Source organism: Leptolyngbya iicbica LK, assembly GCF_004212215.1.
Classification (GTDB): domain Bacteria; phylum Cyanobacteriota; class Cyanobacteriia; order Phormidesmidales; family Phormidesmidaceae; genus Halomicronema; species Halomicronema iicbica.
The window spans coordinates 288,357-346,027 of the sequence record NZ_QVFV01000003.1; the positions used below are offsets into that span (position 1 = coordinate 288,357).

Consider the following 57,671-nt stretch of genomic DNA (forward strand, 5'->3'; position numbering starts at 1 on the left):
GCTATATCCATCAAACTGGCAGTATTGTCTGGGTGAATCTCACCGTGGCCCTGGTCAGAAATGCGGAGGCGGCTCCCGATTACTTCATTGCCGTGGTGCAAGACATCAGTGCGCTCAAAGCGACCGAAGAGCGCCTCTCGCTCGCTCTGAGTTCAGCGAATCAGGGCATCTATGATCTCAATCTCAAAACGGATGAGGCGATCGTCGGTCGTGAGTATGCGTTGATGCTGGGCTACGACCCCGACCACTTTGCCGAAACCGTGACCTCTTGGCGCCAGCGAGTTCACCCGGAGGATCAAGCCGCTGTCAAAGCTGCTTACCAAGCTTATGCCGAGGGCCAAACCCCCAACTATCGAGTCGAGTTTAGAATGCTCACTTGCCAACACACCTGGAAGTGGGTGCTGTCGGTCGGCAAATTTGTCGATTGGGATGTTGACGGTAACCCGACGCGACTGTTGGGCACCCACACTGATATTGACGATCGCAAGCAGGCTGAACTGGAACTGCAAGCGCTGAACCAAACCTTAGAACATCGGGTGCTGAGGCGGACGCAAGATCTCACGGCGGTCAACCGCCAACTCAAAACCCAAGCGGCAGCGTTGCACCAAGCCAACCAACTGCTGCAAACCGTGATGGATAGCATTCCGCAGCGGATTTTTTGGACAGACCGAAACTCCATTTTGCTCGGCTGCAACCGGCAATTTGCCGCCGATCGCGGACTCACAGTTGAAGCGGCGATCGGTCGCAACAATCATGAGGTTTCAGCCACGCCAGAAGAAGCCGACTTGTTTGATGTGGGCGATCGCCAGGTCATGGAATCGGGGGAACCCAATTTGCATGTTCAAGAAACCTGGCGTCGGGCCGATGGGGTCTTACTCCATCTCGACACCAGCAAAGTGCCTCTCCGCAATGAAGCTGGGGAAGTGATTGGCCTGTTGGGCTGCTATGAAGACATCACGCAGCGCAAAGTGATGGAAAACCGGATTCAACAACAGCTGCAAAAAGAGCGGTTGTTGTCGTCGCTGCAGCAACAAATGCGCGAAACCCTTGACCTGCAAGAAATTTTGGATCTCACGGTGCAGCAGGTGCAGCAGTTACTCAAGATCCATCGAGTGCTGATTTACCAGATTGATGAACATCGCCAGGGCCAAGTGATGGCTGAGGCGACTGGTTGTGAATGTTTTCCGGTCAGTTTGCAAGGGGCGACCAATCATCTGACGATTTCGGAGGCTTGTTATCGCCAGTATTTGCCTGGTAAAGCCCAGGCCATCGCTGATATGCGCCAGGAAGATGTGTCTGAGTGCATGCAACTTTTAACGCAACAGACTCCCGGTGTGGTGGGTGAAATCATGGTGCCCATCGTGGAGCATGGCGGTCATCGAGTTTGGGGGCTGCTCATTGGCCATCAATGTGAACGGCCCCGCCAATGGCAACGGTGGGAACGTCAGTTTTTGGAGCAGCTCAGCAGTCACTTAGCGATCGCCATTCACCAAATTTGCCTGTACGAGCAGCTTCAGGCCGAACTCCAGCAGCGGCAACAAATTGAAAAATCATTGCGGGCCAGCGAAGCCCGTCTCCAGTTAGTCACCGACTCGGTTAACGGCTGTATTGCTTATGTGGATGCTGAGCAGCGCTATCAGTTCATCAACCACACCTTTGAAGCTTGGTTTGGCTGGGAAAAGGCCAATATTATCGGACGCACCGTCAAATCGATTATTGGCGCTGCCGCTTACGACGCCACGCGCAATTATATTACGCGGGCTTTAGCAGGCGAACCTGTTACCTATGAAGCGGCCCTGCCTTATCAACGCGGTGGGGTGCGCCATGTCATCGCTTCGCTGGTGCCAGAAATTGATGAGCAGCGGCAGGTGCATGGCTATTACGTGCTGATTACGGATATTAGCGATCGCAAAGCCGCTGAACTGGCTTTACAAGAGAGTCGCCACTTTATTGAGCAAATTGCGAACGCCTCACCTAATGCGATTTACCTCTACGACTTGATCGAACAGCGCAATCTATATGTGAATCGGGAAATTGGAGCCATGTTGGGCTACAGCCCCGATGAGATTCAAGCGATGGGGGCACAGCTACTCTCCCGCCTGATGCACCCCGACGATTGGCGACGCTATCAAGCCTATTGTCAGCAACTCATGGGTGCCCAAGATGGCGAAGTGCTGGAATTTGAATACCGCATGCGCCATCAAGAGGGCAATTGGCACTGGCTCAATAGTCGTGACAGCATCTTTGCGCGCAATGAGCAGGGCCAGGCGACGCAGATTATTGGTTCGGCCCAAGACATTACCGATCGCAAGCAGGCCGAAGCGCTGATTCAAGCCCAGGCCAAGCGAGAAAAACTGTTGCGAGAGATTACCCAGCGGATTCGGAGCACTTTAGAGCTCGCGACGATTTTTACCACCGCTTGTGATGAGATTCGCCAAGCGTTGCAGTGCGATCGCGTGGGGGTTTTTCAATTTGATCCCGCTGCCGGCTACACCGTTGGCGAGTTTGTCGCCGAGTCGACGGGGGCTGATATGGCCTCCACCCTGCACGTCACCATCGAAGAGCCCTGCTTTGCCGAAGCATACGCCGAGCAATATCGTCGAGGCCGTTACTTCATTGCCAATAATATTTACGAGGCGGATATCTCCAACTGTCATGCTGGCATTTTAGAGCTGTTCCAGATTCATGCCTGTATGGTGATGCCGCTGCTGGAAGGCGAGGCCCTGTGGGGGCTACTCTGCATTCATGAATGCCAGGCCCCCCGCGACTGGCAAACAGCGGAAATTGATCTTGTGCATCAACTCGCTGCGCAAATTGCGATCGCACTCCGGCAGGCCAAATTCTACACGCAGACCCAGGCCGAACTCAGCGTGCGCAAACAGGCAGAACGCCAAATTGCCCGCCAATTGCGAGAACAACAAACCCTCGCCGCAATTACGCAGATTACCCGAGAATCCCTCAACGTCGCTGACATTCTGGAAAGCATTGCCGCTCAGGTGAAAGAAATCCTCAACGGTGATCGGGTCATTATTTTCCGGCTATTTGACGATGGCCGCACCCGCATTATTGAAGAGGCCGTCGGGCCGGACTTGCCCCAGCTTAAAGATCAGCAATGGAACGATGAAGTCTGGTCACAAGATATTTTAGAACGCTACTGGCGGGGCGAACCGCGTCAGGTACCCGATGTGATGGATGACATCTGGACTGAGTGCTTGCAAGCGTATGCTCAGTCAGGGCAAATTCGCTCGAAGCTGGTGGCCCCCATCTTGCAGCACGATGCCGCAGTGGAAATGAACCGTTGGACTTGCCCAGAGACGCATACCAAAATTTGGGGGCTGTTGGTCGTTCATGCTTGTGTGGCCCCACGGCAGTGGAAAGACTCAGAGGCGCGGCTGTTACAGCAAATTGCCGACCAGTTAGCGATCGCGATGCGCCAAGCTGGGTTGTTCGAACGGTTGCAGACCGAACTGCAAGAGCGCCAACATGCCCAAAACTTGCTCACCGAACGCAACCAACAGCTCGCCACCTCGAATGAGCAGTTGGCCCATGCCACTCGGATGAAAGACGAGTTTTTGGCGAATGTCAGTCACGAAATTCGCACCCCCATGAATGCCATTATCGGCATGACTCAACTCACTTTAGAAACGTCACTCACAGCCCGGCAGCGCAACTATCTCACCAAAATTGACAAATCAGCGACGACTTTGCTGCATATCATCAACGACATTCTCGACTTTTCTAAGATTGAAGCCGACAAGCTCGAACTAGAGGTCGTGCCGTTTGCCTTGGATGAAGTGCTCAGCAACCTGGCTGATGTCATTGGGGTGCAAGCGAGTCATCAAGGGCTCGAACTGCTCTTCCACGTGGCTCTGGATACGCCGTTACAGTTGGTGGGGGATCCGTTCCGACTTGGTCAAATTTTGTTGAACTTGGTGTCAAATGCGATCAAGTTTACGGCGCAGGGCCATGTCTTGGTGGCAGTGAGGGTTGAGCAGGCCAATGAGACGTCGTGCCGACTGCGGTTTGCCGTGACCGATACCGGCATTGGCCTGAGTGCCGCACAACAGGCCAAATTGTTCCAAGCGTTTGCCCAGGGCGATGCCTCCACGACGCGCAAGTTTGGCGGCACCGGGCTAGGGCTCGTGATTTCTCAACGCTTGGCTCACCTCATGCAGGGAGAAATTGGCTTGGAAAGCACCCTCGGCCAGGGCAGTACCTTTTGGCTGACGGCGACGTTCCAACTGGCGACGGCATGCCCGAATGCTCTCTTGACCCAGTGTGAACTCCCCACCGCACTGCAGGGAATCCGGGTGTTGGCGGTGGATGATAACGCTGCTGCACGCACAATCTTTCACGAAGTGCTGTCAAGCTTCCAGTTTGAGCCGACCGTGGTGGCGACGGCGGCTGAAGCGATCGCCGCGATCGCCGCGGCTGAAACTGCACAGCAGCCCTTTGAGGTGGTGATTGTGGACTATGTCATGCCCGATATTGACGGCATTGCCCTGATTCAGCAAATCCATCGGACGTATCCAACTGCTATTGGTCCGGCCATTTTGCTCGTGACCGCTCATCGGCAGCGGGTGGTGCAAGAGTCTGCCCAGGCCGCCGGCATTAACCACCTGCTCTATAAACCTTTGCAACCGTCTCAACTGTTGGAGGCCATTGTCGAAGCAGTGCTCCCAGGTCAGGCCACCGTTACGGTGCCAGCGGTGCCGTCGCTGGCGCTGCCGTCTCCGGGGGCGTTAGCCCAGGTGCGGGTGCTCTTGGTCGAAGATCACGAAATCAACCAAGAACTGGCCCTGGAATTTTTGACCCAGGCGGGGGCGATCGCGACCGTGGTGGATCATGGCCGGGCTGCTATTGAGGCCCTGCAACAAGCCCCCTTTGATGTGGTGCTGATGGATTGCCAAATGCCCGTGATGGATGGCTATGAAGCCACGCGCCATATTCGTGCCCTGCCGGGGGCCGTCAGCCAGGTGCCGATCATCGCCATGACGGCCAACGCCATGCAGGGCGATCGCCAAAAATGTCTCGCGATCGGCATGAATGATTACCTGGCCAAACCGATCGTGAAAGCGGAAATGTATGCCGCAATTCAGCGGTGGGTACCCTCAGAACAGGTTCCCTCATCACGGTCAACCCGTTCTATGCATGCCCTTCCCATCTCCCCAGTTCCTGCTGCTTTTACCCACCTCAACTCTTTTAATATCGAGCAGGGCTTGCAATACGTTGGCGAAAATCTAGACCTTTATATCAAACTGCTCCAGCAATTTCTGAGCAAAAATCAAACTTTTGTCGAGCAGTTTCAACAGCATATTGACCAAGAAGATTATGTGACAGCGACCCGGTTAGTCCATAACCTCAAAAGTACGGCGGCTACTTTAGGGTGTGCGGCCCTCAAAAATCCCGCCCAAACGCTTGAACAGTCCCTGCTCCAACATCCGCAAAACTATGATGCCGATAGCTTCACTGCAGTAGTCGATATTCTAGCCACGGTGCTGAATGAACTCACCACCTGGCAAGCCTCTTACCATCAGCCCCAGCTCCCTGAGGAGACGCTCGATGACCTTGATTGGTCAGTGGTCTTGCAGCAAGTGCAGCAGATGCAAACAGCTTTAGACAGCGATCTCGTCGCCGCCCTTGAGCATCTCAAATATCTTCAAGAAGTCTTACAAAATCATCATTCCACCCGCCAGATTGTGAATACTCTTGCCAGGTCGCTCGACGACTTTGAGATTGACCGGGCCCAGACCACATTACAGACGCTCGCCCAATTTGCGAACTCGCGGATACCGCATGGCTAAATCACCAACTGCCAAAATTCTGATTGTTGATGATCAACCCGAAAACATTCGGGTCCTGATGTCAGCCCTGCAAGATGATTACGCCGTGATCGCTGCCACGAATGGCACTAAGGCCGCTGAGCTCGCCATGAAATCGCCTCAGCCGGACCTGATTTTGCTCGATGTCATGATGCCAGACGTCAGTGGCTATCAACTCTGTGAGCAGCTCAAAAGCGCTGCGGCAACTCACCACATTCCCATCATTTTTGTGACCGCCCTCAGCGAAGCCCATGACGAAGCCAAGGGTTTTGAATATGGGGGGGCTGACTTTATTGTGAAACCGGCTAATCCTGCTGTCGTGCGGGCTCGGGTCAAGAGTCATCTCACCATTCGCCAACTCACTCAGCAACTCCAGGCGATCAATGACTTGCTAGAGCAAAAAGTTGCACAGCGCACCATTGAGCTGAACCAAGCGTTGAATGAAGTCAAGTCGCGCACCCAAGCGCTGCATCGCGCCCTGTATACCCACGCCCTGACCGGCTTACCCAGTCGGGCGTCGTTAATTGCCACCCTGCAGGCACTGTGCGATAAGCCTGCCGCTGAGAAGCGGCCCTTCGTGCTGATGTTGATGAACCTGGTGCGATTTAGTTTGATCAACAATTCCTTAGGCCATGAGATCGGTGATCAGGTCTTAAAGGAAATTGGTCAGCGCTTGAACCAGCTCGTTGCTACCCAAGATGTTTTGTATCAAGTGGGGGGAGATGAATTTTGTATTTTGAGTTTCGCTCCTCAAACTGAAGACGAAATTCTGAAATACGCGAATACCATTAGTGAAACCCTGGGCCAAGTGGTGCATGTAGACGGCTATGAAATTGTTGTTCACGCTTGCGTTGGCATCGTGCAAGGCGACGACCATTACGCAACTTCGACCGAAATTCTCAGAGATGCGGATACTGCCTTACAAAAGGCGAAAGCCGAAGTCATTGACGGACATTACATCTTCCGGGCAGATTTTCACGAGGCGGCGATGCGCCGCTTGGATTTGGAAAGCGCGCTGAATCAGGCCCTGGAGAAAGAAGAATTTGTCCTCTTTTACCAACCGATCATTAATTTAGAGACTCGTCAGGTGGATGGGTTTGAAGCGCTCATTCGTTGGCAGCGCGCAGGGCACGGGCTAGTGCCTCCCAATGTGTTCATTCCTTGTTTAGAAGAAACGGGGTTGATTATTCCGGTGGGGCGCTGGGTGATGCAGACCGCGATTCAGCAATTGGCTCTTTGGCAGCAACAATTTGGTCGATTGACCATGAGTGTGAACTTAGCGGCTCCTCAATTTAGTCACCCCAATTTGCTGCAAGACATTGATGCTGCGGTGGCTTCAGTCTCTTTGCTAGAGGGCACCTTGAAGTTGGAGGTCACCGAAAGCGGGCTGTTAGAAACCCAAGAACGCATTCTGGCCAAATTTAACCAAATTCGCGATCGCGGCATCAGCATTAGCATTGACGACTTTGGCACCGGATATTCTTCCCTCAGCTACTTACAACAATTGCCGGTGGATATTCTCAAAATCGATCGCTGCTTTGTGAAAGATATTACTGAGACTGGCGACAACTCGGAAATTGCGCGGGCGGTCATCTCGATGGGGGCAGCCCTCAACATGAGCATCATTGCTGAAGGCTGTGAAACTGAAACCCAGGTCAACTTTTTGCATCAACTGGGTTGTCAATTTTGTCAGGGTTATTTCTTTAGCAAACCGATGTCGGCCCCCGATGCGACTCAGTGGCTACAGGACACCTATCCAGAATTGGCCTTGAAACGGTAGCTCGGATCAGTTTGTTTGCTCGGCTTTGCACAAACTGACGCCCTCGGGGGATGGCACTAGCGTGCTGCTCGGGATGGATATACCGGAGGACCGGGTGGGCTCGAACGTGCCGTGCGGATCTGCAGCAATTCCTGACGATCCGCGCGACACAGTTACCGACCAGTTTGTTTCCGGTTTCTCTGGCTACTGGGCTGGCAGCGTCAGAGCCGTGTTCAAGACCAAGCTGAGATCCTCATTGGGATTGACGGTGATGACCTCAATTTGGTTGCGCCCCAGAAGACGGGCAATGGTCGCTCCAGTCGCGGTGCCCGCCAAGACTTCGAGGGTCTCGACGCGCTGATCGCCCGTCAGGCCCGCGATCGCTGCCGCCGCCCCAGAACCGATGGCCGCACCCAGCAGGGTTTCACCCAGGCTGGCTCCGCGACTGATGGTTTCGGTCGTGGTGACGATTTGCGAGGTCGCGTTCAGAGGGAAGCGATCGTCCGTTGGCAGCACCAATTCTTGCGCGACAAACTGGGTGCCTGCACCGTTAGGCCGCAGCTCACCGACAATCTGGCTGCCGACAGGAATCAAAATTTCGCCGCTGGAGTTGGTCACGGCTTGGGCCACTTCGAGGGTTAAGTCGGTGGTTTCTTCGGGCAGTACCACGACGGTGTCGCTCTCGGCATAACTCACGCTGAGGACCGTGCCAGCCGGGACGGTGAAGTCATTTACCACGAGGGACTGACCCACGATGTAAGGCGAGTTGACAACCGCGACCTGATTTTGGCTGACCAGTGCCTGGTAGATGAAGGCCGCGACATCGGCCCGGGTCGCAGTTTGGTTGGGGCGCAGCGCTTGCACATCGGGATAGTTGACGACCATGCGCTGCTCAGTGGCGGCGGCAATGCTTGCGACGGCATAGTCGGGAATTTGGGCCGCGTCGCGAAACACTTGCACGCTATTGGTGTTGGTCGCGGTGTAGTTCAACCCATTGGCTAAGGAGACGAGGACTTGAGCCCGAGGAATATTTAGGTTAGGTCGAAACTCGTTGCCCGGATAGCCGGACAAAAAGCCCATCATGTTGGCTTCCCGGATGGCTTCCGTCGCCCAATAGCCAGCGGGCACATCCACAAAAGTCGTGGCCCCGCGTACCGAAGATTGGTTAAACGCCTGGCGCAGCATCGCCGCATATTGCGCCCGAGTGACGGGCTCTTCGGGCCGGAAGGTGCCATCGGGAAAACCGGCGATGATGTCTCTGGCGGCTAACGTGACGATGAATTCTCGCGCCCAATGCCCAGAGGGCACATCACTAAACTGCACTTGCGCTACTTGCGTCTGGGCGACTACGGGCGTTGCGGTCAGCATGGGAGCAACGGTTCCCATTCCCATTCCCAGAGCTAAGAATAAAGCGGTGCCAGATTTCCAACGAGAGACATTTGACATAAAAAACTCCGAACAAGCTTAAAAGATGAGCACAATGATGGGAGATGCGAGCGCGATCGCCCAGATTCCGATGGTATGTCAGCGATGAAATCCCCTAGGACAAGGATGTTGAAGCCAGGGGCGGTTGCCGCGATCGCGGGAGCGTGCATTGAATCAACCTGGGCCGACTTCAGAGGGCATTAGCATGAGCTACCGAGTGATTGGGGGTTAGCGCCATTCCCGAGATACAAGACTGGGACGCTGGACGAGAAGTTCCCCCAGCGAGGTGGCGAGGCGGACGTAAAGGGGGCTATTCAGTGATGAAAATGTTGAGCCTCAATATCAATGCATCGCCCAAGGGGGCGGCTCAGTCTCTGGCCTGCTTTGGGGCCGCCGAGACGATTATCCCCAAGCAGGCAAGCCTCATTGCTTAGCTGCGGTGGGCGATCTCCGTCGGACGATGCCCCAGCAGCGGGCGGAAAATTGATATATTAAGGAATGTAAATAAAGCGATAAGGTCCGCGAGCGCTTAATGACAGCACTCTCCCTTCCTACCATGCCCTTCTTAGAGGCGCCTGAACCCCTGGATTTGTCCCGCGGTTTGATTCATCTGACGGGCGTTAAATTGACCGTGTCGGGGCAGCGCCACATTCCTCAAGGAGTGCCCACGCTGGTCATCAGCAATCACCGCAGTGGGATGGATGCGCCTGTGCTCATGGCTGGCCTCAATCGCCACATTGGCTTTGTGTGTCATCAATACATGCAGCACGTGCCGATTTTGCGGGACATGGTGCACCAGTTTGGGGCTTTTCCCTTGGATACACCCCAGCGGTTTTTTCGGCAGGGATATCGCCGCCTGCGACAGCGCGAAATGATTGGCATTTTTCCTGAGGGGGCGCAGTCGATGGTGCAGCTGAATGAACCTCGGCAGTTGCAACCGTTTCATCGCGGGTTTGCGCATTTGGCGTTGCGGGCACCGGTGGAACCGTTGGCGCTATTGCCTGTAGCCCTCGTGTCAGATGACATGGGTTTTGAGACTCCTGTCCCCCTCCGGTTGTTGGGCTGGTTTGATCCCAGTGAGCCGATGTTTCAGCAAGAGGGTGGGCACCCGTTGGTGTTTTATCGTCGGGTCGAGGTCAGGGTGGGAGAGCCGATTTGGGTGACAGACCGCGATCGCGAGCAGTATCAAGGTCGGCAAGGCCCGCAACATGCCCAAGCGCTGACCGATCGCTGCTGGTCAGCGGTGCATGGGTTGTTGCAGTCATAGTTTGCGTTAGCGACGTTCTCTGAGGTTAATGAAATCATCCGTTGCGCCTAGCTTATTTGCTCCTGTGTTGCCTCAACTCGACAAGCCGCTTTTGTTGCTGCTGCCGGGGTTAGATGGCACGGGCCAGTTGTTTGTGTCCCAAGTGCCGACGTTGGCGCGAGATTTTGACGTGCGATGTTTGACGATTCCTCCCGATAATCGCCAAGATTGGCCCGCTCTGGCGCAGGCGGTCATCCGGCTGATGCAAGAGGCCGGGGGCGATCGCCCGATTTATGTTTGTGGGGAGTCATTTGGCGGTTGCTTGGCGTTGCAAGTGGCGCTGCTGGCGCCAGCGCGGTTGACTCATTTAGTGCTGGTTAATCCGGCGTCGGCGTTGCGTCGCTCGGTGTGGGTGCGGTGGCTGTCGCAGTATACCAGCACCATTCCAGAGTGGTTATTTCAAACGTCGGGGGCGATCGCGCTGCCCTTGTTGGCCAATTTAGAGCGCATTAGTCAAGACAAGCGCGATTTGTTTACGCGCACGGTGCGGCCCATTTCCCAGGCCTGTGTGGCTTGGCGCATTGCCATGCTGAACCGCTTTGACGTGAGTCAGGAGCAATTATCCCGATTACGGGTGCCCACCAGCTTATTGGCCAGTGGCCGCGATCGCCTACTGCCGTCCTATTCAGAAGCGCAGCTGCTACAAAAGTCGCTGCCCCAAGCCCAGATCTACGCCCTGCCCGAGAGCGGTCACGTCTGTTTATTAGAAGATACGGTGAATTTGAGTCGATGCCTGGAGGCATTGAACGTGTTGCCGGTGTCGCAGGATGTGGCTCCCGTGGTGAACTTGCAACCGCGTTAGTTGGCAGGAACTCAGGAGGGGCGGCGCGATCGCGCCCGATGTCGCTATGATGATGGGCGGCATTTACCTGTAGCAGAGCGTGGATATTACCAACACGTTGTTGACCAGTTGGGTGACGATCCCGTTGTTGGCGACCTCCCTGGTGGCGGCGACGCTGATTTTTGAGCGGCTGTGGTTTTGGCGGCGAATTGCGCGACGGCAGCGCCAACTGGCTCGGACGGTGTTGCAGACCTATGCCCAGGAGCCCCAAATTGTCGTGACTCATCTGCAAAAAAATACGGACTTGCCCTTGGCCCGCATCTTTTTGGCAGCGCTGACGTTACCCGATGCGACGCCCGAAGAATTTCGCTTGGCGTTGGAGAGTGCGGCTCAGGGCGAATTGCCGTTATTGCAGCGCTTTGCTACGGCATTTAATACGATTGTGGGCATTGCGCCGCTGTTGGGATTGCTGGGCACGATTTTGGGTTTGGTGCAGGCACTGTCGGCACTGGAACTGGGCAGTGCGGGTGGGGATAGCTCATTGGCGGTGATTGCGGGCATTGGGGAAGCGCTGTTGACCACAGCGGTGGGCCTGGTGATTGCGATCGCTACGCTGGTCTTTGCCAATTACTTTCAAAGTCAATATCGGCGTCAGCGGGCGTTCATTCAAGAGACTGGGGGACAGCTAGAGCTGCTGTATCGGCGATCGACTCGCCACAAAATCACCCGGCCCCGCGATCGCGCCCACTCCAATCAGCCTTATCCCTATCCATAGAAATTCCGTGATTGTTATGCGCTCCAAAGGTCGTGCTTGAAATGCGACTGCCTATGGTTCATCAGCTTAAACTTGAGACACAATTGAGTGGAGGTGTTGGAAACGGGGCAAATTAACGACGTAGCATCAACCAAACTTACAGTCGAAGGCAATAGACGTGGAAGCTCGTAACCGTAAAATCAGCGAATGGTATACCAAGATTCAGTACGGTGAAATTAAATTACCTAGATTTCAGCGCGTTGAAGCATGGGACAGTCATCGTATTGCCAGTCTTTTACAAACCGTTATTCAGAATTTACCTTTAGGTATCACCCTGGTCTTAGAGGTCGGTGACCAAGAGAAATTTATCTCACGCTACCTGGAAACGGCCCCTGCCACCCATAACAAAGTCCAGGAACATCTTCTAGATGGACAGCAACGACTGACGGCTCTCTGGCGAACATTCCACAACAACTATGCACAGGAGACTTACTACGTCTATCTCAAAGAATTTGACAATTACGATAAAAATCAAGACCGTGACGATCTATCAATTTACTGGCGTGGGAGATATATCAAGAAGAAAGACGGTAAAAGATATCCTCTTTGGTGTGATAATCCCGCACGAACTCTAGAGAGAGGCTTAATCCCGGTTGATTTATTGCGCCCTGACAGCATTCAAACCGAAATCGATGATTGGAGCAATGCTGCGCTTCAGGAACCTGATGCTGAAGCTGGCATAGAAACCCTAAAACAGTTTTTCTCCCTTAAAGATCGGTTACGTGCCCAAATTCAAGAGTTGCGTTCCATAATTTCCAATTACAATTTGCCCTTTCTTTCTTTACCGAATTACACAGATAAATCTGTCGCCTTGAGTGTGTTCATCAACATGAACACCAATAGCAAACCACTCTCAACCTACGACATTATCGTTGCGGAAGTGGAAAGCGCGATGGGGCAATCTTTACATGACTTAGAGGCTGATTTACATCAGCAACATCCAGCCATCAGTCGTTATGCACCTTTGTCGAGTCTGATTTTGACGACATCAGCACTGCTGCAAGGTAATTTGCCTAATCAACGGGGAGCCTGGAATATGGATAAGACTCGTATGGTTGAGCAGTGGAGCAGACTGGAACGGGGATTAAACTTAATGGCTCAGTTCCTTAATGGTGAAGGGATTTATGACGAACATCGATTACCCACTAATGCTGTGCTGGCAGTTGTCGCCGCTCTTTATGCAGATATTCCAGAATCTGGAGATAAGCGTGGGCAAGACGAGCTACTACTAAGGAAGTATATGTGGTACAGCTTCTTTAGCGATCGTTATGAGAATTCTGCAGCCACTTATGCTTTCGCTGATTTCAACGTGCTTAGAGCCATTATTACGGGCAAGTCAAAACCTGATGGAAGCGCTTATACAGTTGCAGATGTTCCAATTTTTGCGAATCATTCTCTAGTTGAGTTGGAAGAACTAAAGACCGCTGAATGGCCTAAGCGTACAACCATTCGCGGAAGGGGAGTTCTGGCTGTTATGTGCCGCTTTGGAGGGCTTGACTTTTTCACCGCAGAGAAGCTGGATGCTCAGAATATTCGTGAACGTCACTACCACCACGTCTATCCCGATGCTTTACTGAAAGAGGCTGGTATTGAAAGCTTTTTGGCGCTCAACTGTGCTCTGATAAAAGATAAAACCAATATGTCTATCGGGCGAAAAGACCCATTAGTCTACATGAAAGAAAGATTTAAATGGGTTTCAGAAGAGATTGTACAAGACCGATTACAATCTCATCTAATTCCCATTAATGAGCTAGCCAACGGCGGCTATGAAGGATTATCAGAAGAACAGAAAAATACGAAGTTGAAGCAAGATTTCGAAGCATTTATCCAGAAACGAGCTGAATTAGTCATGGTGGCTGTAAACAAATTAGTTGAAGGACGCCAGCTTAGCGCCACAGAGGTTTATGAAGAGGTCGAGAGCTCCTTAGTAACTATTATTTAGAGTCTGATAGTGTTCCCGTAGTTGACCCTTCAATTCTGGTTTGTTGATAGCCTTTCATTTCCAGCTCAGAGTTGCTTGGAATCAAAACAATTGTATTGTTTGAAGTTGCTCTTGTTTACAAGTAGTCTTGCAACGCTTTGACGCTGAGCGATTCCTTTTGCAATGCTCGCAAAGCCGCTGCGGTTGCCCGAGCGGCGGCGATGGTGGTGATAGTCGGCACTTTGTAGGCCAACGCCGTCCGCCGAATTTCGTGATCATCCTGCTGGGCTTTGTCCCCCAGCGGCGTATTGATGATGAGCTGAATTTGCCCGTTTTTGATCTGGTCCACGACGTGGGGGCGACCTTCGTGAACTTTGAGGACGGTATCCACCGTCAGGCCATGCTCTTGCAGCACCGCTTGAGTGCCGCTGGTCGCAACTAATTGGAAACCCAGGTCAGTTAAGTCTTTGGCGATGGGCACTACCGCCTGTTTATCGCGATCGTTCATCGAGATAAAGACCGCTCCCTGCTGCGGCAGCTTCTGATTCGCGCCCAACTCGGCTTTGGCGAAGGCCTTACCGAAGTCCACGTCGATGCCCATGACTTCCCCAGTGGAACGCATCTCTGGCCCGAGGATGGTGTCGGTGCCCAGGAAGCGATCGAAGGGCAGCACCGCTTCTTTTACGGCGATGTGTTTGGGAATCACCTCTTTGGTTACGCCGAGTTCTGCGAGGGTTTTGCCGGACATGACCTGTACCGCAATTTTGGCCAGCGGTACCCCCGTCGCTTTGGAGACAAAAGGCACGGTGCGCGAGGCACGGGGATTCGCTTCGAGAATGTAAACCTGTTCGTCTTTGACGGCAAATTGGATGTTCATTAACCCGATGACTTGCAACCGCTTCGCCAGCTTGACGGTCCATTCGCGGATGGTGGCTAGGGCGGCATCGGACAGGGTGATGGTGGGGATGGAGCAGGCAGAGTCGCCGGAGTGAATCCCGGCTTGTTCGATATGCTCCATGATGCCGCCGATAACGACATCGCCGGTGGCGTCGGCGATCGCATCCACATCCACTTCCACCGCTTCTTGCAAAAATTGGTCGATGAGGATGGGATGATCAGGCTCCACCTGCACCGCATAGGTCATGTAGTGTTCGAGTTCTCGATCGGAATAGACAATTTCCATCGCCCGACCGCCGAGCACATAGCTGGGCCGCACCACGACGGGATAGTCGATCTTGCGCGCAATCTGGAGGGCTTCGCCCGTGCTGCGGGCAATGCCGTTAGCGGGTTGGACAATCTCCAACTCGTGCAAAATCTGCTCAAATCGCTCGCGATCTTCTGCCGTATCGATGGAGTCGGGCGAGGTGCCCCAGATTTTTGTGGTGCTGTTGTTGGACAGATATTCTTGCAGCGGGACGGCCAGTTTCAATGGTGTCTGACCACCAAACTGGATGATGATGCCCTCGGGTTGCTCGGCTTCGATGATATTCAGCACGTCCTCTTTAGTCAGCGGCTCAAAGTAGAGGCGATCGCTGGTGTCGTAGTCGGTGGAAACCGTCTCGGGGTTGGAATTGACCATGATGGTCTCGAAGTCATCATCCTGCAGCGCAAAGGACGCATGGCAGCAGCAGTAGTCAAACTCGATGCCCTGCCCGATGCGGTTCGGCCCCCCGCCGAGAATCATGACTTTGCGGCGATCGCTGGGCTGTACCTCGGTCTCTTCTTCGTAAGTGGAATAGTAGTAGGGGGTGTAAGCTTCGAACTCAGCGGCGCAGGTGTCCACTGTTTTATAGACAGGGTTCACCCCGAGAGACTGCCGCAGTTGCCGCACGGCATCTTCGGTGGTGTTTTTGGCAAAGGCGATCTGGCGATCGCTAAAGCCCTGCTGTTTGAGGCGATACATTTGCTGCGCCGTCAGGGTATTGAGGTCTTGGCGCTTGAGCCATTTTTCGGTGGCGAGCAGATCCGCGAGCTTGTGCAAAAACCAGGGGTCGATGCCCGTCAGGGAGTAGATTTCGTCAATGTCGATGCCGAGCTGCAGGGCGTGACGCACCGAGAAGATGCGATCGGGGCTGGGGGTGCGTAAGCGCGATCGCAAGGTGGAGAGATTGGGCAAGGTTTCGCGGCGATCGCCGCCCCAACCAGCGCGGCCCGTTTCCAGCGATCGCAACGCCTTTTGAAAGGATTCCTGAAAGGTGCGACCAATGGCCATGGCCTCGCCCACCGACTTCATCTGGGTGGTCAGCACCGCCTGGGTACCGGGGAATTTTTCGAAGGCAAAGCGGGGAATTTTCGTCACCACATAGTCAATGGTGGGCTCAAAGCTCGCGGGCGTTTTTTGGGTGATGTCGTTGTTGATTTCATCCAGGGTGTAGCCGACGGCCAGCTTGGCGGCAAATTTCGCGATGGGGAAGCCCGTCGCCTTGGAGGCCAGGGCCGAACTGCGGGACACGCGCGGGTTCATCTCAATTACGATGAATTCGCCATTGGTGGGATTCACCGCAAACTGAATGTTGGAGCCCCCCGTTTCCACGCCAATTTCGCGAATGATGCGAATGGAGGCGTCCCGCAGCCGCTGATATTCCTTATCGGTCAGGGTTTGGGCCGGTGCCACCGTGATGGAGTCCCCGGTGTGAACCCCCATGGGGTCCACGTTTTCGATGGAGCAGATGATCACGACGTTGTCCGCCAGGTCGCGCATCACTTCCAGCTCATACTCTTTCCACCCCAGCAGCGATTGCTCGATGATGATCTGCGACACGGGGCTGGCATCTAGCCCGGACTGGGAAATGCGCTCAAATTCTTCTTGGTTGTAGGCGATGCCGCCGCCCGCGCCGCCCATGGTAAAAGCGGGACGAATAATCAGCGGAAAGGAGTTGATTTTGGCGGCGACCTCTTTGGCGTCGCTCATGGTCTCGGCCAGCCCCGACGGACACACCGCCACGCCGATTTTTTCCATGGCGTCTTTAAAGAGTTTGCGGTCCTCGGCTTTTTCAATGGCGTCCAATTTGGCCCCAATCAGCTCCACGCCGTAGCGATCGAGCACGCCGCTTTTGGCCAAATCCACCGCAATATTCAGCGCCGTCTGGCCCCCCATGGTGGGCAGCATGGCGTCGGGGCGTTCCTGTTCGATGACCTTGGCGACCAGTTCCGGCGTCAGGGGCTCAATGTAGGTGCGATCGGCCGTTTCGGGGTCGGTCATGATGGTGGCCGGATTCGAGTTCACCAGCACCACTTCGTAGCCTTCTTCGCGCAGCGCTTTGCACGCCTGAGTCCCCGAGTAGTCAAACTCGCAGGCTTGACCAATCACAATCGGGCCAGAACCAATGAGGAGGATTTTTTTCAGGTCTTCGCGGCGCGGCATAGGCTTTTCCCAACCAAGGCAGGATACAGATCCAAATCATTCTATAGGCTGTTGCTGATCCCCAACGTCCTGATCCAAATTTGCTTGGAATTGCAAGACCTGCCGCAATGCCAAAAGACTCAATACTCGCTAGCAACCGCCGAAAAAAGCTGACGGTCTAGCGGTGGCTTTGAGAGTCCTTGTCCGCCGCCGCCACTGAGCAAACAAGCTCTAGGACAGCGGACAATTACCATCATGATTTTGGCTCAACAGGCGAGCCAAAATTTGATCTGAGCATGGAGCTACGGAGCGGTTAGGCGTTCGGTACTCAAAATTACTTGGTGACTCCAGAAATTCTTGTTATTTTCATGGAACGACGTAATCACCCTGCGATCGCTGTATTTATCAACTTAGTCTTCTTGGTGCTGCTGCCTTATGACTTTCGCGCAGGATGTCTTTATTAGCTTCACCCATATTGATAACCAGTCTTTGAACCCGGATGAAGACGGCTGGATATCATCCTTCCACAAGGCGTTAGAGATTCGGCTGTCGCAGTTGCGGGGCAAAGAGTCGCGCATTTGGCGCGATCGCCGACTGTGGGGCAACGAAGATCTCGATGAAGCCATTTTTGATGCTCTGACCCAGTCAGCCCTACTGGTGTCGGTGTTGTCGCCGCGCTACTTGCAATCCGAATGGTGTATGAGAGAGCTCCAGCGGTTTTGTCAGGCCGCAGATCAGGGGGGCGGCTTGCGAGTCGGAGAGGCCAAAGCACGGCTGTTTAAGGTGATTAAGACTTACCTGCCCATCGAGCAGCACCCAGCAGTAGTGGCCAACTTTTTAGGGTATGAGTTCTACGAAATTGATGATGCCGGTCGGCCCCAAGAGTTTGACCGGGTTTACGGCCCAGAGCAGGAGCGGAAGTTTTACGCCAAATTAAACGACTTGGCCTACGACATTCACCAAACTCTGGAAATTCTAGACGCCCAGGTGGGGCAGCCCCCATTGACCGAGCCACAATTCGGAGCCGTCGCCGCTGATCGCAAAGTGATTTACCTGGCCGATACTACGCCCGACTTGCAGGTCGATCGCGAGCGCATTCGGCGGGAGTTAGAGCAGGCGGGCCATCAGGTGCTGCCAGAGCAGCCCTTGCCCAGCGAGCCGGGAGCCTTTAAGCAGACGGTGTGTGAAGCGTTGACCCGCGCCCACCTGTCGGTGCATTTATTGAGTCCGTATCCCAGTCAGCCCCCGGCGGGGCAGTCGCCCACTCAGGAACAGCTCTATCGCCAATTGGTGACTGCGCGGACCCGCGATCAGGTTGCCCTCGCCGCCCAATGTGGACAAGGACGGTCAGACTTTTCGCGGTTGTTGTGGTTGCCCCCGGATACCGGCGCAGTCGCCCCAGACGATTTCGTGACTGAACTTCAAAGCGACCCCGATTTCATCCGCACGAATTTAGAAGCGTTGAAGGACATCATCCACACCCGCTTGACTCAGCCTGCTACACCAGCCTTGGAGCTTTCCACCGATGGGCGGGTACAGATTTATTTGGATTGTGACGAGCGCGATTTGGAGAATCCAGCGATCGATCCCCTATTTGAGTGGCTCGATCAGCATTTTCAGGTGATTTTGCCGGACTACGAGCAGGGCACCCTCAGCCGCTCGGAGGCATTGCTACAGCAGTGTGAGGCGGTATTGATTTATTACGGTGAGGCCAGTGCCCTGTGGCTCAAGCGTCGCCTCAATGCGCTGAAAAAGACCCTGTATGGTCGACCCAAACCCTTGTTGGCCAAGGCCGTGTATGTGGCCGACCCGGCCAAGCAAAAGTTTTCTGATCCGGAGGTGTTGATGATTCCCGGTTATCAGGGCTTTCAGCCCACACTGTTGGAAGAGTTTGTGGCCTCGTTAGGCCCTGCAGGAGGGCAAGCATAATCATGGTGATGACTCCTCAGCGCACGAATCCATTCCCCGGTCTACGGCCCTTTGAGCTGGACGAAGAGCATCTGTTTTTTGGCCGCGAAGGGCAATCCGATGAACTGATCAATCGCCTGCATCGCACTCGCTTTCTGGGGGTCGTGGGCACCTCGGGTAGTGGTAAATCCTCTCTGGTGCGGGCGGGGTTGTTGCCCTCGCTGTATAGCGGCTTTTTGCCGGGGGCGAGTTCCAGTTGGCGTATTGCGGTGTTGCGGCCCGGTAGTGCCCCGATACACAATTTGGCCGCCGCGCTGAATGACTCAGAGGTCTTAGGGGCAGCAACCACCAACGACGAAGCCATTATTCGCCTGGCGCTCATGGAGAGTACTCTGCGGCGAGGCAGCCTGGGCCTGGTGGAAGTGGCCCAGCAAGCCCGTCTGGCTGCGGATGAGAGTCTGCTCATCGTGGTGGATCAGTTTGAGGAACTGTTTCGCTTTAAGGCGCAAGCGGAAGCTGCGGGCAAGTCCCTAGAGGCGGAAGATGAGGCGGCCGCGTTTGTGAAGCTGCTATTGGCGGCGGTGAATCAGCGGGCGGTGCCGATTTTTGTGGTGCTGACCATGCGATCGGACTTTTTGGGGGACTGCGCCCAGTTTCGTGACCTGCCGGAAACCCTGAACGATAGCCAGTACCTGATTCCCCGGCTGACGCGGGAGCAGCTGCGGCGGGCCATTGAGGGGCCAGTGGCGGTGGGAGGCGCGACCATCACCCCGCGCCTGGTGAATAAGCTGCTCAACGACACCGGGGACAACCCCGACCAGTTGCCGATTTTGCAGCATGCCCTGATGCGCACCTGGGACTATTGGGAAGATCAGCGCACCCCGGACGCGCCGCTGGATCTAGAACATTATGAAGCGATCGGCGGTATGGCCCAGGCCCTCTCCCGCCATGCGGATCAGATTTATGAAGGCTTTACTGACGATCAGTGTGAAGGGTTAAAGACCGATCGCAGTCGGGCGATCGCTGAAGTCTTGTTCAAATGCCTGACGGATCGGGGAGCCGATAATCGAGAAATTCGCCGCCCGACCCAGCTCGGGGAAATTTGCGCCGTAGCGAATGCCGAGTTAACTGAAGTCGTTGAGGTTATTGATGCCTTTCGGGGGCCACGGCGATCGTTTTTGATGCCACCCCCCTCGGTGCCCCTGCACGCAGGTTCCGTAATTGATATCTCTCACGAGAGTTTGATGCGCAACTGGCAGCGGCTCAAAGGGTGGGTCGAGCAGGAGGTACAGTCAGCCAACATTTACCGACGACTAGCAGAAACGGCGTCGATGCATGAGCAGAGTCAGGCTGGCTATTTGCGCGACCCAGAGTTGACCATTGCCCTGAATTGGGAAGCCAAAACGCAACCCACCCAAGCTTGGGCCGATCGCTATGCGACCAATTTTGAAGAGGCCATGGCGTTTTTGGCGGCGAGTGCCGACGCGCAAGAGCGCGAAGCCACAGAACGGGAACGAACCCGAAGACGGGAAATCAATCGTTTGCGAGGGTTTCTCGCCATCTTTGCAGGGCTATCGGTATTGGCTGGGAGTACAGCAGTCTACGCCTTCTATCAGCAACAGGAAGCTCAAATACAAGCACAGATAGCAGAAGAACGAGGACGAGAAGCGAAACACCAAGAAGGGGTGGCAGATCGTCGTCGACAAGAAGCAGAATGGCAGCAACAAGAAGCTGAGCGGCAGCGGCGAGAAGCGGAACGCCTACGAGCTGAAGCAGAAGTTGCGAAGGAAGATGCCCTAGAACAGCAGCAGGAAGCCGAAACGGCTCGACTTGCCGAAGCCGAACAGCGTCAGCAGGCGCAAGCAGCACGACGAAGAGCTGAGGCTGGAGAAGCGGAAGCACAGCAACAGGCCGAAATTGCCAAACAGCAAACAGCAATTGCCATACGGGAAACGCAAAGGGCCGAAAAGCAAGCTCTAAATGCAAACATCCAGACTGGAGCGTTAACGGTCGAAAACTTAATGGCCAGTAAGCTCCATATCCCAGCGCTGCTCAGCGGCTTAGAGTTAGGACTACTCATTAGTACAATTGAAGCAGACTTAATCTCGCGAATTGACAGCCCAATCAGCTCAAGTACTCGCCTACAGGCGGTTTCGGTCCTGCGAGAGAGCTACCATCACAAAGACCTGGAGCGCAACACTTTCCTCCATCCTGATGGACTCAGGAGTGTGAGTTTTGCTCCCGATGGTCAGACAATTGCCAGTGCTAGCTTCTCAAGGGTGAAGCTGTGGGATCGCAGTGGTCGTGAACTGCAAACCTTGGTTGGCCATTCCGATAGGATTTTGAGTGTGAGTTTTGCCCCGGATGGTCAAACGCTAGTCAGTGCCAGCACCGATGGTACGGTGAAGCTGTGGGATGTGAGTAGCGGTCGTGAACTGCAAACCTTGGCTGGCCATTCCGATTGGGTTTGGAGTGTAAGTTTTGCTCCCGATGGTCAGACAATTGTCAGTGCCAGCAATGATGGCACGGTGAAGCTGTGGGATGTGAGTAGCGGTCGTGAACTGCAAACCCTAGAAGGTCATAATGATTTGGTCTTGAGTGTAAGTTTTGCTCCGGATGGTCAGACGATAGCTAGTTCTAGCGATGGCACGGTGAAGCTGTGGGATGTGAGTAGTGGTCGTGAATTGCAAACCTTAGAAGGTCATAATGACTGGGTCAGGAGTGTAAGTTTTGCCCCGGATGGTCAGACAATTGCTAGTGCCAGCGCAGATGGCACGGTGAAGCTGTGGGATGTGAGTAGCGGTCGTGAACTGCAAACCCTAGAAGGTCATAATGATTTGGTCTTAAGTGTAAGTTTCGCTCCGGATGGTCAGACGATAGCTAGTTCTGGCAATGGCACGGTGAAGCTGTGGGATGTAAGGAGCGGCCGTGAACTGCAAACCCTCGAAGGTCATAATGACTGGGTCTGGAGTGTCAGTTTTGCTCCGGATGGTCAGACGATTGCCAGTGCCAGCGAAGATAACACCATGAAGCTGTGGGATGTGAGTAGCAGTCGTGAATTGCAAACCTTAGAAGGTCATAATGACTGGGTCAGGAGTGTGAGTTTTGCCCCAGATGGTCAGACGATTGCCAGTGCCAGCGATGATGGCACCGTCAAGCTATGGAGTATGAGTGGTCGTGAACTGCAAACCATGGCCGGCCATTCCGGCTATGTCTTAAGTGTGAGTTTTGCCCCAGATGGTCAGACGATTGCCAGTGCTAGCGAAGATAACACCATGAAGTTGTGGGATGTGAGTAGCGGTCGTGAACTGCAAACCCTAGAAGGTCATAATGACTGGGTCTGGAGTGTCAGTTTTGCCCCGAATGGTCAAACCCTGGCCAGTGGCAGCGAAGATGGCACAGCAAAGCTGTGGGATGTGAGTAGTGGTCGTGAACTGCAAACTCTGGCTGGCCATTCTGGCTATGTCTTGAGTGTGAGTTTTACCCCGGATGGTCAAACGCTGGCTAGTGCCAGTACCAGTGGTACGGTGAAGCTATGGGATGTGAATAGCGGTCGTGAACTGCAAACCCTAGTAGGTCATACTGACTGGGTCAGGAGTGTCAGTTTTGCCCCGAATGGTCAAATCCTGGCCAGTGCTAGCGATGATGGCACGGTGAAGCTGTGGGATGTGAATAGCGGTCGTGAACTGCAAACCCTAGTAGGTCATACTGACTGGGTCAGGAGTGTCAGTTTTGCCCCGAATGGTCAAACCCTCGCCAGTACTAGCGATGATGGCACCGTCAAGCTGTGGGATGTAAATAGCGGTCGTGAACTGCAAACTCTGGTTGGCCATTCCGGCTATGTCTTGAGTGTGAGTTTTGCCCCGGATGGAAACACACTAATCTCTAGTGATGGAGACAGCCTTGGTTCTAGTAACTATACAGGTAGTATTATTCTTTGGAACTTGAACCTCGACGACCTCATCGCCAAAAGTTGTGACTGGCTCCGCGACTACATGACCAATCCCACTACTCTCCCCGAGGAAAAAGCTCTGTGCGCCCGCTGAGGAGAGGCCTGTCAAAGTGGTCTCTCCTGAGTCTCAGATCGTTAATTTGATGGTTGCTTTGCTTTCGGTTCAAGTCTGTTGAGGTCTCAGTAACGAGGCCAGGCAGCTTTTGAAAAAGGCTTACGACATAAACTACCAGTGCGGGGTGTCACGCATCCAGTTCCAGCGCAAACCCGTGACGCAACTTGGTCGTCACCCGATCGCACGCCCGGGCCGTGATCGCCATTTCCGTCAGCGTCGGACTCTGCCACCCGGAGGACGTCCAGCACGCCCCATCCGTCACCAACACATTGGGGGCTTCCCAGCATTGGTTGTCGGCATTCACCACCGAGTTGTGGGGCGAGGTGCCCATGCGGGCGCCGCCGACTTCATGGATGTAGTACCCCGGCGGGCCAGCGGGGGTGAGGGTTTTCTCCACTCGTCGCATTAAGGGGGCCACAGCGGGCATGTGGTACAGGTCTGTGAGCGCGTAGCACTGTCCCCCTGCGGCCTTAACCGTCGCTTCGATTTCTTGGCGCATGTGGGCCACCATTTGGTGCTCATTCTCCGACCAGGCACAATCAATGTGCGCGGCAGGAATGCCCCAAGCATCCACCGTGTCGGGGCTGAGGCTGACGTGATTTTCGGCATGGGGCAGCACTTCGCCATGGCCGATCAGAAAGCCGATCTCCCCTTCCCCCACCTTTTGCAACACCGACGGCACCCCAATGCGCTGAATGCCACCCCACAGCCCGTAACCGCGCAAAAACGATTCCGCTTGCGGGTTAGCCAAATTGCAAAAGCGCGGAATAAAGAAGCTCTCACTGCCCGATAGCGGAAACGATTCCGATGGCGCCGGCATCCCCGGCAGCCAGAAAAACTGCATGGCAGAAATATGATCCATCAGGTAACGCCCCAGCAAATCCGCCTCGTTCGCTAAACCATGGGGCTGATGCTCAGCGGTGGAATGCAGCAAAATTCGCACCGTCTCGATCGCCGATGCACAGAGCATCACCACCCGTCCCCGCACTTCATAGGTCTCATGGGTCAGACGATCAATAAAGGCAACCCCGCTGGCGTGATGACTGTCTGCATCAAAGGTCAGGTGACTGACGATCGCATTGGGGCGCAGCTCCACATTGCCCGTGGCCAGGGCCGTTTTTAGGGATGAGCCAGGACTCGCCGCCCGCGACCAAGGCTGCTCGGGCGTCGGTCGATGCAGCGCAAAGCCCCGGGAGTGGATCAGTTGCCGATCCGTCCAGCGATCGCCAATCAACTGCTGCAATTCCCTTTCAGCCGGGGTCAACGGGGCGGGGGGCAGATAATCCCCATCGGGCAACTGCGCCAAGCGATCGCACTCCCCCTGCACCTGAAAGAACCGTTCCAAGCGAGTGTAATAGGGCGCCAGGTCGGCATGAGCGATCGGCCAGTCTTCCCCAAAGCCATCCCGCTGCGCCGCCTTAAATTCATAGTCCGATAGCCGCAGGGTAATGCCGCCCCAGGTGTGGCTGCGTCCCCCCACCTGCCGACCGCGAATCCAGTAAAACGGTTTGTGCTCCGGCGTCGTGTAGGGGTGCTCCCGCTCGTCTACGAAAAAGTCGGGATTCGCCTTCCAATAGCCGGGGTGAGTGGCTTGATGGGTCTGTTTTCCCGTGGCAATGTTGAAGGCGCGGCGAGCCGTGTCGCGCACTGGATGGTGGGGATCACGCTTCGGGTCAATGTCCCGCCCCGCTTCTAAGACCAGTACCCGCAACCCGCGCTCACCGAGTTCTTTCGCGGCGACCCCGCCGTTGGCCCCTGATCCCACCACGATCGCATCATACGGTTCTGCCGTTTTGTGGATATGCATGTCCCCGGTCTCCTGCTTAATTGAAGTAGCCGACCATCACCCCGGCGGCGGGGGCTGCGGAAGCTAAGCAATGGGGCGCGCGATCGTTCATTCGTCCTAAATAACCTGTGCTGAGTATGAATCGGTTGGGTAAGCGGCTGGGATGACTCAGGCGCTCCCGCTGTCGCCGCTGGATGACCCGGGGGATCGACAGTGGTGTTTCGCTTAACCAATCGTGGCATGCTCAATTCAGCATAAATCCTATTGGGTGGGCTCTCGTGCGACTTTGCCAAATGTATTAAGGTTGTCGGGCCGCCGAGAAAACACCCCGGTCAGCGCTGAAACATGGCTGCTGACTTCGGTAGAATATGCCATGTATTCTTGCAGTGGAATCAATTGGGTGAGCCTATGCCGCCAGCGGTGTTAGTCGAAGGATTGCAGAAGCGCTACGGCGATGTCGAAGCCGTGCGAGATGTCTCGTTCACCATTGAGCCAGGCGAGATTTTTGGTCTGCTAGGGCCTAACGGCGCGGGTAAAACCACCACGATTCGCTGTCTCTGCACGTTGAGCACCCCCGATGCGGGCAAGGTGGAAATCAGTGGCGAGTCCGTGCTGGAAAATCCGCCTTTGGCCCGTCAGCGGCTAGGGTACATCGCTCAAGACGTGGCGCTGGATAAGGTGTTGACCGGGCGCGAACTGCTGCAATTGCAAGCGGCGCTATATCACATGCCCGCTAAGGTGGCCCGCGATCGCATCGCGCAAATGATTGACCTGCTAGAGCTGACCGACTGGGCCGATAAAAAGTCGGGCACCTATTCCGGCGGGCTGAAAAAGCGCCTGGATTTGGCGATGGGGCTCCTGCATCAACCCGATGTTTTAGTGCTGGACGAACCCACCGTCGGGCTAGACATTGAAACCCGTTCGGCAGTGTGGCAGTTTTTGCGGCAGCTGCGCGAAGCCGGCACCACCGTCCTACTCACCAGCCACTATTTAGAAGAAGTGGATGCCCTCTCCGATCGCGTTGCCATCATTGACCAGGGCAAAGTCATTGCCGTCGGCACGCCCAGTGAATTGAAAGACCGGGTGGGGGGCGATCGCATCACCCTGCGCATTCGCGAATTCACCCCCGACGCGGAAGCCGAGCAGGCCAAAACCTTGCTGCAAGAACTGCCCTGCGTGGAAGAGGTGATTGTCAACGAAGCCCAGGGCAACTCTCTGAATCTGGTCGTCACCGCCCAATCCGATGCCTTAATGACGGTGCAGCAGGCGTTGAAAGAGGCCAGCTTACCGATGTTTGGTATTTCTCAGTCGCGACCCAGCTTGGATGATGTGTACTTGGCAGCTACCGGCCGCACCCTGATGGATGCCGAAATCGCCGCTGCGGGCAGCCGCGACCTCAAAGCCGAGCGTAAACAAGCGATGAAGGGCAGCTAACTGATTCATCTGCCCCGTGGCCGCCAACTCCCCGCTAAGATACACGCAGGTAGCGATCCTCTTCTCATCGACGACTAAATCCGACGTTTTAGAGACACCCATGAGCACCACCCTGAGTCCCAAACCCAAATCGTCGCTGGATAACCCCGAATTGCGGCAGTGGAAAGCGCAACTCCGCGACGAGGCTCCAGCGGCCACGCCCGGCCTGTTTTCCCCCGAGTTTTGGCAAGAAACGGGCGCCATGACTCGACGGCTGTTCATTCAGCTGCAGCGCCGTCCGTCCACATTGGTGGCAGGCGTGGTACAGCCCGTGATGTGGCTGATTTTGTTTGGTGCTCTCTTTCAAAATGTGCCTGAAGGTTTGTTCGGCGAGAGCCGCAACTATGGGCAGTTCTTAGGCGCGGGCATCATTGTGTTCACGGCGTTTGGCGGCGCGTTGAATGCCGGACTCCCCGTCATGTTCGATCGCGAGTTTGGCTTTTTGAATCGCTTCCTGGTGGCTCCGTTGGCGTCTCGCTATTCCATTGTGGCGGCGTCAGCCATCTTTATTGCGGCCATGAGCATGGTGCAAACGGCGGCGATCATTGGCTTGAGTGCCGCCCTGGGCGCTGGCTTGCCTGATCCCGCTGGATTAGCGTTAGTGGTGCTGATTGTGCTGACGCTGGTGCTGGGCGTCACAGCTTTGAGCCTCGGCTTATCCTTTGCGCTGCCGGGCCACATTGAGCTGATTGCCGTCATCTTTGTGACCAACCTACCGCTGCTGTTCTCTAGCACGGCGTTGGTGCCGCTGTCGTTTATGCCGCCGTGGCTACAGGTGGTCGCCAGTCTGAATCCGCTGAGCTATGCGATCGAGCCCATTCGCTACATCTACTTGCATGCGGGCGATTGGGGGTTGGGCAGTGTGGTGATGCACGCGCCCTTTGCCGAAGTCACCCTGGCGGCAGCGCTGGGAGTGTTGATCGGGTTTTGTGGCCTGTCGCTGGCACTTATTCAGCCGTTACTGCGTCGTAGAATTGCGTAAAGCGGGCGATCGCCCCCAAATTTCTTTGCTAAGGTAGGGCTTAGGTCGTACCACATTGCACCGCTGGTGTTGTAGGAGTTAACCATCATGTTTTCGACAAAATCGATTCTGACCGGCTTGTTCGCGGGTACTTTATTGGCTTTTGGTGCTGGTATTGTCATGGGCAACGCCTCGGCTCAGACCGCAGATGCAGAAGCCTTTGGCAGCATCGGGACTGATGATGATGGGGCGGACCTCTTTGGCGAATCCTCTAGCCCCTACGAGCTGATTCAAAACGCTATTCTTGCTCCCAGCATGAGTGCTCAAGAGTTCTTTGAGTATCAGAATCGGGTTTTGGGTGATGAAGCCCAAGACTTTTTGCAGCGCCGTCAAGAGGCATTGCAGCAGCAAGAAGCCACACCCGCAGCCACCGACGAGATTACGGTGGATGGCGAAGGCATCTAGACCGTAAATTCTTTGATGAATTTGTTGATTAGAAAAAGGGATTGGCTGAGCCAGTCCCTTTTTTTAGGTTGAGCCTCCTTTTAGACCGGCAAGCGCGATCGTTCTACACAACTTGGTGTTATCTAGAATCACACTTATCTTGGTTCGTCTCAGACGAATCCCAGCTTGAGCGGCGTGGGTATTGCGCTCTCAGCATCACCTGATCACACGAAGCCGGAAAGGTTGATGGTTTTTACTGAGTCCAACCCAGCATCTATGCGAAGTTTTGAAGAACTTTACTGGTGTTATCACGAAGTTTCCGACAATTTAAGACGCTGGCATCAGTAATTATGCGCACAATCTGCCCATAATTACTTAACGGCTTAACAGCACCATCACTGTTTGACAAGCCTTTTTTCAGATTGGGTGCGATCGCGAATTTGTCTCACGCAGACGATATCAGGATGCGCTAAATACCTCTACCGACAGCGCAAATTATATCTTGCACATTGACTACCAGATAAAGGCTGACCGATCAGGTTTGGGTGCTCTGTGTCGGCCGGTCAATATCATTGCAACTGAATTTCCGAACTCTATTGGTTGAGCACAACGCATCGAATTAGCCGCTTGAGGCAAGAAGACAGCCCCAACTGCTGATTAGCGCATCGTGCATGAGGGCATTCAGCGTTGGCGCGCAGTCTCAACACCAGCGGCAACCTGATGGCCAAGGGCCTGAGGCTTCTGAAAAAGATCTCCCGATCAATGAAGTCGGCCATCTGGTCGGTCGGCCATCTGATTCGAGCGTCATCTTGGCTGATGCCGATAAGAAAACTTATCCCAATACGTGAGTCACTCATGCCTGCACAAACCTGAATGTGCTTGGCAGTGTCAAACGTATTTCCTGATTGTTACGGAGTACCTGTGAATCATGTCTTTTACTTACGAAGCGGAGTCAGCCATCCTATCTGGCCCAGCCATCGCAACTAACCACGGCGGGTTTTCGGGGAGTGGTTTTGCCGATTATCTGAATCCCACCGAGGATTACACAGAATTTGCCATTGAGGTGGATGCGACGGGTCAGTATGAGCTGAGCTTTCGCTATGCTCTTGGGGCCGATGCCAATCGTTCACTCAGCTTGACCGTTGATGCTCAAGCCATTGGCATACTGGACTTTGAGCCCACTGGGGCGTGGGAAAATTGGGACGAGTTGGCAGCGCAAGTGCAGCTCACTGCCGGCACTCACACGGTGAAACTAACGGCAATTGGGACGAGCGGGCCTAACCTTGATGCGTTGATTGTCGACGCCTTAAATATTGAGACAGGCGGGGGTGGCTCGGGTGATGTGGGCAGTGGGGCCGGTTCTGGAACAGACTCGCTGGCCCCTGGCAATGCGGGCGTTGGCGTCAACAATGCCTTCCTTAGTTTCGAGCAGTGGGTTGCCTTCGCTGCTATTCGGACCGGCGCGGTTTATCAAAGCAACTTGACCGACTTTAACACCACCATTGGCGGGCTGAGAGTGGCGCCGTTATTTGATGAAACGGCATACCTGAAGGCCAATCCTGATGTGGCCGAGGCGGTGCAGCAGGGGCGTTTACGCTACGGCTTTGAGCACTTTGTGCTGTATGGGATGAATGAGGGGCGAATTCCGGGAGCTTGGTTCGACCAGAGATACTACTTGGAGCAAAATCCCGATGTTGCCGCCGCAGTCAAGAACGGTACGGTGCGTAGTGCGATCGCCCATTTCTTTGAATTTGGTCATCTTGAGCAGCGCAATCCCAATGCGGTTTTTGATGCGGAAGACTATCTACTCAACAATCCCGATGTCAAAGCGGCGGTCGATTCGGGCAAGTTGGATAGCGCGTTTGAGCACTATGCCGAATTTGGGATAGAAGAGGGTCGCCAGTCAGGGCTGCTCTTTGAGGAATCGTTTTATTTGCAGAATAATCCTGATGTGGCGGCTGCTGTGACCAAGGGTGACATTGCCTTAGGCATCCACCACTTCTTTACTTTCGGGCAAAGCGAAGGTCGTGATCCATCCCGCAACTTTGATCAAAGTGCTTATCTTGAGCGTTATGGCGATGTGGCAGCAGCCGTGGCGAATGGCGCATTTGCGAGTGGTTTTGAGCACTATTACATGTTTGGCCAAGCTGAGGGCAGGTTGCCAATTTAGGCGCTGATGCATTGCGATCGCTCTGTTACGACGATCGCGGTTTCAATCCTGTCGTGTAGCAGCCATAGGGGGCAGATATCACTCTGGCGTAATTTGGACCTGCGGTGGTCAGCCAATTGATACAGTGGCAAGAGGAGTTCGAAGCCGCGATCGCGATGAAGCCGCCATTCCAACAAAAATTCCGGGGGGGCCTGCTCGTCGGCCTCGGTTATATGCTGTCGCCGCTGTCGTGGTGGAATGATGTGTTCTTTAACCTGCCGATCGCGATCGCGGTGGGCTACGCCATTAGTTGGCTGCACCCGAGCTGGTTTGTGCCGGGTACGCTAGTCGGCTACTGGCTCTCCAATGTGGTGGGCATGGTGATGATGCAGTTTGGCGCAACGGATATCTTTCTGGCCGATGAGCGCCGTAATTTCCAACGCGATTTGCTCATTGGCTTTGGCAGTTCTACGCTGTACACCTTGGTCGTGGCGGCTTTGGTGTACTGGCAGGTGTTAGAAGTTCCTGATTTTTTGCTGGCGCTAGAGCCTTAGCTCTGGGGGGGAAAGGCATATCCCGGCTGAGGATGGTGGCTGGGTAAATGGGTTGAGGGTTGCAGGTAACGCCAGTGCGACGAACTGCTGTTTGCGCACTCTCCAAACCTCTCGCTCAGGGAAGAAAGGCTTTAAGTCCCGGGTTTTACGTGGGTCATCGTGTCCACATCAATTGGCAATGACCAGCTTGGCGCTTCATCGAACTCACTTATATCCCGGGGGGCATCTGTCTTGAATGGCCCAAAGGGGGAAAGTCGTTAACGGCTAAACGGCACGATGGCATCGTCAGCGATCGCATAAGCGGTGGTTTCAGCGGTTAGCGAAATGGTATGCCCCCCGGTAAAGTCGCCAAATGATGGCAGGGTAAGACGCTGGAGGGCCGCTTCCCAGTAAAAGCAGGGTAATCGCAGGCGATCGCCTTTGCCCCCTACCTGTACGCAGGGATGGATGTGGCCGCACACGTTTAAGGTGTCGTTATTGGGTAGGGGCTCGTGGCTGAGGAGGATGTCATCCAAATCAATGGGCTCGGTGTAGCAGGTCAGAGAGAACTGCGAGAGTTCGCTGGCGAGGGGGCGATCGTGGTTGCCGAGAATCAGGTGGGCCTCGAACTGTGTAGTCGCTAAAAACTTGAGCCAGGCATCAATCACTTCATCCACCATGCCAGATCGAGCATGAAACAAATCGCCCAGGATAAAGAGTCGCGTGGCTTGGGTCCGGGATTGGGCTTGCTGCAGTCGCTGTAGCGTGGCCTGGTTAACTTGGCTGGGGATGGGAATGCCGCAATGTTGAAAGGTTTCGGATTTGCCCAAATGTACGTCAGAGACCAGCAGGGCGGCCTGTTGGGGCAGATAAACGGCTTTTTCGGGCAGTAGGGTCAGCGTTTGATGGTTTAGGACAACCGTTTCCATATTGTTTCTGGGCTTAGCGTTTTTACTGTGCCACAGCGTTTAGTGTTTGAGGAGCGACGACTCTCGCTAAAGTGGGGGCGATCGCGGCTCCCGTTGGTAACCACCATGTCCCAAACCATTCCTGTTTTGAGTCTGCAACAGTTTTTGCAAGGTACGCCAGCGGAGCAGTCTGCTTTTGTGCAGCAATTGGGCGAGGCGTTGGGGGCGATCGGGTTTTTCGCCCTTGTCGATCACGGCATTGATGGCGGGCTCATTCAAGCCGCCTATGCGGCAGCCGAAGCGGTGTTTACGCTGCCCGCTAGCGTCAAGCAGCAGTACGAAGACCGAGCGCTGCACGGTCAGCGAGGGTTTACGGCGTTTGGACGCGAGCACGCCAAGGACTCTCCCTATCCCGATCTCAAGGAGTTTTGGCACATTGGCCCAGAGCAGGTTTTGCCAATGAATCTGTGGCCAGCGGAGGTACCGAGTTTTAAGCCCGCGATGTTGACCTTATTTACCGAGCTCGATCGCTGTGCGCAAGTTTTGCTCGAAGCCTGTGCGCGATTTCTTGATTTGCCCCCAAGGTCGCTGGCTGATGCGACGGTGAATAGTCCGACGCTATTACGGGTTTTGCATTATCCGCCGGTGTCGCCGGAACAGCCCCCGGCGCAGCTGCGGGCAGCGGCCCACGAAGATATCAACCTGATTACGTTACTCTGCGAAGCGACGGCTCCAGGATTGGAATTGCAGCAAGGGGATGGCACTTGGTTACCGATCGCGGCGATTCCGGGGCAGATCATTGTGGATACGGGGGATATGCTGCAAAACCTGACGAATGGCTTATTCAAAAGCACGACTCATCGGGTGCTGAACCCGGACAACGATCGCGATCGGCGGTTTTCGCTACCGTTTTTTGTCCACCCTCGTGCAGAAATTGATTTGTCACCGCGTCCGGGTTGTGTGGCTCGCACAGGCGGCAAACCCCGTTTTCCACAAATTACAGCTGGGGAATATCTGCATCTGCGCCTGCAAGAAATTGGGTTGACTTAGCGCCGTGTTAAGGGGGGGCGAACTCATGGGCAAGGGCCAGAGCGATGAGAACTGAATCCGTTGTTCGCCGGGAACAAGGTCTACGATCGCGACTACCCGTTGCTGGAGAATGGCTAGGGGCCAGGGATGTACTGGGCAGTGGCGAATCATGTGCCAGGTTCGTTAAAACCAGTCATAGATGTTTACTTTACAAACGGTGAAACGCCCGGACTGATAGAAAAAACGCTCTTAGAATGGGGGCGATACTGGCGTTTGCCGAGTCCCTAAAGGTGAGCCCGGTAGATTTTGAGCGAGCGCCGATCCGTGATTGCCAGACGAGTCGTCCCCAACGTTCGGTGCGTCACCGCTTCGAGGAGGGCTGCACAGCCTGCATGATGACGCCATTGAGTGCTAGCCAGGAGGCAGAGTCATGCTTAATGGTGCGCTCGACGTCGCGCAAACGCTTGCGGGCCGACGGTTTATTCTTCTGCTTTGAACTTAACGCGATGTCTTCTAACTCTGCTTCGACACTGACGGGTTACCAGTTTTTTCAGGGGATATGTCAGCCTGATGAGCCAGCGGCCATGGTGATTGCACCGATGCGGCCCAGCGATGATGTGCAACAAAAAACGGCAGCACTGCAGCAAATTTTGCATACGCTGATGGCAGCGGATAGCGGCTGGCCGACAGATCAGCCCCAAACGTCTGAAACGCTGTTGCCCTATGTGATGGATGAAGCGGAGGAACTGTTAGAGGCTTTACAAGCAGAGCCTCAGACGACGGCAGCCGCGGCGGCCCAGCGGCTCAGTGCGGGCTCCCCCCGTTTGTTGACTGAGTTGAGCGCGGATTGGCTATGGGCGATCGCGGCGAGTATGCCCATCGCGATGCAACTGCTGGAAGGGGTTGCCGCTAACATTCATGACTGGCCTCAGGTTTATGGCATTCGCCTGGTGCCCATGCTGGAAATTAAAACGGATGAGGTGACTTACACCCTCGATCTGACGACGCAAAGTTGGGGCTCTTTGGTGCCAGCGGTGGCGCCAGAGGCGGCTATGCAATTGCTCGATCTGCCTGCGGCTCCCTGGGTCACGGCGGCCACGTTGCAAACCCAGATCCGCGATCGCAGCACTGCTCTAGTGCCCGGCCTCCGTCCTTGGTTTGCCGGAGTCGCCGTCCAACTCTGTCTGCCAGATCACCCGTGGATGACGGCTCAAGCGCGACTCGTCTTGCCCTTGCTGCCTCTGACGATGCAGGTTACGGCACCCGAGCCCACCGCGTTGGAAATGCCCCTGGCGTATGTCGAAGCGTCGGGATTGCCCACCGCGCGAGTTTGGGAAGCGGAAGCACTGCCCACAACTGTGATTGAGACTAGCACTGCGATTTTGAATGCGCCCGCCCAGGCTTACCCGTGGACGCTGGATGCGGAACTGAGTTTTGCGGAGCCGGGAGCGGTGGTGGCGGCCATGTCAGCCCGGCAGCAGCAGGCATTGGGCCAGCGGGTGGTGGCATATGCGCGCGGGCAACCTCAACTCACGCTCTCTGCGTTGTTAGAGACGGTGCTCAGCAGCCTAGCGGCCCCTGAATTGGGGGGGCTGACGCTGGGCCACTCGCCGATCTCGTTGTCAGAGCTCTGCAACCAGGTGAAATGGTTATGGATTCAAGCGAGTCAGGAATATATGCCGCTGATGCGGGGGCTGTCGGCACAGCAATTGCAGTCTGGGCGTCCATGGCAGTCGGGCACATTGATGAGTCAGGGCCAATTGGTGTTGTTATCAGAGGGAGAGGCGATCGCGGCTCTGGATGTCGCAACGAGCGAATGGATCGCCGCCGCGCCGACTTTAGCGGCGACCGATCTACTGCACCTGCCGCCGGTTTTTCAATCGCAGGTGGCGATCTGGTCAGTTGAGCAGTTAACTAGCCAGATTAACCAAACAGTGGCGGCGCGATCGCCAGTATTGGCTAGCCTGATGACGGCTCCCCCGGTACAGCTATGGTCACCACAGGACGACCTATTTCCTGACTTACAGCTGCCAACCCTCGCCCTGCGCTGGCAGATTGAGTTGACCTTTTTGACCTCGACCTTCTAAGTCAGCACTTCCTTAGGTTTCAGGTTATGGCACCCTTGGGGCCATCACGTAGAGAGTCGGTTAGCCATTCATGTTCTCTGGTTGAGACAGCAGCGGATTTTGCTCAACCCAGACGGAGACGGAACCCCCGTTGCAGCGAAATTCGGCCCAGCCATATTCATTCGTGTGAATCGGCCCTTTAATGTGGCCCGTGATGTCATAAAACGGGCGATTGGGCTTGCCCACTTCCATCCATTTGGTGCCCGCTGGCCCGTCACTGAGAATCACCGCCATCGCGTGGGGATGATGTTCCGTGCCGAGTCGCGTCCAGCCGATGGTGTTGAAATGGTCGATGTAGTCGTACTGGGGTCCGTAGGCAAAATTACTGCGAGCAAACAAAAGGCGATCGATGATCCACTGGTGAGAATCCATCCAAATTTCGTATTCATTGCCGTCGGGCGCTTTGTCGCGATAGTGTGCGCCGTAGTAGTCGGCATAAAAGACGCAGGGATAGCCCTGCTCGCGCAGCAAAATAATGGCGTAGGCTAGCGGCTTAAACCAAGACTCGACAATCGATTCCAAAGCCTGCAAGGGCTGCGTGTCGTGATTTTCGACCAGGGTGACGGCAAATAAGGGCAGCTCTTTCATCAGGCTGCCGTCAAAAATGCGCCGCATGTCATAGTTGCCGCCTGCTTTGCTGGCTTTGTGGAAGTTGTGGTGTAGTGGCGCATCAAAGAGGTTGAGCCGTCCCCCCGCATTGCCGATATACCAACTCAGGGTGCCAAAGTCATACGTCCAATATTCGCCGACGCAGAACAGATCGCGTCCGGTGTGGGCTTCGAGATGGTCGAGCCATTCGTTAAAGAAATCGCCGTTGATGTGTTTAATGGCGTCGAGCCGAAAGCCGTCCGCGCCGATTTCATCCAGCATCCACTCACCCCAATATTTCAATTCGCCTTTGACTTCGGGGTGGTTCATATCCAGGTCGCTGCCCATCAGGTAGTCGTAGTTGCCGCGTTCTAAGTCGACCTTGGTTTCAAAGCTTTTGTCGGCCATTTTCCACACGGCTTTGAAGTTGGGATCAGCGCTGTTGTAATCCACTGAGTCAAAGTGATACCAGTGCCACTTCATGCTGGAATATTGGTCGCCCCGGCCTCCGCTGCCGTTGGTGCCGCGAAAGTCAAAGCCTGTCCACGCGCGGATCTGGCGGGCTCCCCCCAGTGGCTGATTGCGATTGTGGGGATCGTAGGGGATCGCATCGAATTCTTCTTCAAAGTCAGCGGCCATTTTGTGGTTAAACACCACGTCGGCGTAAATTTGGATGCCGTTTTGGCGACAGGTTTGCACCGCTGCAACGTACTCATCTTTAGTGCCGTATTTGGTACGAATGGTGCCGCGCTGATCAAATTCTCCCAGGTCAAACAGGTCATAAATGCCGTAGCCGACGTCGTAACTGCCGCCGATGCCTTTGTAAGCCGGGGGCAGCCAAAGGGCGGTGAAGCCCGCATTAGCCAGCATGGGGGCGTCTTCTTTCAGCTTTTGCCAGTGGGTGCCGTCGGGCTCGATGTACCAGTGAAACCACTGCATCATGGTGCCGTTGAATTCGGCGGGGGCTTTTTTGGCGGCGATCGCAGGGGCGTTAGTCTTCACCCAATCCTGGAGGGCCAGTTCGGCGGTTTTCAGGACATCAGCCTGGAGGGCTTTGCCGATCGCACGAAAGTTTTCTTTGAGTTGCTGAAAAGGTGTCGACATAGAAGCGCACAAGGGTGGAGGACGAAGTGGCCTTAGCGTACGGCGTTCAAGACAGGGAATGGGCAGTCGTCTTCGAAAACTGGACTCAAACTATCCGCATCACCAGTCGCCAGAGCCATCTCTGAAACCGCCTAAATAAAGTCGGGGCTCTGGTCAAATTTAATCGACTACGGCAGCCTTGGCACGATCGCAGCAAAACACTGGAACATTCCGCCGCGATCGCCGCATATCAAAGAAATGCCCCGACTAGCAAGGTTTTGTCGTCTCAGATACCAGAATCGCATCAGGCTTTAGGAAACGTTACAAGAGTTATTGAATCGTTCCATAAATTCCGAAGAAAACCCTAAAGCTTTTACGGAATTAAAATCACTCTTCCTAAAGTGATAGCAATCCACCTCGGAGAAGATAGCGCTGTCAGCAATTGCTGGTGATTGACTATCGCCGGGTTTAAGGGTTCTGGATTGCACGTTTAATTTCTATGTCAGCCAACATCCCTTTTGATTCTGCTCCGCGATTACAAAATTTATTTAGCGTATTTAGCGCTGACAAACGCCTGGCCGCTCCGATGCGGTTGCGGCGGCTGATTTGGAAACTCGCGATCGCGACATTGGCGTTGATGGCCGTTGGTAGCGCCACTCGCGTCATGAATGCCGGATTGGCCTGTCCCGATTGGCCGCTCTGTTATGGCCAGCTGGTGCCGAGCCAGCAAATGAACCTGCAAGTCTTTTTGGAATGGTTTCATCGGCTGGATGCGTCGCTGATTGGCTTGATGTCGATCTGGTTAGCGGTGCAGGCTTGGTGGTGCCGTCGTGATGTGCCGACTTGGCTGCCTGGGGCCACGGTCGGAGCGGTCTTGTTGATCATGGTGCAGGGGGCGCTGGGTGGTCTCACGGTGACTGAACTGTTGCGGTTTGATATTGTCACCGCGCATCTGGGCACGGCCCTCGCCTTTTTGCTGACGCTGTTGGTGATTGGTTTGGGCTTGACGCCTTATCAGGGGTTGGGCACTTCTGGCCGATTGCCCTTTATTGGGGCGATCGCGACTGGATTGGTTTACATCCAGTGCTTGTTGGGAGCCCTCGTGGGCTCTCGCTGGGCCGCCCACCAATGCCTCGGCGGTGCCCAACTCTGTCAGGTTATGGATAGTCACTTGATTGGCGTCGTGCCGCCTACTGTCGCCATTTTGGGATTGCTGCTGGTGTCTTGGCGTACGCCGGCGCTGCATCCTTGGTTGCGACGACTCACGATGTTGATCGGCACGTTATTGGCGAGCCAGATTGTGCTGGGCATTGCCACCTTGCAGCTACACCTTCAGGTCGAGCCGTTGACCGTGACTCACCATACCGTTGGCGCGACCCTGACCGCTGCGTTAATGGCCTTTACCGTATTGGCTTGGCGCGATCGCCAAGCGGCTCCCACCGCCCTGGCCGACGATACCTCGCGACTTGCTTCCACGATTTAGCCCTGCGGCCAGCGAGTTATCGGTTATCAAAGACGGGCGATCGCCCTCATTTTCATACTTGCTTTCTCATTTTTAAGGATTTCACTGCATATGCAGACTTCTCCCACTTGGCAGAGTCCCACGCCTCACCACGACAGCTTTTGGCAAGTTTGCCGCAGCTATTGGCAACTCACAAAGCCGAGAATTATTCCGCTTTTGTTAATCGAGACGGCGGCGAGCATGTTGGTCGCGGCACAGGGCACGGTTGAGCCGCTGTTGCTCTTGGTAACCCTGTTGACGGGGGCCCTGGCGGCGGCCTCGGCCCAATCGATTAACTGCATCTACGATCGCGATATCGACTTCGATATGGAGCGTACTCGGCATCGCCCGATTCCCTCCGGTCGCATTCAGCTGCGAGATGCGCTGATTTTTGCGGTGGTGCTGGCGGCGACGGCCTTTGCCTTGCAAACATTGGTCGCTAACGTGCTTAGTGCCACCCTCGAAATGGTCGGAATCGCCGTGTATGTGGGCGTCTACACTCACTGGCTCAAGCGCTCTTCGACTCAAAATATTGTGATCGGCGGCGCTGCGGGGGCGATTCCGCCCCTGGTGGGTTGGGCTGCCGTCACGGGTGAACTCAGCTGGGCCGCCTGGCTGTTTTTTGCCATCGTCTTTATCTGGACGCCACCGCACTTTTGGGCGCTGGCGCTGGTGATTCAAGACGACTATGCCAAGGTCGGCGTGCCAATGCTGCCAGTGGTCGTGGGCGATGAAGCGACTGCCAAGCAAATCTGGGCCTATACGCTGCTGTTGGTGCCGATTACTTTATTGATGACGGTGCCGCTGCATGCAACCGGTTGGGTCTATGGGGCGATCGCACTCTACCTAGGCTGGATTTTTCTCCGCAAGGCTTGGGACTTATTGCAAACGCCCAGCGATCGCGATCAGGCCAAGTCTCTGTTCAAATACTCCATCCTTTACATGATGGCCCTCTCAGCTGGGATGGTGATCGATAGTCTGCCGGTGACTCGCGCCGCGATCACCGCCCTCAGCCAGCAGGTCTACGAATTTGCCAGCGTCTTGATGCCGCTGTTAACGGGCGCATAACCCCAAGGTTTATCGGCCCAGCCGCTTCGAACTGCTAGAACAGGCCGTTGTCTCTCACTCAAAAGCCGCTGTATTGATCATCTTTTGGAAATCAATACAGCGGCTTCTTGATCGATTAGGTTGCTGGCTGGGGTCAGCGCCAGGGAACGTCAAACCTGTTTCGCCTCAGCATGAGACTATACTGGGGCCGCGTATTCGCCTGTGAGTTTGTTCAGTTGGTTGACTAGCAGACTGAGGAACAGTCCGACATCGGTGACCACCCCAATGGATTCTAGCGAGCCGCGATCGCTCAACTTCGTCACCACCGCTGGATTAATGTCCACACACACCATCTTCACGCCCGCCGGAGTCATGTTGCCCACCCCAATCGAGTGCAGCATGGTCGAGAGCATCAGCACCAGATCCGCTCCCTCAATCAGCCGCGCATAATCTGCCTGGGCTTGCAGCAAATCCATCTGCGTATCCGGTAGCGGCCCATCATCACGGATGGAGCCAGCTAGTGAAAATGGCACGTTGTGCTTCACGCACTCGTACATCACCCCGCTTTGCAATACGCCCTGCTCGACGGCCTGAGCAATGCTGCCACAGCGGCGAATGGTATTGATCGCCTTGAGGTGGTGACGGTGACCACCATGCACCGACACGCCACGCTGCATGTCCATGCCCAAAGAGGTGCCCATCAGCGCCTGCTCAATATCGTGAACAGCGATCGCATTGCCCCCCAGCAGGCCGTGAATATAGCCGCCACGAATCAGCGTTTGCAGATGCTCACTGCCCCCCGTGTGGATCACGACTGGCCCTGCAGTAACCACGGCTTTGCCACCCTGATCGCGAATGCGGCGCAGGTCCCAGGCAATTTGCTCCACGACCAGTTCCACGCGGCGCTCGCTAGAGACCCCCGCCCCCATAAAGCTGAATTCTTCGCTGGAGCGTGGTTTGAGACTCGTGTCCTTGCGCCGGGTCCGAATGCCCTCGCTGCCCACGACGACGGACTCGCCCACCTGTAAATCGCGCAGGAGTTTGCAACAAGCCACCGGGCCATCAGCGGTTTGGGTGACCGCGATCGCGGCATCCATCCGCTGAGCCTGCACCGGAATCCAGCGCCCATCTACCGAAATCTCCGTCGGATAAATTGCCGTCACATAAAAGTCGTCGGGCGCGACCCCAGCTTGCACAATGGCTTCTAAATGGGCGTCTGCCGTGTCTTCTGACTGCACCACCGCGCCCAAATCGACCAGTTGCCCGAGAATGTCTTCAATCACGGCGGCATCGGGAGCCGACACTTTGACTTCGGCGGTGGAAACGTCCTGACGCTGTTCGCCCAAGGTGAAATTCAACACTTGGAAGCTGCCGCCTCCGGCCACAATCGTATCGAGCGCCCGGTTGACCAGACCCGAATCCAGCAGGTGGCCCTCAAAATGCACAATGCGGTTTTGAATCGCCGTGGCCCGAGGCGAAGCCTGGCGCGGTTCCGTGACGCGCAGGGTCAAACATTTGGCTGCCCCGCCCGCCTTCAAAAATTCCGTTAACGGTGTTTCCACCACCTGGAAGCCCCGCGCAACAAGCGTCTTTTTGAGTTGATCACTAGCCTGATTGAGCACGATGGTGTGATCAATATTCACCGCATTACAGGCAAAATTCACGGCATCGACTTCATCCACCACGATGCGCTTATCTGCGGGCACCCGGCGCTCAATCAAGTGATTAGAGTAGGTGTCAAAAGCAGGAGGATAGTAGAGCAGATAGCCGTCCGTCAGGGGACAAAAACAGGTGTCGAGGTGATAAAAGCGCCGATCAATCAGCCGTAGCGACAGCACTTCCACATCTAGCCACTGGGCCAAATAAGGATGCGCATCCAGCTCTGTGCGGAAGCCGTAGCCCGCCCACAGCAACTCGCCTGCGCGATCGAGCAGCGCATCGCCAGCGCCCTCAAAAGGCAGGCTTTTGGGCAACGTTTTGACCGTAAAACCCTGATCCGCAAACCATTGCTCAAAATAAGGCTCTTCGCCCTGGCGTTCGGGATGAAAAAAGCGACTGAGGACGACGGTGTCGCCTAACACTAAGCCAGCATTGGCCGTAAACACCATGTCAGGCCAGCCGGGATGCGGTTCCACCAGTTCTACCGTCGCGTGCTCCTTCAAGATTTCATAGAGCTGGTGCCACTGCTCTTCCGCGCGATCGCGCGACGAGCGATGAATATTCCCCTCCATCCACGGGTTGATGACGTAATCGACCTCGTAGTGGTGAGGTGCACACATCAAAATTTGCACTGGCTGTGTCATAGTCCGCTTCCCTGCTGAAACAATATGTTTACGCGACGCTAAATCACCGACTGAGGTCGTCTTTTCTCCGACTCTCAATTATCACCGACCACTGATTCCCCAAGTCACAATATTGCTCTTCACAGTCACCACGTTTCATGATTTCCTGACAAAGCCAAGAGTGCCAACATTTGAGGATTTGGTCGACAGCGTCGCCCGTTCTCGGTATAACTCGACGTCACGATTCTCTTCTTGGCAGAAATCTGTCTTGGCAGGAATCTGGGGGGTTTGCTGCGATCGGTCGGTTCAATGTTTTGACACAAACCGGCACTCTCGCCTGCCAGCAGCTCTGCACAGGAATTCCTCGTGGCCGCCCAGACTATTCTTTGCTCAGAGGCTGAGGCTTATTTAAATTCGCTTCCCCAACGTTGAATGAGATGGCGTACGGACTATCGGTTTTGATGGAAGCTCTCCTGATTTCTAAGCCCACCACCTGACCATCTTCGTCGTAATCCAAAATCAAACCAGGCGAAATTTGGGTCGTTTCCTCAATCACCGCTTTCACAAAAGCGATTTGCAAAATGTCTTTGTCCGGGTCATAAATGACTTTCATGTGGAAAAGGAAACGTCTTCAATAAAACCAGAATAAGTCGGCAAAAACCTTGCTAAACAAAGAATTTTGGGCACCCTCTTATTCCCTTACAGCCTTGAATTATAACGTTTCTCAACAGACTCGCCGATAACGACTCAGGAAATCTCAACTTAGCACGCGGTGATTTCAGACGCGCGTCGTTTGAACCCCAGGGCCGCGATCAAAGTTTGGCGCAACGCCTTTGCGAGCGATCGCGGTTCCCTGATGCCGCCCTCGGTTGAGCTAGGGTTGGCGAATCAACTCAGGTATCGCCAAACTCAACTCTGTAGATTAGGTCAGCCGAACTTTGACAACAGGCTGACGGGAGACTCTCGGTCTAAGGCTAGTTGCCGCTAGGGTTACTGCTCGATGAGCCACTGGGGTTAGAAAATGTGTTGATGTAGCCGCCCCCGGTGTAAACTCCAGGCGCCCGCGGAGCTGTAAAAGGGGGCGGCGGCGGGGCCACCGTCGGGGTAGCGGTACTCCCCCCCACGGGCGTATAGGGCGTGAAGCCATTACTGACATCAACATTCGGAGAGTTGAGGTTAGGCACACCAGTGCCCGAGGCGGTGCCCGGGAACCCTGAGGTCGGAGTAGCCAACGTACTCCCTGGTATCGTCGATGTGCTGGTGCCAGGTAGGGGCGGTATCAGGTTCAGGGAAGCCGGGGCAGTGTAGCCGGTAGTGCCCGGTGGGGGAGACATTTGGGGTTGTGTCGGTAAGACCGGAAAATCGACTCCGGGGATGGTGGTGATTTGCGAGTTGAATTCGCCCGGCGGTAGGTTGAACTGACCGTTCTCTCGAGTCGCATTTTCGCCTTCACCAGTTGTTGTAGCGGTTTGCTGAGCGCTGCTGGAGAGCGATCGCAGCTCATTCGCGAGTTGCGAATCGGATTGTGTCGATACCGCTCCAGCTAGTCCAGCCTGATTCTGCAATGCTTCTGCTAAAGGGTTGATCGGTCGTCGTTCTGTAGCCGAGGACCGACCAAAGGAATTAAAACTAATCCCGCTAAACTGACTGCCGGTATTACTAGCAGTAGACTCAGTGGACCGTGAGTTGCGGCCAAACTGATATTGCTGTAAATAGTCAGAAAAAGGACTGGTGGCGATCGATGAGCCCGAATTGTTGCCTTGGGATAGCGCCAAGACTTCATTCAAGAATGAGGACTGATTCGTGATGTCGCCTTCCGGCAGTGCCTGAATGCGCGGATTATTGCCTGGTTCTACACCGAGCTCATTCATCAAGACGGTCAGGCTATCCAACCCCGCTGCAGCGGCTTGTTCTTCTGGGGTGAGTCCCGATAAATCAGCTTCTTCGCTAGGACCCACTGCATCATCTTCAAAGGCCCCAAACCATTCGGGATGGCGCAAATAATCCCACACAAATACTCCTAGCAGCAGCACCCCTACCGTTGAAGCGAGCGGCAGAGGTCGAGTAAAAAAGCGAAGACGCTTGATCACGACATCTAACCAGGTGGCATCTTCCATGTGTTTTAAGGCCTTAACCCAATCTCTAACTCAATACTAACGGTCAGTTCTGCTTTGTGGTGGGGACGTCGCATGTCTTGTCCGTTACTTTGCAAATGCTGAAGATGCCGTTCGACAATGGCGGCACACGGCGATCACGATGGCTCTAGCAGCCATCATTTAAGCCAGTGAGCTCCCCCCGTAGATTAGGCGTGAGTCAGACGGTTAGCTGGATTGCCAGCGGCAACAAGAGCATTGCCATATCTGGCCATCGGGGGCTACAAAGTCCGGTCAAGATTAAGAACCGGCTAGTCAAATTTAACCTGAGGATGATCTGGTCTTAAGCCATGCCTCAGACGATAGGCCCAAAGGTCATAGGGTAAAGACGCCGTCTGACAGTTAAACCAAAGGTTCGGTAAGGCTGAATGCACCAATAGCCATTGCTTTTCGGTGACACAGTTGGTCGGTGGTTTCTTGTTGTGGCTCCGTCTCGCATTGTCATGAAGCGATTGAGGCGCTGAGATACAGATTCAGATGACAGATGTTATCAGCGGCATCCTAGTGCAAAACTTAGAAAATCACTTAAAGGCGGGGATTGCCTTACAGCCCAACCACATCTTATTGGTCGATGATGAAGCTCTGATTCGCGAGACGGTGGGGCTCGCGCTGAAGGCAGAGGGGTACCGCGTTGATGTGGCGGCTGATGGTACGTTGGCGCTGGAACTGTTGAACAGTCTGCCGTCACAACGCTCGGATGGGATGCCGCCGTTTGATCTGGCGGTTTTGGATTTGATGCTGCCAGGGGTCAGTGGGCTTGATCTTTGTCGTTTGATTCGTCATCGCAACTGGGATATACCCATTTTGATTTTGAGTGCCAAGGCGAGCGAGACCGATCGCGTGGTGGGGCTAGAGGTCGGCGCTGACGATTATTTGGCGAAGCCGTTTGGGATGCGGGAATTGGTGGCGCGATGTCGGGCGTTGCTCAGGCGTTATCGGCGGGCAAAAGCGCCCCCTAAACCGATGACCTTGAGTCATGGCGAGATTGTGCTGTATTTGAACGAGTTTCGAGTAACGGTGGCAGGGTGTGAGGTGGCGTTGTCACCGAAAGAACTGCGGATTTTAGAACTGTTTATGCGTCACCCTAATCGAGTCTGGAGTCGAGAGGAGCTGATTGATCAGGTTTGGGGGGCGGATTTTATGGGCGATCGCAAAACCGTAGACGTCCACATTCGCTGGCTGCGCGAAAAGGTGGAAGCTGACCCCAGTAAACCCCAATACATCGTGACGTTGCGCGGATTTGGTTATCGGTTTGGCTAAGTTGCACTGTGGTCAGTTGCACTGCTCAGATCGGCATCGTGGCGTCGTATGCAAGGTTAGCGATCGCCCCGCCTCGGGCGGCTAATCGTTAATGCTATGTCGGGTAAAGATGTAAATGCGTTGAGTCTGCAAGCGCCCTTGCAACTCGGAGGGATAGAGCATATCGGGACTCGGCTGCAGCGAGAAGATCTGACGGCTGAGCCCCACTTGCAGATGGTTAAAGGGGTCAGCCCCGTCTGACACAATCATTTCGAGCTGTTCGAGATCGGGAGATTGCACCAGTTCGTCCAAAATTTGGGTGACCGATCGCCAGGTTTCTGCCCCAGCCTGGTTATACCAACCGGGGGAGACGGCTTGCGGCGCTTCGAGCCCCAGATTAACGATGAGCTTGCCTTGGCCAAAGAGCGCGACTGCGACGGATCGCACCTCTTCCTGCGCTAAGAACCCCGCTTGGTGAGCTAGTTCCCGCACTTTTTCCAACTGCTCATATTTGGCCGCGATCGCCGAAAAGTCGGCTTTGGTCTGAATCGCGATCGTCACCAAATACGTTTGGATCAGCAGATGCCCGAGCTTTTGGGCTTTAGTTTCCAGGTAGTGAGAGTTGTATGGGGTGGCTTCAATGATCAGGGGCACGCGATCGACCATGTCGAGTCCATACCCTTTCAATCCAGCAATCTTGCGTGGATTGTTGGTGATCAGGCAAAACTGGCGCACGCCAATATCGTTCAAAATTTGTGCCCCGATGCCGTAGTTGCGTTGATCGACTGGCAGACCCAATTTTTCATTCGCTTCGACGGTATCCAGCCCCATGTCTTGCAGTGAATATGCTTTGAGCTTGTTGACCAGGCCAATGCCGCGGCCTTCTTGACGCAGATAAACGACCACCCCCCGTCCGGCCGCGTCAATCATCTTGAGAGCGGCCTGCAGCTGCATGCGACAGTCGCAACGGAGTGACCCAAAAGAGTCGCCCGTCAGGCATTCCGAATGGACTCGCACCATGACTGGCTCGTCGGCAAAAGTCGCCGGATCGCCCTTAACCAGCGCAACGTGCTCTGAGTTATCCATCAGGTTGCGATAGGCGTAAATATCGAAGTGACCGAACTGGGTCGGCAGGGCAGCGATCGCCTCGCGCTTGATAAACCGCTCATGCTCCAGCCGATAACTGATCAAATCCGCAATGCTGATCAGTTTCAGGCCGTGGGTCTGTGCATAGTCAATGAGCTCGGGCAGCCGCGCCATCGACCCATCCGGATTCTGAATTTCACAAATCACGCCAGCGGGATACAGCCCTGCCAACCGAGACAGATCAACCCCGGCCTCGGTATGCCCCGCCCGCTTGAGCACCCCGCCTGCCTTGGCCCGCAACGGAAAGATATGCCCCGGGCGACGCAAATCTTGCGGCTGCGCACTGGGATTCAGGGCCACCTGAATGGTGCGGGCTCGATCTTCGGCTGAGATGCCTGTGGTAACCCCCCACTTCAGGGCTGCATCAATGCTGACAGTAAAGGCAGTTTGCTCGTTTTCATCTTCAAACGAGCTCTGGGTCACCATCAGGGGCAGCTCTAGTTCGTCGAGTCGCTCACCCGTCATCGCCAGGCAAATTAAGCCGCGCGCTTCAACCGCCATGAAGTTGATCATGTCTGGGGTCGCAAACTGGGCTGCGCAGACCACATCCCCTTCATTTTCACGGTTTTCATCGTCTACAACGACGATCGCTCTGCCAGCGGCTAAATCTTGTAGGGCACCGTCAATGCTGTCAAAGGTAAACGCTAACTGTCTTGAGTCACCGGGCTCTGCTGGTGAGATGCCTGCCGGGTTCACGTCCTCAAGGTTCGCCAAGATTTCCTATTTCACTCATTCGTCCTCACTATCGATTCTAGTGTGCTGACCTGATCCCTGACGGCAGATTGTTCCCGTCATCCAGATTTCTGTCAGCAATTAACACCACAAAATAGGGGGTTGTAGTATTAATTGCTGGAGTGTCATACCGCATCCACATTCAACCACCCTGAAAACCGACAGGTATCTCGTCGGGACGAACGGTTGTTCGCCCCGACAAATCGAGGAGATGTCAACCAGATTTCGTTTAGAGAAAGATTCCTGGCTCAGGTTGAGGAATGAGAATCAGTGGGGATAGCCGTCGTATCTGTTTAGCAGGGCTTGAGATCCCCCGCTGTCGCTAAACAGATACTCCGTCTCGGCTACCCCAGGGCAGACATCTCGTCTGCCCTAACCACTGGGATGTTGGTGGATTCTCTTGGTCTTAGGGCTATACACTTTGCCAGGCGACGTAAGGCAGGTTAGCCGCCGTCTGCTGAATGTCAGCGCTCTGGGCGACCAATTGCCCCGTGGCATCCCACGTGCCGCCTGTGAACATTTGGCGTGGGCCACTTGCGAGTTCGACCGGAGCCGTGAAGTCGCCCATCGTGACGGTCATGGCGTCGAGATCAAGCGTGAGCGGCGTTTGGGGTTGGGTGGCGATCCGGGTTTGCAGTTGATTCGCGACGTCGGAACTGACCGTGACACAGGGCACGCCCATCGCCACGCAGTTGCCAAAAAAGATTTCAGCAAAGCTTTCGCCAATCAGGGCTTTGATGCCCCAGCGGGCGATCGCTTGGGGGGCATGTTCGCGAGAGGAACCACAGCCAAAGTTGCGATTCACCACGAGAATTTCGGCGGTTTGATACTGCGGCTGGTCGAAGGCATGTTGACCGTTGAGTTGAGTGCGATCGTCCGCAAAGACTTGTTCGCCTAGGCCGTCAAAGGTGACGCACTTGAGAAAGCGGGCGGGAATGATGCGATCGGTATCAATGTCATCGCCCTTGAGGGGCAGCCCTGGCCCCGACACGGTCTTGATCTGAGACATACGCTATTGCAATTTCTGTGGTGGATTTTCATCATACCGCCTGACGTTGAGCAGCCATCAGCTCAGGCTAGTGGCTGCCCCGCTGCCGTTGGCGTGCTATTCGTCGAGCAAGGGGTCGGGGGTCATGTGGTCTTCCGCCGAGTCAATCTTATTGGTGATCCACAGCGATTGATAAGGCCGAAGGATATATGCGGCATCTAAAGTGGTGAGGCGATCGCCCGAAATCAAATCAGTCCACTCGTCGGTATCCAGCAGATTTAGATCAGATAGCCGTAATTCCTGCACCTCGCGACTGAGGTTATGAATGCAGAAAATGCTCTGATCGCGGGCCATGCTTTGTCGCCAAAAGGCAAAAATCGCCTGGTTGAGCGGATGCAGGGTGTATTGGGTGGCGTTGGGATGAAAGGCTCGCTGCCGACGACGAATTTTGATCAACCGGGAAAGTTCTGCCATGACTTTGGCATGGGGCGTGTTGGGGTCGGCCAGGGCTGCTTCCAATGCCTCAATATTCCACTTAAAGCGGTTAATGGTGCGGTTGTGCCCGGTATGGATGACGCCTTCATGGTTATTCTGAGTCGCGAGCAAGCTGTGGATGTAGAACGCCGGGATGCCTTCTAGCGACATCATGATGGTTTGGGAGCAGAGGAAGCGCTCGATCTGCCATTCATCTTCACCGGCGATCGTCCCTTTCATGGCATCGAACAAGGAAATATTGATTTCGTAAGGAGACTCAGAGCCATCAGCATGGCTGCGCATACTGATCTTGCCCCCAAATGACTTCATCGTCTCCAGGAGTGAATTGTATTCGTCAGCGGTGAGCAGTCCTTCCGTCGGGCGGAGGCCAATACCGTCATGGGACGCAGTGAAGTTAAAGTAAGCGCACCCAATGGGGGCTGGGGGCATACTCATCATCCACTGTTTGAGATAGTCCGATCGCCCCTGCATCAACGCATTCAGCACCAGCGGCGGCAAGCTGAAGTTGTAGATCATGTGCGCTTCGTTGCGGTTGCCAAAGTAGCTAAGGTTTTCGCGGTTGGGGACGTTGGTCTCCGTAATGATGGCAATGCGGGGATCAATCATTTGCAGCAGTTCCCGCAGGAGGCGCACCATGGTGTGGGTTTGGGGCAAATGAATGCAGCGGGTGCCTTTTTCTTTCCACAAATAGCCGACGGCGTCTAAGCGGATGTAGCGAGCCCCAGCCGCCACGTAGAACAGAATGATTTTGACGTATTCCAACAACAGATCAGGATTGCTGAAATCAACGTCGATTTGGTCGCTGCTGAAGGTGCTCCAGACGTGTTTGGGACCATCGACCGTTTCGAGTTTGGTCAACAGCGGCGAGCTGCGGGGCCGCACGACCTCGGCTAGCTGCTCATCTAGGGGATCAGCCTCAATGAGGTAATCGCAACCCGGTTTTTCCCCGGCTTGAAATTGCTTGACCCACGGATGCTGGCTGGAAACGTGGTTAATGACTAAATCGACCATCAGATTAAACGATTCGCTGATGCGCTTCACGTCTTCCCAGTCGCCCAGTTCGGGATTCACTGCGGTGTAGTCTTTGATGGCAAAGCCGTCGTCTGAGGTATAGGGAAAAAACGGCAGAATGTGGACGCCCGTGAGGCTATCTTTGAGGTGAGTTTCTAAAAATTCAGCGAGCACGGTCAGTGGCGATCGCCCATCATCGGCCACGAGACTGTCGCCATAGGTGATCAAAATAACGTTGTCGTGGCTCCATTTGCGCCAGTTTTCGCGACTGCTTTGCTGCATGTGAGGTTGCAACAGAGCTTGCAGTTGTGGAATCAGGGTTTCCACCTGTTCAGGCGAATACACCTTGCTGAGTAAGGGTTGAATACGTGCAGAAAAATCCATCAGCAAACATTAATAACAGAACAGATAGAAAAAAATTAGAGATTTAGACGAGCTGCCGACACCGTTAGAGAGGCGTGCCAATCAGGGTGCCATCGGGCTTAAAAGTGACTATCGATCATCCCATTCGAAAATCAGCGGATTTGACATAACCTGGGCAATTTCTTCACGTAATGGCAAAGACAGCAATAACTCGAAAGGTCAAACAAAGTCTTGAGCCCAGTCGAGCAATGGCGACTGCTTGCGGTAGCCGGGAAGCTCCGATGCGCCCATCCGCCAGCAAGGTGCTCTTGGTTGTGAAAGGAGGGGGCGATCGCATCACCCCCAGCGGTTTTACCGAGATAGCGTAGCATTCTGACCAAAAAGTCTTGTAATCCCTGACACGACATCTTGCTGAAGCTGATCGAGCCGGGACTCATCCTGCCCCGACCGAGGGCGGCGCAAACCCGTGACCGACCGGCTTGGGGCCGAAGTTACTCAAATTGCTAGCAAAGATGTCAGGGGTGCAGCTGCTAGCGGCAATTCCGTTGCCCACGACACCTACAACTATGGGAAAAATCCGCCATCATGAAACAGTTGTTGTCGGCAAGGTGTGAGATAGACATTGTGAGCGATTTCAATATTCAGGCTCCTTTTGAACCTAAGGGAGATCAGCCCAAAGCGATCGCCGGTCTCACTCAATATTTGCAAGACCAGCATAAATACCAGACCTTGCTGGGGGCGACGGGCACAGGTAAGACCCACACCATGGCCCGAGTGATTAACCAGATTGGCAAGCCGACCTTGGTGCTGGCCCACAACAAGACGTTGGCCGCGCAGCTTTGCAACGAGCTGCGCGAGTTTTTCCCCGATAATGCGGTGGAATATTTCATCAGCTATTACGACTACTACCAGCCGGAAGCTTACGTCCCGGTGACGGACACGTACATTGCGAAAACGGCGTCGATTAACGAAGAAATTGACATGCTGCGGCACTCCGCCACGCGATCGCTGTTTGAGCGGCGCGACGTGATTGTGGTGGCCTCCATTAGTTGCATCTACGGTTTGGGGATTCCGTCGGAGTATTTGAAGGCGTCCATTCCCCTACAGGTGGGCATGGAGGTGAACCAGCGCCAGGTGCTGCGGGATTTGGCGGTGATTCAGTACACCCGCAACGATTTGGATTTGGGGCGTGGCCGATTCCGCGTCAAAGGGGATGTGCTGGAAATCGGCCCCGCCTATGAAGATCGCATCATTCGGGTGGAATTTTTTGGCGATGAGATCGACGCCATTCGCTACGTTGATCCCGTCACGGGGGCGACGCTGCAAAGTATGGAGGCGGTGAACATTTATCCTGCCAAGCACTTTGTCACGCCGGATGAAAAGCTGGAAGCGGCGTGTCAGGCGATTCAAGATGAGTTGCGTGATCGCCTCGAAATTTTGGAAAAAGAAGGCAAGCTGCTAGAAGCGCAACGACTAGAACAGCGCACCCGCTATGACTTAGAAATGCTGCGAGAAGTCGGCTACTGCAACGGCGTAGAAAACTATGCCCGCCACTTAGCCGCGCGTCCTGCCGGGTCGCCGCCAGAGTGTTTGATCGACTATTTCCCCAAGGACTGGCTGTTGGTGATTGACGAATCCCACGTCACCATTCCCCAGATTCACGCCATGTATAACGGCGATCGCGCCCGCAAAATGGTGTTGATCGAACACGGTTTTCGCCTGCCCAGCGCCGCCGACAACCGTCCCCTCAAGGCGGAGGAATTTTGGGAAAAGGTCAATCAATGCGTGTTTGTGTCGGCGACGCCAGGTAACTGGGAAATTGAGATCTCAGAGGGGCGTGTGGTCGAGCAAATCATTCGTCCGACGGGGGTGCTCGATCCCGAAATTTATGTGCGGCCCACGGAGGGGCAGGTCGATGACCTGTTGGACGAAATTCGCGAGCGGGCAGTGCGCAATGAGCGGGTGCTGGTGACGACGTTGACCAAGCGCATGGCCGAAGATCTGACGGAATATCTTGACGAGCAGAATGTGCGGGTGCGGTATCTGCACTCGGAAATTCACTCGATTGAGCGGATTGAGCTGATTCAAGATTTGCGGGACGGCAACTTTGACGTGCTGATTGGGGTCAACCTGCTGCGAGAAGGGTTGGACTTGCCGGAAGTCTCTCTAGTGGCGATTTTGGATGCGGACAAAGAGGGCTTTTTGCGGGCGGAGCGATCGCTAATTCAAACCATGGGCCGAGCGGCGCGACATGTGCAGGGCAAGGCCATCCTCTACGCCGATAACCTGACCGACAGCATGGCTAGGGCCATTGACGAAACGGAGCGGCGGCGGGCGATTCAGCAAAAGTACAACGAAGACAACGGCGTTGTGCCCCAGGCCATCATCCGTAAAAAGAGCAACGCGATTTTGTCCTTTTTGGAAGTGTCCCGCCGCTTGAACGTGCAAGAACTGGATGAGGTTTATGAGCAGAAGGATGACCTGGCGCTAGAAGATATTCCGGAACTCATTAGCCAGCTCGAAAAGCAAATGAAAGAAGCGGCCAAAAATCTCGATTTTGAAGAAGCAGCCAAGTATCGTGATCGCGTTAAACAATTACGGGATCGGTTGCTAGGCAAGCGATCGCCCGTGGCTGATTAGGTACGTGTTTAGCGTCGATTTAAGCAGCGCGATTTTGCCGCACCATGGCTTGGGCGACTTGTTCGATGAACGAGTCGCCTCGTTGTTGGCAGGTGGCGGCTAAGGAGGCCAACACACTCCAAGTGGTGGCCCCGGAGAGCGTTTTGTTGCCGCAGGAGAGTTTACGACTGATGACCGCGGGGCGTAGTTGCCGCTCGGCGTGGTTGTTGGTGGCGTTGACTTCCGGGTAGTCCAGGAATGTGAGCAAGTGGTCTTGCTGCTTAGCCAAGCGCTGCCGCAGCTTTTCCTCTTGCTGTCCCTGGGAGGTGTCGGGCGGTCGGGGATGAGCCAGCAGTTGGGCAAAGCGAGTTTCGAGGAAATCGCGACTGCGCTGTTGTTGAACGGGGTCCAAATCAGGGACCAGTCGTTTGAGCAGCAAGGCCGTGTGCAACAGGGTGCGCAGTTCGAGTAAATAGCTGGAGCCTTGTCCGGCTTCGCTCCTCAGCGCTTTGGAGAGGGCTTTGAGGTGGTGGGCGTAGCATTTTTGTTGGACGCCGTCGAGCCCATCGTAGATGGATAAACAGTCGCTCACCAACACCCCTTGAAAGGTGTCTGACAGAATGGCTTGCGCCGTGGCCCGGTCGCGATGCTCGACGACGCGATAGTAAGTGGTCGTGGGATTGGTAAACACCCAGAGGGTGTAGCCGGGACCACCGACCCACCAACCCGTCTCATCGGTATGGATGACCGGGCTCTGGCGTAAGGTCTCCAAGCTCTCGTCGTACGCGCCTTGCAGCGCCGTGGCGATGCGTCCAGTCGCTTGCGCTAAGCCACCAGGACTAAGCGACAGGCCAAACATCTCCTGCAACACACGGCAGGTCTTGCGCATCGTCAGTTTCAGGTCTTTATTCAACGCCGCCGCCAACCCCAAGGCGCGAGGACCGAGATGGGTGCCCGCCGCACCCGTCGCTTGGGACACTTGCAGCGGATGGGTGGATGACACTGTTTGCTGGCAAGCCCCGCACTCGGTTCGATAGGTGCGTAAGCGAATTACCCGCGGGTGTATTTCCGGAATTTCGAGAATCGTTTGTTCCACCGCTCGTTGATCTGAGAATGGTAAGGCTACGCCACAGTCAGGACATGCCATCAGCGGGACTTCAATCTGCTCATCGCTCGCCAAGGGCGCCGGCGAGCGTCGCCAGTCGCCCGGATGACCCGGTTTGCGACCCGGCTTTGGAGGCCCTTTGGCCGACTCCTCGGGTGTCCGACGAAACGGAGCAACGCTGCCTCGATGTAGCTCGTCCTGAAGCTGCTGTAACTCAGCCTGACCAGTCTGCAGTTGGGCTTGACAGGTCCGTAATTCTGCCCGCAACTGCAGCAGTTGCTCGGCTTGGCGGGCAAAGTGTTGAAGCAATTGCTCCGGATCCTCCGCTAGCCACTGACGACCGAAGGCGACCACTCGTTCTAGGGCGATCGCTTTCGCGTTACGGGTATTCTCAGGGGCGGATAGCGGTTCTTGGGACAATTGCGTTCGGTCATCCTATCAGCGCGATAGTCACTACCTTAAGCCTCCTTTTCTCTGCTGGGAGGAATGACAACCGAACACAGACGCTAAACACGTACGTTAGCGCAGCGTAACCCATGCAGGCGTTGGGTTTCGTTCCTCAACCACAACCTACATATACCTACGTCTATTTATCTCCACCTACTTATTTAGCGATCGCCACGCTTAACCATCCGTCAGTTGGGGCGTCAGCTTGTCGCATCATGCCCCCCAGTGGGTCATCGCGAGCAAATCTTGCTACCCTCGCGATGTCATCTTTAGTTATTTGCAGGTAGATGCGAATGGTAGCCCCTCAGGCGCTCATTTTTGATATGGATGGGTTGATGCTCAACAGTGAGCCACTGTATCAACAGGCTTGGCAGGCAGCAGCTCAAGAGTTGGGGTTCACGCTTGAAACGGAACTGTATCTCAGTCTGGTGGGACGCAGCAGCGCTGAAGCCGATCGTCTGTTTGTGGAAATGTATGGCGATCAGTTTCCGGTTGAGGTTTTTAATGAGCGTTGGGAAGCGCAGTGGAGATCGCTCGTCCAACAGCAAGGTATTCAACTGCAACCCGGTTTGCTGCCGCTACTCGATTGGGTAGAGCAACAGGGCTTACCGAAAGCTGTGGGAACGTCAAGCCTGGCGGCAGAAGCCGAGTTATGTCTGGGAATGGCGGGAATTCGCGATCGCTTCACGACCGTCGTGACCGCTGATCAGGTCACAGCAGGCAAGCCAGCCCCTGACATTTTCCTTGCAGCGGCAACCCTGTTAGGCGCATCACCTGCTGATTGTCTGGTATTAGAAGACTCAAATGCTGGTGTCCAGGCAGCACAGGCAGCAGGGATGTCAGTGGTGATGGTGCCCGACTTACAGGTGCCAACCGCGACGTCACAGGAAATCGCCCAGCAAATTTTTGCGTCACTACACGAAGTTTTGACCTGGTTGCGGGGCCTCTAACCAGTCGAAAATTTGATCTAACTGTTCCGCTGTGATTAGGCCATATTTCCAGAGCGCAATCGGCAATAGATTGGGCAAGGCTCCGGCTTGACGAACCGCCAGTGCGATCGCATCCTCTGACAAGCCCATCTCTTTTTCTAAGTATTCAATTAGGCGGGCTTGTGTGGTCATTGGCTGGATTAGGTGCGATTTACTACAGACAGTTAACGTAGTGTAGCCATGAAAGGACACTTTTAGTAGCGACTTTCGAGGGATTTTGCCACAAGATCAAAAAAAATTACTGATCACACCTCAAAAAGTTCTATACCCGTTCATATCTTGAACGTTTGGGTGGCTTAAGTCCTCGTCTCATGACAGGGTACGAGGGCGATCGCGCTCCCTTAACCAGGGTTGTTGCCAAGTCAGTACCCGGCTGGCTCGAACCTATTTCGCTGGCTAGAGACTCGCCCTGATCCGGGTCTGAAACCACCGTCATCCCGTCGCCGCCGCTGGGGCAAACCTCAATTCGCTCACCCGTCATTGCGGCGTTGAGTGGTGAATAATGGCGATATTTCTATCTTTTAGTTCGGCATTTCTATCTTTTAACAGGTTGTGGTGGGGCGCATTTCTGGTGTAATGGGCACGGACTGCGTTTAGAAGCTGTCGCCATCGTCGCGCTTGGGTGACCCCAATGCAGGAAAGCTCCAACATCATTCGACTACTCAGTGCGATCGCCGCCATTGTGTTGGGCTCCGGTGGCGTGATCGCGTTATTTTATGCCGCCAATATTTTGGTCAATCGGCTGCCCTATCAATTGCGATCTCGCATTTTGCCTTGGGTTTACATGGCTCCGGCGCTGGCGGTGCTCACCGCATTTCTGATTTTGCCGACCATTCGCACGGTCATCATCAGTTTTATGGATCGGCGATCGGAAGCCTGGGTCGGGTTCGACAACTATATATTTGCCTTCACCAACTCAGATATGCTCATCGCCTTCCGCAACAATGTGTTGTGGCTGGTGTTGGTGACGGGCATTAGCGTCAGTCTGGGGCTGGTGATTGCGGTGCTGGTGGATCGCGTCAAATATGAACCCCTCGCCAAAGCGCTGATCTTTTTGCCGATGGCGATTTCCTTTGTGGGCGCGAGTGTGATTTGGCGGTTTGTCTATGCCTATCAGCCCCCCGGTGTGGAGCAGATTGGGTTGTTGAATGCGATCGTGGTGGCGCTGGGGTTCGAGCCGATTGGCTGGCTGGTGAACAAAACCGTCAACAACTTTGCCCTCATTGCCATCATGATCTGGCTGCAAACGGGCTTTGCCATGGTGCTGCTGTCGTCGGCAGTGAAGGGCATTCCCAAAGACGTGATCGAAGCGGCGCGAATCGATGGGGCGAACGAGTTTCAGATTTTTTGGCGCATCACCATTCCCATGATTAGCTCCACCATCGTCGTCGTGTCCACCACGATTATTGTGCTGGTGCTTAAGGTGTTTGACATCGTGTTTGTGATGACGGGCGGCAATTTGGATACCGACGTGATTGCCAGTCGCATGATCAAAGAGATGTTCAACTTCCGCAACTTTGGCCGGGGTAGCGCGATCGCGGTCATTCTGCTCCTCGCGGTGATTCCCGTCATGGTGACCAACATTCGCCGATTTCAGCAGCAGGAGGCCAACCGATGATCCAATTACCGGAAAAGCGATCGCCCCAATCCCTCACCCTGATGGATCGGGTGGAAAAGCTGCTCACCGCCGCCCCCGTCCACTTGGTCGTCATTCTCCTTGCCGTACTGTGGACGCTGCCCACTGCCGGACTGCTGATCAGCTCCTTTCGCCAGCCGGACGTGCTGCTCGAAACGGGCTGGTGGACGGTCTTCACGCCGCCGTTCAATCCGGGACAGTTTCACCTGGGCAACTATGCCGACGTGCTGACTGGACAAGGCATGGGCCAAGCGTTTTTGAATAGCCTGATTATCACCATTCCCGCCACGGTAATGCCCATCGCGATCGCCACCTTTGCCGCTTACGCCCTGGCCTGGATGCGCTTTCCCGGTCGGCAACTGTTGTTTGTCGTCATCGTGGGATTGCTGGTGGTGCCCCTGCAAATGACCCTGATTCCGGTGTTGCGGGCTTACAACACGTTGGGCATGTCCGGGACGTTTCTCGCCGTCTGGCTGGCCCATACCGGCTACGGCATGCCCCTCGGCATTTACCTGCTGCGCAACTACATCGGCACCTTACCCCGCGACCTGATCGAAGCCGCCGCCGTCGATGGCGCGTCCCACCTCAAAATTTTCACCCGCATTGTGGTGCCGCTCTCGACCCCCGCGATCGCCTCCTTCGCCGTCTTCCAGTTCCTCTGGGTGTGGAACGATCTGCTCGTCGCGCTGGTCTACCTCGGCGGCAATCAGAATGTCGCCCCCGTCACGCTGGTACTGCGCAACCTGGTGGGCGATCGCGGTCAAGACTGGCACTTGCTCACAGCGGGCGCATTTATCTCCATGATTGTGCCGTTGCTGGTGTTCTTTGCCTTGCAGCGGTACTTTGTCCGAGGATTATTAGCCGGTTCAGTCAAGGGGTAATCAGGTTGCTAACAGTTATGCCTCAAACCTCCAAGCATCCGATATCGGGGCAGCGGCTGGTAGCCCCGATGAACACAACTGCGATCGCTAACTGTACTCGCCCCCTCAAAAACCAAACCAGCCACTCCTTTCGCGAGGTCCAGGACGGCGGGTCGTCCTGGTTGATGGGGGTCTGGGGGAAAGCAAAATTTCCCCCAGTCGCCCCCTGCTTGATCAACCAAAATATTCATCTTACGAACCCTACCCACAAATCTAAAACCGCTAATCGGCACCCCAAAAACTCGTCCCGCGGCCCCCAATATTTAACCCATCCCTCCGATCCACAGTCCAGTCACCTACAGTCATAAGCATGGCGCACATCGTATTTGAACAAGTCACCAAGCAATACGACAACGGCTTCGTCGCCGTCAAAGACCTCAACCTCGACATTGGCGAAGACGAATTTCTCGTCCTAGTCGGCCCCTCCGGCTGCGGCAAAACCACCTCCCTGCGGATGCTCGCCGGACTCGAATCCATCAGCAGCGGCAACATTTATATCGATGGCAAGCGGGTCAACGAGCTGTCCCCCCGAGAACGGGACATTGCGATGGTGTTCCAGTCCTACGCGCTCTACCCCCACATGAGCGTGTTTGAAAATATGGCCTTTAGCCTGCAACTCCAGGGCACGCCCAAACCCGACATCCAAACTCGCGTTCACGCCGCCGCCACTCAACTCGGCATCGAAGCCCTGCTCGATCGCAAACCCAAACAACTCTCGGGAGGGCAACGCCAGCGGGTCGCCGTAGGGCGGGCGATCGTCCGTGACCCCGCT

The 57,671-nt window shown here is 55.0% G+C and carries 36 protein-coding genes (2 of these 36 cut by a window edge); 23 read left to right on the forward strand and 13 right to left on the reverse strand.

The genetic code is table 11. The features are described from left to right. Nucleotides 1–5,804 carry the 3' portion of a PAS domain S-box protein gene (locus tag DYY88_RS15165; RefSeq protein WP_039727019.1) on the forward strand. Its footprint begins 3,025 nt before the window's first position, so the window shows 5,804 of its 8,829 coding nt (coding positions 3,026–8,829); its start codon lies off the left edge, out of view; it ends in the stop codon at nt 5,802–5,804. Continuing rightward, on the forward strand, nt 5,797–7,602 hold the full coding sequence (locus tag DYY88_RS15170; protein WP_039727021.1) for a two-component system response regulator: 1,806 nt from the start codon (nt 5,797–5,799) through the stop codon (nt 7,600–7,602). The genes DYY88_RS15165 and DYY88_RS15170 overlap by 8 nt, the downstream gene beginning before the upstream one ends. Nucleotides 7,603–7,785: 183 nt before the next feature. Here DYY88_RS15170 and DYY88_RS15175 read toward each other — a convergent pair whose 3' ends face one another. After that, a complete protein-coding gene (locus DYY88_RS15175; protein WP_039727022.1) occupies nt 7,786–9,027 on the reverse strand; it encodes an S-layer homology domain-containing protein in 1,242 nt (413 codons plus the stop codon). Between the two features lie 535 nt (nt 9,028–9,562). On the opposite strand from DYY88_RS15175, the gene DYY88_RS15180 reads away from it, so the two are divergent. From DYY88_RS15180 to DYY88_RS15195, 4 genes are all read left to right on the forward strand, one after another. Further along, nucleotides 9,563–10,273, forward strand: a complete 711-nt coding sequence (locus DYY88_RS15180; RefSeq protein ID WP_039727025.1) for a lysophospholipid acyltransferase family protein — start codon at nt 9,563–9,565, stop codon at nt 10,271–10,273. A gap of 28 nt (nt 10,274–10,301) precedes the next feature. Next, nucleotides 10,302–11,114 (forward strand): alpha/beta fold hydrolase, encoded by an 813-nt coding sequence (locus tag DYY88_RS15185; RefSeq protein WP_044151226.1) that lies wholly within the window; start codon nt 10,302–10,304, stop codon nt 11,112–11,114. A gap of 79 nt (nt 11,115–11,193) precedes the next feature. After that, entirely contained in the window at nt 11,194–11,868 is a 675-nt protein-coding gene (locus DYY88_RS15190; RefSeq protein ID WP_044151227.1) for a MotA/TolQ/ExbB proton channel family protein, read from the forward strand. A 157-nt stretch (nt 11,869–12,025) separates the two neighbouring features. Further along, the gene (locus tag DYY88_RS15195; RefSeq protein WP_201279003.1) at nt 12,026–13,849 is read left to right on the forward strand and encodes a DUF262 domain-containing protein; all 1,824 of its coding nucleotides are present in this window, start codon (nt 12,026–12,028) and stop codon (nt 13,847–13,849) included. 115 nt (nt 13,850–13,964) lie between these two features. Here the strand turns inward: DYY88_RS15195 and carB are convergent, their stop codons facing one another. Next, entirely contained in the window at nt 13,965–17,192 is a 3,228-nt protein-coding gene (carB, locus tag DYY88_RS15200; protein ID WP_039727027.1) for a carbamoyl-phosphate synthase large subunit, read from the reverse strand. A 414-nt stretch (nt 17,193–17,606) separates the two neighbouring features. On the opposite strand from carB, the gene DYY88_RS15205 reads away from it, so the two are divergent. Both DYY88_RS15205 and DYY88_RS24230 read left to right on the forward strand, forming a co-directional pair. Next, entirely contained in the window at nt 17,607–19,100 is a 1,494-nt protein-coding gene (locus DYY88_RS15205; protein WP_039727029.1) for a TIR domain-containing protein, read from the forward strand. A gap of 2 nt (nt 19,101–19,102) precedes the next feature. Next, nucleotides 19,103–23,125 (forward strand): nSTAND1 domain-containing NTPase, encoded by a 4,023-nt coding sequence (locus DYY88_RS24230; RefSeq protein WP_052288432.1) that lies wholly within the window; start codon nt 19,103–19,105, stop codon nt 23,123–23,125. 148 nt (nt 23,126–23,273) lie between these two features. On the opposite strand, the gene DYY88_RS15215 is transcribed toward DYY88_RS24230, so the two are convergent. Further along, entirely contained in the window at nt 23,274–24,953 is a 1,680-nt protein-coding gene (locus DYY88_RS15215) for a GMC oxidoreductase (protein ID WP_039727031.1), read from the reverse strand. A 387-nt stretch (nt 24,954–25,340) separates the two neighbouring features. Between DYY88_RS15215 and DYY88_RS15220 the strand changes: the two genes are divergently transcribed. From DYY88_RS15220 to DYY88_RS15240, 5 genes are all read left to right on the forward strand, one after another. Continuing rightward, the gene (locus DYY88_RS15220; RefSeq protein WP_039727033.1) at nt 25,341–26,366 is read left to right on the forward strand and encodes a daunorubicin resistance protein DrrA family ABC transporter ATP-binding protein; all 1,026 of its coding nucleotides are present in this window, start codon (nt 25,341–25,343) and stop codon (nt 26,364–26,366) included. A gap of 100 nt (nt 26,367–26,466) precedes the next feature. Continuing rightward, nucleotides 26,467–27,387: an ABC transporter permease gene (locus DYY88_RS15225; RefSeq protein WP_039727035.1), complete on the forward strand. Its 921-nt coding sequence runs from the start codon at nt 26,467–26,469 to the stop codon at nt 27,385–27,387. 87 nt (nt 27,388–27,474) lie between these two features. Then, nucleotides 27,475–27,831 carry a hypothetical protein gene (locus DYY88_RS15230; RefSeq protein WP_039727036.1) on the forward strand — a complete coding sequence of 119 codons (357 nt, stop codon included), beginning with the start codon at nt 27,475–27,477 and terminating at the stop codon, nt 27,829–27,831. A gap of 907 nt (nt 27,832–28,738) precedes the next feature. Further along, nucleotides 28,739–29,980 (forward strand): carbohydrate-binding protein, encoded by a 1,242-nt coding sequence (locus DYY88_RS15235; protein WP_052288433.1) that lies wholly within the window; start codon nt 28,739–28,741, stop codon nt 29,978–29,980. A 104-nt stretch (nt 29,981–30,084) separates the two neighbouring features. After that, complete coding sequence (locus tag DYY88_RS15240) at nt 30,085–30,513, forward strand: DUF7980 family protein (RefSeq protein ID WP_242517620.1); 429 nt, start codon at nt 30,085–30,087, stop codon at nt 30,511–30,513. A 257-nt stretch (nt 30,514–30,770) separates the two neighbouring features. On the opposite strand, the gene pdeM is transcribed toward DYY88_RS15240, so the two are convergent. After that, on the reverse strand, nt 30,771–31,421 hold the full coding sequence (gene pdeM, locus DYY88_RS15245) for a ligase-associated DNA damage response endonuclease PdeM (protein WP_039727039.1): 651 nt from the start codon (nt 31,419–31,421) through the stop codon (nt 30,771–30,773). Nucleotides 31,422–31,448: 27 nt separating this feature from the next. Here pdeM and DYY88_RS15250 point away from each other — a divergent pair, with 27 nt between their 5' ends. Together DYY88_RS15250 and DYY88_RS15255 are read left to right on the forward strand one after the other, a co-directional pair. Continuing rightward, complete coding sequence (locus tag DYY88_RS15250; RefSeq protein ID WP_242517621.1) at nt 31,449–32,450, forward strand: isopenicillin N synthase family dioxygenase; 1,002 nt, start codon at nt 31,449–31,451, stop codon at nt 32,448–32,450. Nucleotides 32,451–32,935: 485 nt separating this feature from the next. Further along, nucleotides 32,936–34,516 carry a nucleoside triphosphate pyrophosphohydrolase family protein gene (locus DYY88_RS15255; RefSeq protein ID WP_130199467.1) on the forward strand — a complete coding sequence of 527 codons (1,581 nt, stop codon included), beginning with the start codon at nt 32,936–32,938 and terminating at the stop codon, nt 34,514–34,516. Between the two features lie 60 nt (nt 34,517–34,576). Here DYY88_RS15255 and DYY88_RS15260 read toward each other — a convergent pair whose 3' ends face one another. Continuing rightward, nucleotides 34,577–36,247 carry an alpha-amylase gene (locus DYY88_RS15260; protein ID WP_072041327.1) on the reverse strand — a complete coding sequence of 557 codons (1,671 nt, stop codon included), beginning with the start codon at nt 36,245–36,247 and terminating at the stop codon, nt 34,577–34,579. 478 nt (nt 36,248–36,725) lie between these two features. On the opposite strand from DYY88_RS15260, the gene DYY88_RS15265 reads away from it, so the two are divergent. Together DYY88_RS15265 and DYY88_RS15270 are read left to right on the forward strand one after the other, a co-directional pair. Beyond that, on the forward strand, nt 36,726–37,709 hold the full coding sequence (locus tag DYY88_RS15265) for a COX15/CtaA family protein (RefSeq protein ID WP_044151230.1): 984 nt from the start codon (nt 36,726–36,728) through the stop codon (nt 37,707–37,709). Between the two features lie 90 nt (nt 37,710–37,799). Then, the gene (locus DYY88_RS15270) at nt 37,800–38,795 is read left to right on the forward strand and encodes a heme o synthase (protein ID WP_039727047.1); all 996 of its coding nucleotides are present in this window, start codon (nt 37,800–37,802) and stop codon (nt 38,793–38,795) included. Nucleotides 38,796–38,971: 176 nt separating this feature from the next. Here DYY88_RS15270 and argZ read toward each other — a convergent pair whose 3' ends face one another. The 3 genes from argZ to DYY88_RS15285 form a co-directional block, all read right to left on the reverse strand. Continuing rightward, a complete protein-coding gene (gene argZ / locus DYY88_RS15275; protein ID WP_039727050.1) occupies nt 38,972–41,077 on the reverse strand; it encodes a bifunctional arginine dihydrolase/ornithine cyclodeaminase in 2,106 nt (701 codons plus the stop codon). Nucleotides 41,078–41,435: 358 nt separating this feature from the next. Continuing rightward, nucleotides 41,436–41,669 (reverse strand): DUF2283 domain-containing protein, encoded by a 234-nt coding sequence (locus tag DYY88_RS15280; protein WP_039727052.1) that lies wholly within the window; start codon nt 41,667–41,669, stop codon nt 41,436–41,438. Between the two features lie 361 nt (nt 41,670–42,030). Further along, nucleotides 42,031–43,173: a hypothetical protein gene (locus DYY88_RS15285; RefSeq protein ID WP_039727053.1), complete on the reverse strand. Its 1,143-nt coding sequence runs from the start codon at nt 43,171–43,173 to the stop codon at nt 42,031–42,033. Between the two features lie 513 nt (nt 43,174–43,686). Here DYY88_RS15285 and DYY88_RS15290 point away from each other — a divergent pair. Further along, nucleotides 43,687–44,469 carry a response regulator transcription factor gene (locus tag DYY88_RS15290; RefSeq protein WP_084607069.1) on the forward strand — a complete coding sequence of 261 codons (783 nt, stop codon included), beginning with the start codon at nt 43,687–43,689 and terminating at the stop codon, nt 44,467–44,469. Nucleotides 44,470–44,550: 81 nt separating this feature from the next. Here DYY88_RS15290 and ribBA read toward each other — a convergent pair whose 3' ends face one another. The 3 genes from ribBA to DYY88_RS15305 all read right to left on the reverse strand — a co-directional run bounded on the left by ribBA (nt 44,551) and on the right by DYY88_RS15305 (nt 49,204). Beyond that, nucleotides 44,551–46,308, reverse strand: coding sequence for a bifunctional 3,4-dihydroxy-2-butanone-4-phosphate synthase/GTP cyclohydrolase II (gene ribBA / locus DYY88_RS15295; RefSeq protein WP_201279004.1), 1,758 nt, complete (start codon nt 46,306–46,308; stop codon nt 44,551–44,553). A gap of 430 nt (nt 46,309–46,738) precedes the next feature. After that, nucleotides 46,739–47,335 carry a 3-isopropylmalate dehydratase small subunit gene (gene leuD / locus DYY88_RS15300; protein ID WP_039727054.1) on the reverse strand — a complete coding sequence of 199 codons (597 nt, stop codon included), beginning with the start codon at nt 47,333–47,335 and terminating at the stop codon, nt 46,739–46,741. 96 nt (nt 47,336–47,431) lie between these two features. Then, nucleotides 47,432–49,204: a sugar phosphorylase gene (locus DYY88_RS15305; RefSeq protein ID WP_039727056.1), complete on the reverse strand. Its 1,773-nt coding sequence runs from the start codon at nt 49,202–49,204 to the stop codon at nt 47,432–47,434. Nucleotides 49,205–49,807: 603 nt separating this feature from the next. Between DYY88_RS15305 and uvrB the strand changes: the two genes are divergently transcribed. Next, nucleotides 49,808–51,823: an excinuclease ABC subunit UvrB gene (gene uvrB, locus DYY88_RS15310; RefSeq protein ID WP_039727058.1), complete on the forward strand. Its 2,016-nt coding sequence runs from the start codon at nt 49,808–49,810 to the stop codon at nt 51,821–51,823. Between the two features lie 19 nt (nt 51,824–51,842). Here the strand turns inward: uvrB and tnpC are convergent, their stop codons facing one another. Next, nucleotides 51,843–53,327, reverse strand: coding sequence for an IS66 family transposase (tnpC, locus tag DYY88_RS15315; RefSeq protein WP_130199468.1), 1,485 nt, complete (start codon nt 53,325–53,327; stop codon nt 51,843–51,845). Nucleotides 53,328–53,647: 320 nt separating this feature from the next. Here tnpC and DYY88_RS15320 point away from each other — a divergent pair, with 320 nt between their 5' ends. Beyond that, nucleotides 53,648–54,304, forward strand: a complete 657-nt coding sequence (locus DYY88_RS15320) for an HAD family hydrolase (RefSeq protein WP_160299543.1) — start codon at nt 53,648–53,650, stop codon at nt 54,302–54,304. Here the strand turns inward: DYY88_RS15320 and DYY88_RS15325 are convergent. Then, nucleotides 54,269–54,475 (reverse strand): DUF2949 domain-containing protein, encoded by a 207-nt coding sequence (locus tag DYY88_RS15325; RefSeq protein ID WP_039726770.1) that lies wholly within the window; start codon nt 54,473–54,475, stop codon nt 54,269–54,271. The two genes, DYY88_RS15320 and DYY88_RS15325, sit on opposite strands and share 36 nt — an antisense overlap. Before the next feature lie 499 nt (nt 54,476–54,974). On the opposite strand from DYY88_RS15325, the gene DYY88_RS15330 reads away from it, so the two are divergent. The 3 genes from DYY88_RS15330 to DYY88_RS15340 form a co-directional block, all read left to right on the forward strand. Beyond that, nucleotides 54,975–55,961, forward strand: a complete 987-nt coding sequence (locus DYY88_RS15330; protein WP_039726769.1) for a carbohydrate ABC transporter permease — start codon at nt 54,975–54,977, stop codon at nt 55,959–55,961. Then, on the forward strand, nt 55,958–56,860 hold the full coding sequence (locus tag DYY88_RS15335; protein ID WP_039726767.1) for a carbohydrate ABC transporter permease: 903 nt from the start codon (nt 55,958–55,960) through the stop codon (nt 56,858–56,860). Before DYY88_RS15330 ends, DYY88_RS15335 begins: the two co-directional genes overlap by 4 nt. Before the next feature lie 349 nt (nt 56,861–57,209). Then, nucleotides 57,210–57,671 carry the beginning of an ABC transporter ATP-binding protein gene (locus tag DYY88_RS15340; protein WP_039726765.1) on the forward strand. Its footprint extends 645 nt past the window's final position, so the window shows 462 of its 1,107 coding nt (coding positions 1–462); the start codon lies at nt 57,210–57,212; its stop codon lies off the right edge, out of view.

Coding starts and splice junctions, on each gene's coding strand:
- DYY88_RS15170 (WP_039727021.1), top strand. CDS start 5,797: ATGGCTAAATCACCAACTGCCAAAATTCTGATTGTTGATGATCAACCC.
- DYY88_RS15175 (WP_039727022.1), bottom strand. CDS start 9,027: ATGTCAAATGTCTCTCGTTGGAAATCTGGCACCGCTTTATTCTTAGCT.
- DYY88_RS15180 (WP_039727025.1), top strand. CDS start 9,563: ATGCCCTTCTTAGAGGCGCCTGAACCCCTGGATTTGTCCCGCGGTTTG.
- DYY88_RS15185 (WP_044151226.1), top strand. CDS start 10,302: ATGAAATCATCCGTTGCGCCTAGCTTATTTGCTCCTGTGTTGCCTCAA.
- carB (WP_039727027.1), bottom strand. CDS start 17,192: ATGCCGCGCCGCGAAGACCTGAAAAAAATCCTCCTCATTGGTTCTGGC.
- DYY88_RS15205 (WP_039727029.1), top strand. CDS start 17,607: ATGACTTTCGCGCAGGATGTCTTTATTAGCTTCACCCATATTGATAAC.
- DYY88_RS24230 (WP_052288432.1), top strand. CDS start 19,103: ATGGTGATGACTCCTCAGCGCACGAATCCATTCCCCGGTCTACGGCCC.
- DYY88_RS15215 (WP_039727031.1), bottom strand. CDS start 24,953: ATGCATATCCACAAAACGGCAGAACCGTATGATGCGATCGTGGTGGGA.
- DYY88_RS15220 (WP_039727033.1), top strand. CDS start 25,341: ATGCCGCCAGCGGTGTTAGTCGAAGGATTGCAGAAGCGCTACGGCGAT.
- DYY88_RS15225 (WP_039727035.1), top strand. CDS start 26,467: ATGAGCACCACCCTGAGTCCCAAACCCAAATCGTCGCTGGATAACCCC.
- DYY88_RS15230 (WP_039727036.1), top strand. CDS start 27,475: ATGTTTTCGACAAAATCGATTCTGACCGGCTTGTTCGCGGGTACTTTA.
- DYY88_RS15235 (WP_052288433.1), top strand. CDS start 28,739: ATGTCTTTTACTTACGAAGCGGAGTCAGCCATCCTATCTGGCCCAGCC.
- pdeM (WP_039727039.1), bottom strand. CDS start 31,421: ATGGAAACGGTTGTCCTAAACCATCAAACGCTGACCCTACTGCCCGAA.
- DYY88_RS15255 (WP_130199467.1), top strand. CDS start 32,936: ATGTCTTCTAACTCTGCTTCGACACTGACGGGTTACCAGTTTTTTCAG.
- DYY88_RS15260 (WP_072041327.1), bottom strand. CDS start 36,247: ATGTCGACACCTTTTCAGCAACTCAAAGAAAACTTTCGTGCGATCGGC.
- DYY88_RS15265 (WP_044151230.1), top strand. CDS start 36,726: ATGTCAGCCAACATCCCTTTTGATTCTGCTCCGCGATTACAAAATTTA.
- DYY88_RS15270 (WP_039727047.1), top strand. CDS start 37,800: ATGCAGACTTCTCCCACTTGGCAGAGTCCCACGCCTCACCACGACAGC.
- argZ (WP_039727050.1), bottom strand. CDS start 41,077: ATGACACAGCCAGTGCAAATTTTGATGTGTGCACCTCACCACTACGAG.
- DYY88_RS15280 (WP_039727052.1), bottom strand. CDS start 41,669: ATGAAAGTCATTTATGACCCGGACAAAGACATTTTGCAAATCGCTTTT.
- DYY88_RS15285 (WP_039727053.1), bottom strand. CDS start 43,173: ATGGAAGATGCCACCTGGTTAGATGTCGTGATCAAGCGTCTTCGCTTT.
- DYY88_RS15290 (WP_084607069.1), top strand. CDS start 43,687: ATGACAGATGTTATCAGCGGCATCCTAGTGCAAAACTTAGAAAATCAC.
- leuD (WP_039727054.1), bottom strand. CDS start 47,335: ATGTCTCAGATCAAGACCGTGTCGGGGCCAGGGCTGCCCCTCAAGGGC.
- DYY88_RS15305 (WP_039727056.1), bottom strand. CDS start 49,204: ATGGATTTTTCTGCACGTATTCAACCCTTACTCAGCAAGGTGTATTCG.
- DYY88_RS15320 (WP_160299543.1), top strand. CDS start 53,648: ATGGTAGCCCCTCAGGCGCTCATTTTTGATATGGATGGGTTGATGCTC.
- DYY88_RS15325 (WP_039726770.1), bottom strand. CDS start 54,475: ATGACCACACAAGCCCGCCTAATTGAATACTTAGAAAAAGAGATGGGC.
- DYY88_RS15330 (WP_039726769.1), top strand. CDS start 54,975: ATGCAGGAAAGCTCCAACATCATTCGACTACTCAGTGCGATCGCCGCC.
- DYY88_RS15335 (WP_039726767.1), top strand. CDS start 55,958: ATGATCCAATTACCGGAAAAGCGATCGCCCCAATCCCTCACCCTGATG.